This window comes from Phormidium tenue FACHB-1050 (assembly GCF_014696925.1).
Classification (GTDB): domain Bacteria; phylum Cyanobacteriota; class Cyanobacteriia; order Pseudanabaenales; family Pseudanabaenaceae; genus Pseudanabaena.
This window is the reverse complement of record NZ_JACJQY010000014.1, coordinates 57,672-107,102: the sequence shown is the minus strand read 5'-3', so window position 1 is coordinate 107,102 and position 49,431 is coordinate 57,672. Positions and strand designations below refer to the sequence as shown.

General features: G+C 43.8%; 41 protein-coding genes and 1 tRNA gene (1 of these 42 cut by a window edge). 14 read left to right on the top strand and 28 right to left on the bottom strand.

Annotation, left to right across the window (positions count from 1 at the left end; genetic code table 11):
- Positions 1–207 (bottom strand): IS1 family transposase (locus tag H6G05_RS11045; RefSeq protein WP_190578217.1); only part of this gene is annotated, 207 nt, incomplete at its 3' end.
- Between the two features lie 106 nt (positions 208–313).
- Here H6G05_RS11045 and H6G05_RS26010 point away from each other — a divergent pair.
- Positions 314–583, top strand: a complete 270-nt coding sequence (locus H6G05_RS26010; protein WP_190578229.1) for a type II toxin-antitoxin system PemK/MazF family toxin — start codon at positions 314–316, stop codon at positions 581–583.
- Between the two features lie 26 nt (positions 584–609).
- Here the strand turns inward: H6G05_RS26010 and H6G05_RS11035 are convergent, their stop codons facing one another.
- From H6G05_RS11035 to H6G05_RS10980, 12 genes are all read right to left on the bottom strand, one after another.
- Positions 610–948, bottom strand: a complete 339-nt coding sequence (locus tag H6G05_RS11035; RefSeq protein WP_190578216.1) for a type II toxin-antitoxin system PemK/MazF family toxin — start codon at positions 946–948, stop codon at positions 610–612.
- Complete coding sequence (locus H6G05_RS11030; protein WP_190578215.1) at positions 945–1,199, bottom strand: AbrB/MazE/SpoVT family DNA-binding domain-containing protein; 255 nt, start codon at positions 1,197–1,199, stop codon at positions 945–947. The genes H6G05_RS11035 and H6G05_RS11030 overlap by 4 nt, the downstream gene beginning before the upstream one ends.
- Before the next feature lie 74 nt (positions 1,200–1,273).
- Positions 1,274–5,275, bottom strand: a complete 4,002-nt coding sequence (cobN, locus tag H6G05_RS11025) for a cobaltochelatase subunit CobN (protein WP_190578214.1) — start codon at positions 5,273–5,275, stop codon at positions 1,274–1,276.
- A gap of 26 nt (positions 5,276–5,301) precedes the next feature.
- Complete coding sequence (locus tag H6G05_RS11020) at positions 5,302–6,903, bottom strand: NAD(P)/FAD-dependent oxidoreductase (RefSeq protein ID WP_190578213.1); 1,602 nt, start codon at positions 6,901–6,903, stop codon at positions 5,302–5,304.
- 147 nt (positions 6,904–7,050) lie between these two features.
- Positions 7,051–7,980 carry a hypothetical protein gene (locus tag H6G05_RS11015; protein WP_190578212.1) on the bottom strand — a complete coding sequence of 310 codons (930 nt, stop codon included), beginning with the start codon at positions 7,978–7,980 and terminating at the stop codon, positions 7,051–7,053.
- Positions 7,981–8,012: 32 nt separating this feature from the next.
- On the bottom strand, positions 8,013–8,579 hold the full coding sequence (locus tag H6G05_RS11010) for a hypothetical protein (protein WP_190578211.1): 567 nt from the start codon (positions 8,577–8,579) through the stop codon (positions 8,013–8,015).
- A gap of 6 nt (positions 8,580–8,585) precedes the next feature.
- Complete coding sequence (locus tag H6G05_RS11005) at positions 8,586–9,233, bottom strand: hypothetical protein (RefSeq protein WP_190578210.1); 648 nt, start codon at positions 9,231–9,233, stop codon at positions 8,586–8,588.
- Positions 9,218–9,688, bottom strand: a complete 471-nt coding sequence (locus H6G05_RS11000) for a DUF6636 domain-containing protein (RefSeq protein WP_190578209.1) — start codon at positions 9,686–9,688, stop codon at positions 9,218–9,220. The genes H6G05_RS11005 and H6G05_RS11000 overlap by 16 nt, the downstream gene beginning before the upstream one ends.
- A 96-nt stretch (positions 9,689–9,784) precedes the next feature.
- Positions 9,785–10,126: a hypothetical protein gene (locus H6G05_RS10995; protein ID WP_126388097.1), complete on the bottom strand. Its 342-nt coding sequence runs from the start codon at positions 10,124–10,126 to the stop codon at positions 9,785–9,787.
- A gap of 385 nt (positions 10,127–10,511) precedes the next feature.
- Complete coding sequence (locus H6G05_RS10990) at positions 10,512–10,847, bottom strand: nucleotidyltransferase domain-containing protein (RefSeq protein ID WP_190578208.1); 336 nt, start codon at positions 10,845–10,847, stop codon at positions 10,512–10,514.
- 26 nt (positions 10,848–10,873) lie between these two features.
- Positions 10,874–11,998 (bottom strand): THUMP domain-containing class I SAM-dependent RNA methyltransferase, encoded by a 1,125-nt coding sequence (locus H6G05_RS10985; protein WP_190578207.1) that lies wholly within the window; start codon positions 11,996–11,998, stop codon positions 10,874–10,876.
- 160 nt (positions 11,999–12,158) lie between these two features.
- Positions 12,159–12,232 (bottom strand) — tRNA-Arg (locus tag H6G05_RS10980).
- 189 nt (positions 12,233–12,421) lie between these two features.
- Here H6G05_RS10980 and H6G05_RS10975 point away from each other — a divergent pair.
- Positions 12,422–12,940 (top strand): tetratricopeptide repeat protein, encoded by a 519-nt coding sequence (locus H6G05_RS10975; RefSeq protein ID WP_190578206.1) that lies wholly within the window; start codon positions 12,422–12,424, stop codon positions 12,938–12,940.
- A gap of 37 nt (positions 12,941–12,977) precedes the next feature.
- Here the strand turns inward: H6G05_RS10975 and mnmA are convergent, their stop codons facing one another.
- From mnmA to H6G05_RS10945, 6 genes are all read right to left on the bottom strand, one after another.
- The gene (gene mnmA, locus H6G05_RS10970; RefSeq protein ID WP_190578205.1) at positions 12,978–14,063 is read right to left on the bottom strand and encodes a tRNA 2-thiouridine(34) synthase MnmA; all 1,086 of its coding nucleotides are present in this window, start codon (positions 14,061–14,063) and stop codon (positions 12,978–12,980) included.
- Between the two features lie 103 nt (positions 14,064–14,166).
- On the bottom strand, positions 14,167–15,576 hold the full coding sequence (locus H6G05_RS10965; protein ID WP_190578204.1) for a cobyrinate a,c-diamide synthase: 1,410 nt from the start codon (positions 15,574–15,576) through the stop codon (positions 14,167–14,169).
- Positions 15,577–15,649: 73 nt separating this feature from the next.
- Entirely contained in the window at positions 15,650–16,051 is a 402-nt protein-coding gene (locus tag H6G05_RS10960; protein ID WP_242025421.1) for a hypothetical protein, read from the bottom strand.
- Positions 16,026–17,126: a pentapeptide repeat-containing protein gene (locus H6G05_RS10955; protein WP_242025418.1), complete on the bottom strand. Its 1,101-nt coding sequence runs from the start codon at positions 17,124–17,126 to the stop codon at positions 16,026–16,028. The genes H6G05_RS10960 and H6G05_RS10955 overlap by 26 nt, the downstream gene beginning before the upstream one ends.
- A 96-nt stretch (positions 17,127–17,222) precedes the next feature.
- Positions 17,223–18,299: a hypothetical protein gene (locus tag H6G05_RS10950; protein WP_190578203.1), complete on the bottom strand. Its 1,077-nt coding sequence runs from the start codon at positions 18,297–18,299 to the stop codon at positions 17,223–17,225.
- Between the two features lie 150 nt (positions 18,300–18,449).
- Positions 18,450–20,150 carry an adenylate/guanylate cyclase domain-containing protein gene (locus H6G05_RS10945; RefSeq protein ID WP_190578202.1) on the bottom strand — a complete coding sequence of 567 codons (1,701 nt, stop codon included), beginning with the start codon at positions 20,148–20,150 and terminating at the stop codon, positions 18,450–18,452.
- A 199-nt stretch (positions 20,151–20,349) separates the two neighbouring features.
- Here H6G05_RS10945 and H6G05_RS10940 point away from each other — a divergent pair, with 199 nt between their 5' ends.
- Entirely contained in the window at positions 20,350–21,609 is a 1,260-nt protein-coding gene (locus H6G05_RS10940) for an aspartate aminotransferase family protein (RefSeq protein ID WP_190578201.1), read from the top strand.
- 220 nt (positions 21,610–21,829) lie between these two features.
- Here H6G05_RS10940 and H6G05_RS10935 read toward each other — a convergent pair whose 3' ends face one another.
- The gene (locus H6G05_RS10935; protein WP_190578200.1) at positions 21,830–22,723 is read right to left on the bottom strand and encodes a tetratricopeptide repeat protein; all 894 of its coding nucleotides are present in this window, start codon (positions 22,721–22,723) and stop codon (positions 21,830–21,832) included.
- Positions 22,724–22,946: 223 nt separating this feature from the next.
- Between H6G05_RS10935 and psb30 the strand changes: the two genes are divergently transcribed.
- Entirely contained in the window at positions 22,947–23,087 is a 141-nt protein-coding gene (gene psb30 / locus H6G05_RS10930; RefSeq protein WP_094530094.1) for a photosystem II reaction center protein Ycf12/Psb30, read from the top strand.
- Positions 23,088–23,138: 51 nt separating this feature from the next.
- Here psb30 and H6G05_RS10925 read toward each other — a convergent pair whose 3' ends face one another.
- A complete protein-coding gene (locus H6G05_RS10925) occupies positions 23,139–24,716 on the bottom strand; it encodes a YcjF family protein (protein WP_190578199.1) in 1,578 nt (525 codons plus the stop codon).
- 198 nt (positions 24,717–24,914) lie between these two features.
- Between H6G05_RS10925 and H6G05_RS10920 the strand changes: the two genes are divergently transcribed.
- The 4 genes from H6G05_RS10920 (at position 24,915) to H6G05_RS10905 (ending at position 31,770) form a co-directional block, all read left to right on the top strand.
- On the top strand, positions 24,915–25,454 hold the full coding sequence (locus H6G05_RS10920; RefSeq protein WP_190578198.1) for a shikimate kinase: 540 nt from the start codon (positions 24,915–24,917) through the stop codon (positions 25,452–25,454).
- A gap of 245 nt (positions 25,455–25,699) precedes the next feature.
- Positions 25,700–28,372, top strand: a complete 2,673-nt coding sequence (locus H6G05_RS10915) for an adenylate/guanylate cyclase domain-containing protein (protein WP_190578197.1) — start codon at positions 25,700–25,702, stop codon at positions 28,370–28,372.
- A 52-nt stretch (positions 28,373–28,424) separates the two neighbouring features.
- Entirely contained in the window at positions 28,425–28,889 is a 465-nt protein-coding gene (locus H6G05_RS10910; RefSeq protein WP_190578196.1) for a DUF29 domain-containing protein, read from the top strand.
- Positions 28,890–29,004: 115 nt separating this feature from the next.
- Positions 29,005–31,770, top strand: coding sequence for a DNA gyrase/topoisomerase IV subunit A (locus H6G05_RS10905; protein ID WP_190578195.1), 2,766 nt, complete (start codon positions 29,005–29,007; stop codon positions 31,768–31,770).
- 79 nt (positions 31,771–31,849) lie between these two features.
- Here H6G05_RS10905 and grxC read toward each other — a convergent pair whose 3' ends face one another.
- The 3 genes from grxC to murD all read right to left on the bottom strand — a co-directional run bounded on the left by grxC (position 31,850) and on the right by murD (position 35,569).
- Positions 31,850–32,107 carry a glutaredoxin 3 gene (grxC, locus tag H6G05_RS10900; protein ID WP_190578194.1) on the bottom strand — a complete coding sequence of 86 codons (258 nt, stop codon included), beginning with the start codon at positions 32,105–32,107 and terminating at the stop codon, positions 31,850–31,852.
- A gap of 122 nt (positions 32,108–32,229) precedes the next feature.
- A complete protein-coding gene (locus H6G05_RS10895; RefSeq protein WP_190578193.1) occupies positions 32,230–34,083 on the bottom strand; it encodes a peptidoglycan D,D-transpeptidase FtsI family protein in 1,854 nt (617 codons plus the stop codon).
- A gap of 85 nt (positions 34,084–34,168) precedes the next feature.
- A complete protein-coding gene (murD, locus tag H6G05_RS10890) occupies positions 34,169–35,569 on the bottom strand; it encodes a UDP-N-acetylmuramoyl-L-alanine--D-glutamate ligase (RefSeq protein ID WP_190578192.1) in 1,401 nt (466 codons plus the stop codon).
- Between the two features lie 411 nt (positions 35,570–35,980).
- On the opposite strand from murD, the gene H6G05_RS10885 reads away from it, so the two are divergent.
- Positions 35,981–37,591, top strand: coding sequence for a methyl-accepting chemotaxis protein (locus tag H6G05_RS10885; protein WP_190578191.1), 1,611 nt, complete (start codon positions 35,981–35,983; stop codon positions 37,589–37,591).
- A gap of 81 nt (positions 37,592–37,672) precedes the next feature.
- On the top strand, positions 37,673–40,330 hold the full coding sequence (locus H6G05_RS10880; protein WP_190578190.1) for an ATP-binding response regulator: 2,658 nt from the start codon (positions 37,673–37,675) through the stop codon (positions 40,328–40,330).
- A gap of 273 nt (positions 40,331–40,603) precedes the next feature.
- On the opposite strand, the gene H6G05_RS10875 is transcribed toward H6G05_RS10880, so the two are convergent.
- Positions 40,604–42,514, bottom strand: a complete 1,911-nt coding sequence (locus H6G05_RS10875; RefSeq protein WP_190578189.1) for a WD40 repeat domain-containing protein — start codon at positions 42,512–42,514, stop codon at positions 40,604–40,606.
- A gap of 43 nt (positions 42,515–42,557) precedes the next feature.
- Positions 42,558–44,132, bottom strand: coding sequence for a protein kinase domain-containing protein (locus H6G05_RS10870; protein WP_190578188.1), 1,575 nt, complete (start codon positions 44,130–44,132; stop codon positions 42,558–42,560).
- 371 nt (positions 44,133–44,503) lie between these two features.
- Here H6G05_RS10870 and H6G05_RS10865 point away from each other — a divergent pair, with 371 nt between their 5' ends.
- The 3 genes from H6G05_RS10865 to H6G05_RS10855 all read left to right on the top strand — a co-directional run bounded on the left by H6G05_RS10865 (position 44,504) and on the right by H6G05_RS10855 (position 47,323).
- Entirely contained in the window at positions 44,504–45,163 is a 660-nt protein-coding gene (locus H6G05_RS10865; RefSeq protein WP_190578187.1) for a flavin prenyltransferase UbiX, read from the top strand.
- Positions 45,160–45,702, top strand: a complete 543-nt coding sequence (locus H6G05_RS10860) for a LapA family protein (RefSeq protein ID WP_190578186.1) — start codon at positions 45,160–45,162, stop codon at positions 45,700–45,702. The genes H6G05_RS10865 and H6G05_RS10860 overlap by 4 nt, the downstream gene beginning before the upstream one ends.
- Before the next feature lie 139 nt (positions 45,703–45,841).
- Complete coding sequence (locus tag H6G05_RS10855; protein ID WP_190578185.1) at positions 45,842–47,323, top strand: ArnT family glycosyltransferase; 1,482 nt, start codon at positions 45,842–45,844, stop codon at positions 47,321–47,323.
- A gap of 33 nt (positions 47,324–47,356) precedes the next feature.
- On the opposite strand, the gene H6G05_RS10850 is transcribed toward H6G05_RS10855, so the two are convergent.
- Both H6G05_RS10850 and dapF read right to left on the bottom strand, forming a co-directional pair.
- Complete coding sequence (locus H6G05_RS10850) at positions 47,357–47,695, bottom strand: histidine triad nucleotide-binding protein (protein ID WP_190578184.1); 339 nt, start codon at positions 47,693–47,695, stop codon at positions 47,357–47,359.
- A gap of 130 nt (positions 47,696–47,825) precedes the next feature.
- Positions 47,826–48,671, bottom strand: a complete 846-nt coding sequence (gene dapF, locus H6G05_RS10845) for a diaminopimelate epimerase (RefSeq protein ID WP_190578183.1) — start codon at positions 48,669–48,671, stop codon at positions 47,826–47,828.
- A 292-nt stretch (positions 48,672–48,963) separates the two neighbouring features.
- Between dapF and H6G05_RS10840 the strand changes: the two genes are divergently transcribed.
- Positions 48,964–49,431, top strand: partial view of an OsmC family protein gene (locus H6G05_RS10840; RefSeq protein ID WP_094535158.1) — the 5' portion only. The gene runs 72 nt beyond the window's last position; 468 of the gene's 540 nt are visible here — the first part of the coding sequence; it begins with the start codon at positions 48,964–48,966; its stop codon lies off the right edge, out of view.

Here is a 49,431-nt window from a genome sequence, read left to right as displayed (position 1 = left end):
GTCTGTCCCTGTAAAAATATGGAACACTTTCCCACATTCCCGACACTTGTATTTGACGATTGGTGTACGTTGGCGATCGTGTGGCGCTTGTCCCACTGGTATTGCGTGTCCATTGGGACAATACAATCCTTTCGGATGTAGAATTTCTAATAACCATTCATAGCAGGCTTGCTCATCTAACAATTCCGTCAGGGGAAATTTGATCATGGCATCTCTATCGATTCATGAAAATGACTCCCTCCTATTTTGCCATTTCACCTGCTTCCCCATATGAGCGTCTCCTTTTCATTCTCTTGGATTTGCTCAGTTATCCATTCTCTGGGTTACTTTTTCCTGCTCTTTTTTTGATTTTTTTAATCAACTTAGTCTAGACTCCAGTAATTTACGCCGTGCAGCTTTACCAAGCTGTTTACTGATTTCTAACGGTCAAGGCGGATTAAATCAAGACTCAGTTGCACTATGTCATCAACTCCGAGTACTTGACAAAACTCGCTTGATTAAAAGATTAGGACAGCTAGACATAAACGTAATTGCCGAGTTAGAAAGAACTGTCCTATTTACCCTTGGATATCAAACGCCATAATATTCCAATAATCAGCGATCGCAAAATTATTGAGGGCTAAATAGAGCAACAATTCTAGCCAATACATCATCAATAATCGCATCTGGCACACTCTCTAACTTTCGCGCTTTACGAGCAGACAAGTCAATAGGACGGGGTTGATCGCAACGAACTACACCTTTAGTGATGGTTCCAGCAGAATCTAGAGAAACAGCAAAACCTGCGGTTCTCGCAAAATTTCCACCTGATGTAATTGGAACAACGATAGGGACTTTAGTTAAGGCGTTGAATTTATCAGGAGAGACAATCAAAACTGGTCTAGTTCCCTGTTGCTCATGTCCTTCCGTGGGATCAAGCGAAACAAGATAAATATCACCACGTTTCACAGTTCATTCCCCACAGGTTTGACATCTAGCCAAACGCGATCGTCTTCCGTTATCGGAGCATTAGGATTGCATTGCGCCAAAAGCTCATCTAGTGAATATATTGGTTTTGGTTGAGGTTCAATAATCAGTCTGCCATTGTCAACAGCAACCCCCACAGTTGTACCTGATTGTAGGTTTAAAATTTCGAGGACGGCGGGGGGAATCGCCAACATGATCGAGCCACCGACCTTACGAAGATTTGTGGTGTGCATAATTTTTCTTGTAGTTATACTTAAATATAACATTAGCAGAAACCCTATCTCTCATTGAGTCTCAGAAATGTCTTTTAACTTGTCTGAGATTCGATCGCTCCTTCGGCTTCATTAGCGATCGCCTTTAAACGATCCAACATATCCGCAGTCACATCTTGCCACATCCCACGCTGATTCGCTTCTAGTAAGCGCTCCGACATATCTCGCAACGCCCAAGGATTGCTAGACTTAATAAAATTCTGGACTTCAGGATTAAAGATATAAGCCTCCGCAACTCCCTCATACATGAAGTCCGAAACGCAGTTAGTCGTAGCATCATAGGCAAACAGATAATCAAGGGTTGCCGACATCTCGAAAGCCCCTTTGTAACCGTGACGCATTGCGCCTGATATCCATTTGGGATTAACAACACGCGATCGATAAACCCGCGCAATCTCTTCACTCAATTTGCGAACCTTTGGCTGAGCCATCCGTGAATTATCGCCAAAGTAGACATCTGGAGCATTGCCAGATATAGATTTGACAGCCGTTGTCATTCCACCTTGAAACTGATAATAATCATCGGAATCGAGAATGTCATGCTCGCGATTATCCTGATTTTGCAGTACGATTTGCATATTGCCGAGGCGTTGATTGAAGGCTTCGGGAGCCGATTTACCCTCAGACTTGCTAGTGTAGGCGTAGGCACTCCAATTGATATAAGCACGGGCTAAATCCTGCTCACTCTCCCAATTTTGCGACTCGATTAAGCCCTGCAAACCCGCACCATAGGCGCTTGGCTTCGAGCCAAATACCCGATAACGCGATCGCTCTTCCGCTTGTTCTAAAGTCAAGCCTTCCTTTTGCCATTGTGCAGATTCTGCTTGGACTTTTGCCGCTAAGGGATTTTGATCAGCAAGTTCATCAAGATTCGCAACCGCGTTCACCGCACTATCAAATAGATCGATCAGATTTGGGAACGCATCTCGAAAGAATCCCGAAATTCGCAATGTGACATCCACACGGGGACGACCAAGAATTGATAAAGGCAAAATCTCAAAATCCACGACGCGACGCGATACGCCATCCCAAACAGGTTGCACACCAAGCAGAGCCAGAGCTTCCGCAAGATCATCGCCTCCCGTTCGCATGGTGGAAGTTCCCCAAATTGATAGCCCCAAGGTTTGCGGATATTCACCATGCTCTTGAGTGTAAGTTTCGATCAACACATCCGCAGCTTTGCGCCCAATATCCCAAGCCGTTTCCGTCGGCACAGCCCTAATATCAACCGAATAGAAATTCCGTCCTGTGGGTAATACTTCAGGTCTACCCCTTGTCGGCGCACCTGATGCACCACTAGGCACATATTCACCATTGAGTCCGCGCAAAAGATTTGTAATTTCTTGCTTGGTTTTGTAGAGAGAGGGGAGCAGGCGATCGCGAATCCACGTTAGTTCCGCCACAATCTCGCCCCCCTTTGCAAGGAGGGTAGGGGGGATCTCTTCTATTTTTAAATCTCCAAAAGATCCCCCTAAATCCCCCTTATAAAGGGGGACTTCAGACTTTTTGCTATTAGCACAAATCTCTTTGATTGGAATCTCGCCCCCCTTTGCAAGGGGGGTAGAGGGGATCTCTTCTATTTTTAAATCTCTAAAAGATCCCCCTAAATCCCCCTTATAAAGGGGGACTTCAGGTTTTTTGCTACTAGCATAAATCTCTTTGATTGGAATCTCGCCCCCCTTTGCAAGGGGGGTAGGGGGGATCTCTTCAAGAATCTCTGCTACCAACTCCGCCGCATATTCCTCTATAACTTCCACCGCATCACCAATAATCCGACAATTAGCTAAACGTGGATGCGAATTTGCTGCAAGTAATTCCCCTAAATCTGCAGTCAGGGGATCAAAATCTAATTGCCACTCTTGCGCGATCGCCCTAGTCAACCCCATCCGATTAGCCGTAGGATTTCGGGCGATCGCTACAACCAAATCCCTTAACTGCTGACCTTCTGGGCATTGCCCGAAAATATGTAACCCATCACGAATTTGCGCCTCCTTAATCTCGCAAAGATAACCATCGGCTGTCGTGAGAATTGTATTTAAAGAATCCTCTAAACGGTCTAGGGAAATTCCTAGATCATGATAGAGATTTTCCTGTTTGATGGTTTCGATGAGGCGATCGCGAATCATACCCAAACGTGAAGGATCAAGAGTTTCCGCCTCGTAATATTCATCGATTAAGCCTTCTAATTGCTGCAAGCCGCCATACAACTCAGCGCGAGTCATCGGCGGAGTGAGATGGTCAAGAATAACGGCTTGCGATCGCCTTTTTGCTTGAGAACCTTCCCCAGGGTCATTGACGATAAAGGGATAGAAATGAGGCATCGCACCAAAAGCGGCTTCAGGATAGCAATTTTCCGATAGAGCCACACTCTTGCCGGGAAGCCATTCGAGATTGCCATGTTTGCCGATATGGGCGATCGCATGGGCGTTAAACTTGTCGCGCACCCAATGATAGAAAGCCATATAATCATGGGTCGGCTCTAAATCGGGCGCATGGTAATTGAGAGTAGGATCAAGGTCATAACCGCGTGATGGCTGAATACCGACAAAAATATTGCCAAATTGCATACCCGCGATCGCAAATTCTTGTTCTTGCTTTGGCTGATTCCATCGGTTACTAATTCCATTTTGCACAGGTTCGGGCAAATTCTGGAAATAGTTTTGATAATCTGCTAATGCTAAAGATTGATAGACCTGTCGCTCTCCAAAGGATTCGCGATCGTTGGTTACGCCTGTCGTTAACAACTTCATCAATTCGTCGCTAGTTTCAGGGATTTCGCCAACGCTATAGCCTGAACTTCGCAGAGACTTGAGAATCTCTAAACAACTGGCTGGGGTATCTAAACCAACTCCATTGGCTAATCTGCCATCACGATTAGGATAATTGGCAAGGATTAAAGCTATTTTGCGATCGCTTACATCCGTGTGCTTTAGCTGTATCCATTTCACCGCCAGATCAGTGACAAAATTAATCCGCGATCGTACAGGTTCATAGGTCAATACTTCCGTTTGCAAAGCCAGATTTTGTCCCTGCATCGCTTTAAAGGAAACTGCCCTTGTGATAATTCTGCCATCAACTTCAGGTAAGACCACATTCATCGCCATATCGCGAGGATTTAGTCCTTGTGTACCATTTGCCCAAGTTTTCTTAAGTCCACCACTAAAAATCACCTGAAACACAGGCACATTCAAAGCTTCCCAAAGATCGACTTGCGGTGTATCGGTTTTTAAACTTGCTAAAGAGAAGCTAGTCGTATTCAAAATCACATCTACTTTTTGACCAGATTCAGGCAAGCAATAGCGAATTAATTCCGCTTGCACATCGGGTTCCTTTAAGGATGAAACATAGATTGGTAAAGGTTTAACCTTACGCTTAGCTAAAGCCTTACACAAAGACGCGATCGCTGCCGTATTACCTGATAAGTAATGGGCGCGATAAAAAATAATTGCGACTAATCCGTTACTACTTTTTTCTTCGGCAGGAAGAGAAACTTCATAAATCCCGATGCGTGGCACTGGTTGAGGAAGTTGATATTCCATCGCATCATCCAGAAATTCCGTTGCAATAAATTTGAGTAAATTATGATAGTTCGTAATTCCTGCTTCAATAAAATATTGCCAAGCCTGATTTACCAAAGTTAGTGTCGTCGTAGAATGACTAGTTAAATTTGGATCAGGGCGCTCATCCCCTGGTAAAACAATTAAAACTGCACCCGTATTCTCTACTACCTCCTTAACGACTTCTAATCCATAACTCCAATAGGATTGCCCACCAATTAACCGTAAGATAATGACCTTTGCGTAAGCTAACACCTCTTCGGCATAGGTATCGATCGCTATTTGTTGCTGTAATTGCAAGACATTCACCACTCGAATTTGTGGAAAATCTTCGGGCAAACGGGCTGTAGCCGCTGCAAGGGTTTGGATATCCGTATCCGCAGCAGTAATGATCACAATCGGTGCAGGTTGCTGATCAACAAAAATAACGCTGTCGGTGGACTGGTTCCAGCCCCCTGAAATAGTGGCAATACGATGCATTAGTAATCCAAATAGCTTATGGGCGGCTACGTCATTATACTCAACGCTACAGCCTCAGCGACTTTAATCCCATCAATCCCCGCCGAGAGAATCCCGCCTGCATAGCCTGCACCCTCTCCCGCAGGAAAAAGCCCTTCCACATTGAGGCTCTGATATTTCTCATTACGTTTAATCCGAATCGGTGAAGAAGTGCGCGTTTCCACACCCGTGAGCATCGCATCATCCATCGCAAAACCTTTGATTTGTTTGTTAAATGCAGGTAGAGCTTCACGAATTGCAGCGATCGCATAGTCAGGCAAACTCTCACTCAAATCACATAAATTCACATTAGGTGCATAGGAAGGATGAACTTTACCTAGATCTTGAGAAGGACGGTTAGCAAGAAAATCCCCTACAAGTTGGGCTGGTGCGGCATAGGTTCCACCACCAAGCTCAAAGGCGCGAGATTCGAGGCGACGCTGAAAATCAATACCTGCGAGAGGATGCTCTGGATAATCATCGGGCGTAATCCCCACCACGATGCCACTGTTCGCATTCCGCTCATTCCGCGAATATTGACTCATGCCATTGGTAACTACGCGCCCAATCTCGGAAGTTGCCGCCACAACTAGTCCCCCAGGACACATACAGAAGCTATAAACAGAACGTCCATTCTGGCAATGGTGAACTAACTTATAGTCAGCAGCACCTAAAACCTTATGTCCTGCATAATCGCCGAATCTCGCTTGATCAATAAGGGTTTGTGGATGTTCAATCCGAAAACCTATTGAGAAAGGTTTGGCTTCGATATATACGCCGCGATCATAGAGCATTTGGAAGGTATCACGGGCGCTATGACCAACAGCAAGAACGATATGATTACTAGCAATATATTCACCATTAGCAAGGGTTACACCTCTCGCTTTACCATCTTGAATGTCAATATCTTCTACTCGACTTTGAAAGCGAATTTCACCGCCGAGAGCTTGGATTTGAGCGCGAAAACTTTGAACGATGCCGACTAGTTTGAGTGTACCAATATGGGGCTTATTGATGTAGAGAATTTCAGGAGATGCACCTGCATTCACAAATTCAGTGAGAACTTTGCGCCCATAGTGTTGTGGATCTTTGACTTGGCTGTAGAGTTTCCCATCGGAGAAAGTCCCAGCACCGCCTTCTCCAAATTGAGCATTAGATTCAGGATTAAATTCGGTTCTTCCCTTCCAAAAGTTAAACGTATCCGCAGTGCGATCGCGTACTGCTTTACCCCGTTCTAAAATAATGGGTCGAAATCCCATTTGCGCCAACATTAGCCCAGCAAACATCCCTGCTGGCCCCATCCCAATCACGATTGGACGAGTTTTGAAATTGCTGGGAGCCTTGGCGACATATTGATAGCTCATGTCTGGCGTGGGCTTAACATGGGGATCTGCTTGTAATTTTGCTAGTAATTGTTTTTCTAAAGGTGTCTCAACATCAACGATGTAAACCAAGTAAATATCTGTTTTCTTTCGTGCATCATAGCTACGCTTAAAAATAGAATAATTAGTTAACTCTTCGGGTTTAATTTGCAGCTTTTTGAGAATTGCTAATTTCAGTGCATCTTCAGGATGATCGAGTGGAAGTTTAATTTCGGTAATTCGTAACATGGACAATAAAATTTGTAAGCTTTATAACTATACTAAGTCACAAAGAAAAAGCCACGCTGTGCATGGCTTTTTCTTTGTAGCTCAACTAAAATTTAGAGAAAAGTTATACCAAATGAAGAAATGGCTACGCCATTTCTTCATTTGGTATTAGTCACAAGCCTGTTGTCCCCAAGACATAGGAGTTCTGGTGCGAGTACGATCATCAAAGTCTACACCGCAAGTAAATCGTTTGATCTCGCCATTTGGAAATAGTCCTACGGTTGCTGAGTCAGCAGTGCGATCGCGCCCAAATGTAACCGCAGCCGTACCAACGCAAGCATTAGTTATTTCTTGAGTAATCTCGGTCATTAGATCAACAGATTTCCACACAGTCTCAACCCCACGCCCTTCCATTGCAAATACATAGCGGCGATCAAGGTTAGCTGAGCGATCAGGATAGGGAGTGATTAGTTTAGAGAATCTGCTGCTAGTCGTGACTTTCACATTAGGAATAGCTTCTAAACGCACAACATTTTCATCGATCATCCTTTTGCAATGACTCCACAGAGATGGAGTCTCATTTGTGCTTGACTGCGGTTGCTTTTTAAATTTAGAGAGAATATCTTTACCGCCATCTTGGGCGAGTTTTTCAAGGCGATCGCGTTCTGATTTTGTAAAATTAGCCCTTATCGAGCGTTCTTGAAATTGCTCCTGTCCATTGACCATCACTTTTTGCGCGCGAATTAATTCGGCTTGCAACTTGCCGCCACCATCAAACATGAATAGCTCATCGGTGTGAAAAAAGCGAATTGCCGCTACCTTGCCATTTGGGTAATACCAATAACCAATACCATCACCATAATTGACAATGGTTGACGACGCAGAGATCAATCGATACTGTCCCTTGTCGCCTGCACTGGCAGTACAAACACTGTAATTAATACCTGCCTGTAAGATGCTGCGATCATCACAGGTTTGTTGGCTAATCTCTGCAAAAGCTCGATGTAAGGCTTCGGCTTGAGTAGGTTTAGCCTGTAGCGCTAGGGGAGAACCTAAAACGAGAAGTGCTGAGATTAGAGGTATAGAAATAAATTTCATGTTCTTGTTTTTTAGGTTGGGTTTTAAGTTGACTAGGGACAGCCTGATTCAAGTCTAGGATTTTCAGCGATCGCCCGATCCCATGATGATTTGCGCTCTCGTTGGTAGATTTTTAGCGCTTCGTCAATAGCCGACATTTTGCGATTATTCTTTTTGTAGTAATCACGAGCGGCGATCGCGCCTACCAAACTAGCTTCAGATCCAGCGATCGCGCATTGTCTTACCAGCAGATTCTGCTCTACCGTAAATCTTGGTTTGCGCCAAACTTTTGAAGCGGCGAGGGCTTTTTGGAACTGCTCGATCGCTTCGTTAAACTGCCCCATTTTGAGCGATTTGTCTCCTTCAATCCAGTAGGTCATGATTGCATATCCGTAGGGACTCGCCTCAAGCATTTTGCGTACCTGTTCTGGAGATAGACCTGAACCTGATTGCTGTTTAGTTTTTTCTGAGGTTATTAGCTCTGCTTTTGGCTCAATCACTGCTTGAGCGATCACCGCAGAAAATTGTTTAGGCAGAGTTGAGGCTTGCGCTTGTCCACAGGCTGCTATTGAGCAGCTAAGGGCAAGAAAACCAAAGAGTTTGATTTTTGAGAATGTCATATTGATTTAGCGCAACCAGTCTAGAGATTGGACAATTTTGATAAACTCGTTGGGAGTCATGTAGGCTGTGTCACTACAAATAATCGCCGCATTGATCCGATTGGCAGCATCGCTATCAATAGTTCTCAAAGAGTAGAATGGGGATTTACCTGCGGGAAAAGACCATAAATTATTTTGTGGAGTCTTGGCGATCGCTTCCGTTATCGGTTCGCTCATACCAGTATCAATATTGACATCCACCTTGCCCAAAAGTTTGGTATTGACAGTACGAGAATAGCGTCCAGTCGGTCCCCCAATACCACCGCCAGTTGCCTCAACCGCAAAGCACTGATCTTGAGCATTGCGATATAGCACTGTATAGTCAGGACCAAAGCGACAAACTCCATTAGCATCGATCCTGTCTCCCCGACGACAGGGTTCAGTTTCGACCGCCGCTATCCAAAATCCCTGAGGGACATATTTGGGAAGCGCAATTTTGATGCTAAGGGACTTCAGTTCTGTTCTAAAAGAGCCGACCAAACTATGACCACTATTACTTTGAGCATGGACTGGAGCCGCAACAGCAGCAGTTAGGGACAACAGGGAAAATAGAGATAGGCAGGTAGTATATTTCATGGATGGTTTGGTAATTGTGTTTATTAAAATGTCTTCCATTCTTCACGATTGAGAAAGAAGCCGTTGCCTTTGGGGTTGGTGCAGGTCAGCCCATCGGTGCGCGACTTGCAGACAAATCCGCCTCTGTTCCAAGTTTTGCCATATGCCAAGGTTTTGTAGTTTGGCGAATAAGCGCTATCCCCTGCACAAATTACCGAGGGCTTACCAAATTTGGGCAAGGATAAGCCACCGCCCCAATCCAAATTGCAGGACTCTGGTTGTGGTGGCATAGGCTTTAATCGGCTGACAATCTCACAACGCAAGTGATCGCCGTAGATCACACAGTAAATATTTTTGCTAGGCATGATGAAGCCGTTTCTACTGAAATCATCCTCCGATGATTGCGCGATCGCAGGTGTATTTTGTGGTAAAGCTTCGACTTTTAAATTGGTGAAGGAAAGTAGGGAAGTGGCGATCGCTAAAACTGACAAACAGGAAATGCGAATTCTTTGCATTGTGTTGAAATTTAATTAGATAAAAAAATCACCCAGAGGTTTTTGGGTTAAGGAGCTTAGCGATGTCGATTGACGCTTGGTTCTGCTAGAAAGTTGCTAACTTCCCCAAATATGGATTGAGCCATTCTCCATCTTAAAAATTCTGACACTTTCACCATTCGCATCTTCGCTCCTTTGCTGATAGACAAGACCACCGCGCTCATCGGTGTAGGTCATGGGGCGATCGCGACTAAGCAAAAAATAGTCAGATACTCCGTCTTCCCAACGAATGCCAACATTGCCTTGATTCATTGAAAATACGCAGGGCATGGATATGGTTGCTCGACTAGCACCATTAGGGAAATATCGACAATATGCTTTTCTACTATCTGCTTGGGCTGAGAATGGAATAGATAATGCGGCGATCGCCGAAATGACAGCTACTGAAATAAATTTCACAATTTTTGAGCTTTATTAACTTTTTATCCTCATCATTGTATCTAAGACAAACAAACCTGATAGGTGATCAATGTCACTAGCAATCAAAGGTAATTATCTATAGGTCTCATCAGATTTGATATAGCAATGCAAGATATAGCTAGGACAAATCAAAATCCAAAAGATGAGTGGCGGCGCTTTGCGCCGCCACTCATCTTTTGGGTTTTATGTCCTAAGCAAAACTTACATTCCTATAGTTCTATCTGACAACATCCACTTCTCCAATATCTTTATCTAGCAAAAATTTTCTAATCTTAGCAATAAAGGTTTTTGCATCGGTGATCGCTCTATTTGCAACTATTTCATCAGCCACAAAATCCTTACTATAGTCACCAACTTAGAGATTTTATAGCTCAATCCCCTCACGCTTGACCACTCGGATTAAAGAAATAGCTGCATCTAAAAAAGCTGACTTCGCAGTGGGAATAATCGATACTAATTCGCCATATTCATTCAGGAAATGGTAGCGAATGTCAGATGTTCGATATATTTCCTCAGCTACATTTACAGGATCATCAAGGACGGTCATCACGTCAATATCTGAGTCAGGAGTTGCTTCTCCCCTTGCTTGCGAGCCAAATAGAATCAATGAAAATAAGCGATCGCCATATAGCTCTACTAAACTAGCTTTTAACTCGATTAGTAAATTTGATAATTGCTTATTTGCAATAGCCTTAGTCATCTCGCCTATGATTTTTGATGCTAATTCTAATATAACTCGTACTTCATTAACTGGCAGGGCAAAGATCCATTGAGTACGGCTGTTCTCTCTGCACATTTCAATCCAATTGTTTGTGATAGCTGCTTATTGCCACTCAAGACAAAAGCTGTCCATCCCTTAAAGCGTTGTTTGAGAACATTCCCTAACTGTTTATAAAAAGCACCCAAATCACTATCACGTCCTAATCTCTCACCATAGGGAGGATTACAGAACAGAACGCCACTGTCAGCAGGAGCAACTACTTCCGCAAGGTCTAGAGCCGAGAAATAGACATGATTGGATAAGCCGCAGTTTTTGGCATTGATAATTGCTTGATCTACCACTTCAGGATTGCGATCGCTACCCCAGATTGGTGCAGGTAATGTATCCAAACGACTATCATCTGCTTCTTGAATTAGTTTTGCCAAAAGTTCCTGATCAAAATCTAGCCAAGTCTCAAAGCCAAAATGATCGCGAAACATTCCAGGGGCAATATTCAGGGCTTTTAAACTTGCTTCCAAGGGCAGAGTTCCCGAACCGCAGAGAGGATCGTAAAACATCTGATCTGGTTGCCAGCCTGACATCTGGATTATCGCCGCAGCAAGAGATTCTTTGAGCGGCGCGGCTCCCACGGCGGGACGATAACCGCGACGGTGCAAGCTATTGCCAGAGCTATCAAGACTGACCGTGCAACCATTGTCATCAATATGCACGCCGATTCGGACATCGGCTTCCTGTACATCCACATCCGATCGCTCGCCAAATTTCTCCTTCTGCTGATCAACGATCGCATTTTTTACCTGTAAAGCTGTGAAATGCGTATGATTGAGATGATCATTTTTGCCAGTAGCATTCACCGCTAAAGTCATTTCAGGGGTGAGAAATTCTGACCAGTCGATCGCTTTAATTCCTTGATAAAGATCATCAGCATCAAGGCAATCAAATTGATCGAGATGCATCAAGATCCGAAATGGTAGCCGCGCCCAGAGATTGACCCGATAAAGCAAAGTGCGATCGCCTTCAAAGCTAACACCGCAAAATCCTGCCTCAACCGAATGAGCGCCGAGTTGTTCTAGTTCCTGTGCTGCGAGTGCTTCTAAACCCCTCGCCACAGTTGCAAAGTATTGATTCATTTTTAAAATCCAGATTAGATATGCGTTGCAAAGCGCCGCATATCTACATATTTAATAGCAATTAACAAAAGTGTTGTCACACTTTTGTTAATTAAAGACTTAACCCAGTAAGGGTTTTCAACACACAAAACGACTTAGCCGTTTTGTGTGTTGGTATAAACAGGCTAGGATGGACTCTAACCATCGACCGATCGCTTAGAAGGCGATTGCTCTATACAACTGAGCTACTAGCCCAAACAATTTCACGGTTTATTATACTACAACAAAAGTTGTGATTTTGGCAATTTGTTGTAAACCACAAAAAGAGAGTCTCTCTTTTTGTGGTTTTGTTAAAAATTACTTTTTAAACCACCTAAACAAATTGCTAGAGTGCAATGATAGAAAAACTGTATTAATAAAATTGATTGAAATTAGTAAATATTTATGGATAGTACATTAGCGATCGCATACCTTGGGGCCTTAGTTGTGCTGCTAGCTGGGGTTAGCTGGTTAGTTATCCGCCAGATTTTGAAAGCCCGTAGTTTAGAAAATGTAATTTCTGACCTTCAACCCAAGCTGCAAAAGGAAAAAGGTACACCCGAAGACTATTACCAACTTGGTAGTGTTTATTTGCGAAAAAAACTCTATGCTCAAGCCATTGTCCTATTTAATAAGGCACTGAAAGAAGGAGGGGATAACGTTCCCGAAGTTTACAATGCACTGGGATTTTCCTATTTCTCGCAGGAACAGTACGATCTAGCGATCAAAAATTACAAAGAGGCGATCGCTTTACAAGATGGCTATGTAACTGCCATCAATAATCTTGGTCATGCCTATGAGAAGAAAAAGCTGCTACCTCAAGCGATCGAGATGTATGAACAAGTCGTAAAACTAGATGAAAAGAATGAAACTGCAAAGCGCCGCTTAAATTCTTTACGTAAACAAGTAGTACCAACTGCCTAAAAAAAGGACAAAAAAAGGGACGCAAAGCGTCCCTTTTTTATTGCTTGGCTTCGATTAGTCCACCACCGAGCAGCAAGTCACCACAATAGAAGACTGCTGCTTGACCTGGAGTAATACTAAATTGTGGCTCGTCAAAGACAATCCTAGCCCGATTGCCTTCGAGGGGAATTACCGTTGCATTTGCAGGCTCAGTGCGATAGCGTACTTGTACTTCGGCAGTAAATGGAACATCTGTAGGGGCAAGTGATACCCAGTTAACTTGATTGATCGTGCATTCTTTTTCATGGGCTTCTGTGCGATCGCCAACGATAACTTCATTTTTGATAGGGTCAAGGGCAATCACATATAAAGGATGCGCCGCCGCTACGCCCAAACCTTTGCGTTGACCGATGGTGTAGTGATAAGTACCATCATGCTCACCCAAAATATTTCCTTGCGTATCAACAATCTTGCCTTGAACAGGTGTGAGATATTTATCCAGAAATGCTTTCATGGAGCCATTAGCTTCAACTAAGCATAAGTCCATACTTTCAGGCTTTTCGGCAGTAGCTAAGCCAAACTCTGCTGCAATTTTGCGGGTTTCGACTTTGGTGGTGTTGCCCAAGGGAAAAACACAGCAGCTTAGTTCTTCTTGACCAACTTCGTAGAGAAAATAGGACTGATCTTTATTTTGATCAACGGCACGGCGCAATTCGTAGCGTCCCGATTCAGGATTAAAGTTTAGCTTGGCATAATGCCCAGTCGCAATTTTATTGATGCCCAACTTTTCGCGAGCATAGGTCATCATTGGCGTGAACTTCACGGCTTTATTACAGCGTGAACAGGGCAAAGGCGTTGCCCCTGCGGCATAGCCAGTGACTAGATAGTTAATAATATTTTGTTCAAAGACATCACGACTATCCACAATTTCATGATGAATGCCTAATTCCTCACATAGTCGCGCAGCATCAACCATACCTTCTGAGCAGCATTGTCCTTTGCCACGCATTAACCACAGCGTCAAACCTGTGACATCGTATCCCGCACGATGCAATAGGGCCGCAGCCACGGAACTATCAACTCCGCCCGACAAACCGACTACGACCTTTTCTGTCTTTTTTTCTGAGATTTCTGCGTTTGACATTTGCTGCGATCGAACCATTCAGCCTAAATTGTATCCTAAAACCCCAAAGATGAAAGGCGGTGCTTCGCATCGCCTTTCGTCTTTGGGGTTTTAGGATGTTTTGCTATAGTCGAGAGACTTGATTGCAATTAGTGAGAAACCTTTCTAATAAATGTGTTTGTGCGCCGAAATGGAGATGGGTATAGGCAGCATGAACTTGATATTTTTGCCATCCTTCAGATGGATACTGTAAATGCGAGTCATAGCCTTGCAGAGAATACAAGGGACGATCGCTTAATTCAGTTAAAGATGAACGATGAAACTCATGCCCCCAAACTTGATCGCCTTTATTCACTAATGGGCTATCTTGCAAGGCGATCGCCTGACGATATCCCAAAGTTAGCCGCTTACCCATTTTTGCTGCCGTCGGGAAAATATTCACCATTGGGAATGACTGTTCCTGAAAATCAACAATGCGATCGCACAGATACATTAACCCTCCACATTCGGCATAGGTTGGTATGCCTGATGTGATCGCATTGTAAACAGACTCTCTAGCAGTCTTATTTTCGGCTAATTCGCTGGCAAACACTTCAGGAAAGCCGCCACCAAAGTATAAACCTTGGATATTTTCTGGCAAGGTGTGATCGCTAATAGGACTCCAAGGAATTAGCTCCGCACCCATTTCTCTAAACAAATCGAGATTATCAGCATAGTAAAAACTGAAAGCGCGATCTTGTGCGATCGCAATGCGGATACCCTCACCCCCAGCCCCTCTCCCATGGGGAGAGGGGAGTAATATTTCTTGCTCCTGCTCTCCCATAGGAGATGGGGATGGGGAGTGAGGGCTTGCCATCAATGGCAATAATTTCTCCCAATCAAAGCAAGTCTCACCTAGATGGGCTAATCGCTCAATAATTCCATCGAGATTAGACATTTCCGCAGTGGGAATTAGTCCCAAATGGCGATCGGGAATAGAGATATCATCTTGGCGACGGAGAACACCTAGGATTGGTAAATTTAATGGTTCTAAGGCTTGGGTTAATAACTCTAAATGGCGATCGCTACCAACGCGATTAAGCACAACACCAGCAATGTGAATGCGTGGATCAAAGGTGCGATATCCATGCGCGATCGCTGCAATTGAACGCGAAGTACTAGCACAGTTAAGAATGATTACTACTGGCGCATTTAGCAGCCTTGCAACGTGAGCAGTACTAGCAGTATCATCTTTCCCCGTTGCGCCATCGAATAGCCCCATCACTCCTTCGATAATTGCATACTCAGCTTTCTGACGATATTTCGCAAAACAGTCCTTTACATAGGATTCAGAAGTGAGGACGGGATCGAGATTGCGACAGGGTAGCCCCGTGATGTAAGAATGGAACATGGGATCGATGTAATCGGGTCCCACTTTAAAAGATTGCACGGGAGATTTAGCAGATTGCGATCGCGCTTTCATTGCTGCTAGTAGTGCCAAAGTTACGGTGGTCTTGCCTACACCACTACGCTCACCTGCGATAATTATTGCCATTTTTGATAGATCATGTTTTTGGTAGTGAAGGCGATGATGGGCGTTTCTTCGTGCCATCCATCGTCGCCTCTAGTTATGGGATAAATGGAATAAACTGTTTTAGGAATTTCCGAAGCTTTAATAGACCGATGACTTCGCGCACCTTGGGTGAGACGAAATCTTCAGGTGGTATACCATCTAGCGATCGCAGTTTTTCCATGAGTTCAGTATATTCGGCGGCTGAGAGTTGTTTGCCATCGATCGGCGATCGCGCATCGGTATAGATTTCGGCACGTAAAACTTCTTCGGGTGTATCTTCCTGCACAGATAGTTTTGACTGAGTTTCGGCGAGACTAAGCATCGGCATCATGGCAATTGCAGAGATCTGGAAACTGAAGAAAGTGGCGATCGCTAATCTGTGATTTCTGCTTTGTGGTGATAAATTTTGGCGTTGCGAAGCTTGGCAACTTTTAGCGCCCCAATCTATTTGGTACATCTTCACAGCCTCCTGGGATAGTTTTACGAGATTTTTTGCCACACCATGCACAGAGATATTGGCGTGTTTCTTCGGATAAATCGATCGCCTTGCTAAAGTCTGCATCTTCCACCACTGCGCCTGTATATTCTCCTGTCTCGAAATTAGGGAGATGTTGGCGATCGCGGGGAGAAGCCGTTTCTAGGTTGCCATAAAATAGCCTCACTCGACTAAGATCTGTACCGCGCAAGTTTGCCTTAGCTAAGATCGCCCCCACGAGGTTTGAACCCGTAAGATCGCAATTCACAAAATTTGTCTTAATCAAATTCGCACCGCTTAAATCCGCATTTCGCAAATCCGTATTGCAAACATCACGACCAGCTAGCATCATTCCCAAATTAACTACCCTTACTCCATTAGCCAAATCTACTACATAGCCGCCAGTTCCATCCAGAATTGGACGACCAAGCAAGCCATCGCGTTTGAGTGGAGTTAAAAGATTGGCACTGGACAAGAAGCGAATAATTTTCGCACGTCCATCAGCATCACATCCCCCCAGCAATGCTGCGGTTCTGGCTTGAGCGATCGCTCTTTCTAGGGGCCAGTCTTCCAATTGTCCTTGTGGATCGAGAACGAGATCAGAAATCCCTTGGAAATAGGAGTCAATGGTTTGCTGTTGGGTAATGACATTTTGCTGACCTGTCAAACTTTCCGAAATTTCATTTTGTCGCCAAGCCACCCACACCGCCAAAATCGCGATTAAAATCTGTCCTACGGCTCCTAATGCTTCCCATTTCAGACTGTCAAACCATCTTGCAAATGCAATATCAAACTCGGTGACATGGGTTGCCATTAATATGGCGACTCCAGCGAGAATGATCGATAGGGTAATATCCCAGCGTTTTCCCAGTGGCGACGAGGCGATCGCTGTTATGAACGGCGGTAAGAGAATTGGAAAGATAATCGTCGAGATGATGGCAAGTCCGATATAAACCAGTTCATCGCGGTCTAGATACATGGCGATGAGGGACATCATCGATGTGATCGTGGCGATGACTAAGAAAAATACTTTGATTCGAGAGTTTGGTGGAGCCAATCTAGTTAATTCTGTCTAATCTTGCTAATCTTACAATAAAGAACCAAATTTTTTGTGGCGCGGCTTCGCCGCACCACAAAAAAAATATTGTGTGTTCTAGAGCGACTGAAAATTAGCAGAATCTGCTAAGAAACTACGCAAGCGCCGCGAAATTAGTTCTCGGCTTCCCATTCTCCGCCCAAGCTCTTTTTCTAAGGCTCCCACAGGCGTGAGGTTTTGCGGCGCACGGGGATCGCGGGTGGGATGTGAGGCATATTGAGGAATTAAGTAGGTACTTTGATCAGCGATCTCCTTAGCCCTTTCAAGAGGGATTGCGCCATCAAGATCAATCCGAATAATTCCATGCAGATCGTGATAGCCCAGCTTTTTAAAGTTCAAATCTTTACTGCCCGATCGCAAGTACCAACTAAGATTGGAATCATTGGCTTTAGAAATCCGAAAAATCGGTGTGCGCTCTCCTACCTTTAGCGATCGCATGACTTGGGCATTGTCTCCTTTAAGATAAGCTTTACCCATCGTTTTTACGTAGCCCATCGTATCATAGGGAGTCTGATAAACCCGATAGAGCAAAGGACCATCACGGACGATTAGCGTATTCTCTTTGATTAGTTCTTTGTTTAACGAGAGTGCATTGGCAATCCGTAGTTCTTCATCGAGCATTTCGCTTTGTACTAGTTGAGAAGGTGTATCTGGTTGATTGTTACTACTAGTCAAACAGCGATCGTACTTCAAATCACCTCGACCACTGACAGGACATGGGATTGACGTGACGGGTGGAGTCAAATTTCCGCCTAGAGCAATAATTCTGGTTACTTCTGTTGCTACACATTTAGCTCTACTGATCGTGCGATCAACTAACACTGCACCCACTGAAATCGTCGCAAAAGCTCCATACAAAATCTCATCATCACGCCTTCCCAGAAAGCTCGCATCAAGGCGCAATCGACCATCAATAAACAAAATTTGATTAGGCAGTTCAGGGGCGATCGCTGCCCTAATTGGTTGCCATTCACCATTGCTAAATTCAACTTCAGTATTTACCTTGTCACTAGCGGGAATTTCTTCAGGATTGATGCTGACAGGCGCATCGTAGCCCATACTCCAAGGCTCTAGACGAATGTTATATTCGCTCCAAAAGTTGTCCGCTAGTGGTTTGACAAGGTTGGTAACCATATGGAAAATAAGCTCTGTAAATTTGGAATGAATTATACAGGAGCAAGCTATTAATGCAACATCCAGCGCTTAGCACTCAAACCCAAAACAAAATTTTTTGAAAGTGTTGCGAAGCAACACTTTCAAAAAATTTTGTTTTGGGTCGTGTGTTTACTGAGAGACTCCAGCCGAAAAACTTGTTTTGATATTGCTGATCATTTCCTTGACATCAACATTTTCCCAAAGAACTCGATATAACTGCAATGGCTCTTCTTTACCCTTTACTTTAATCAAATCCAGCTTTTCTAACGGTAGATTTAAGCTAGAAATCTTGGCTTTTGTACTTTCAGAAATAAATACTTCTCCCGCTTTGGCGGCTGTGCAAATGCGACTAGCCACATTCATCGTATCGCCAATATTCGTGTACTGAATCAGGTTCTCAGAGCCAATATTACCAGCGGCGACCATGCCTGTATTGAGTCCAATGTGAATCTGAATTTGGAGATCTCGTCCTTGTTCTGTCCAATCTTCATTTAATTGTTTCATCGCCCATTGCATGGCGATCGCTGCATTCACAGCCATCACTGCGTCATCCTCTTTTTGATAGGGTGAACCCCAGACTGCTAAAAGGGCATCCGCAATATATTTTTCCAATGTGCCACCAAAGGGGAAGACAATATCTTCGACCATCACCTTGAAATATTCATTCAAGAATTCGAGAACCTTGCGCGGCTGCATTTGAGCAGTCATTTCGGTGAAACCGCTAATATCAGAAAACAAAGCGGTGACTTCTGTTTCAACAATCCGATTTAAGTCCCAACCTTCTTCAATTTTTTTGCTAACGGCGGCAGGAAAAAATCGCTCTAACTTGGTGCGACGAATCACTTCTGATTGCATATTGCGATAAAGATGGGCATTTTCGATCGCGATCGCCGCCTGATTTGCCAAACTACTCAAAAATTCTAGATCTTCTTTATGGTATGCATGACCACGCGATAGATTATCCACATACAATACACCGATCGCTTGATCTCTTGGCTTTAAGGGCGCACACATCGCCGCTTGGATCGATTGTTGAATAATTGACTGTGAACTATCAAAACGGCGATCGAGCGAAGCATCATCACTAATGATCGCATCACCTTGTTTCAAGACAAAATTAGTGATTTTGCGACTATAAAAATCAAGGTCAGCCGTTGTATTGGGGTTACTAAATTTGTAGGCTTTTGGTTCTAACTGCCCAGTTTTCTCATCGATCAGTAATAATACGGCGCGATCGACTGACATGATTTTTAGTAATAATTCTAAAATCTTTTCAGGTAAAGCCGAATAGGCTTCTGGAGAGGCTAATTCTTGGCTAACCTCCAACAAAACTCGTAACTTTGCCGATGTCCTTTGCACCTCATCAGTACCTTGAATCATCAGCACTGAGCCTGAGGTTGCGAGCTTCTGCTGTTGGAGTAAATCTTGCATATTCACACGAGATTTCTCTGGAGAAACTCGCATTAAAATCGACAATCCTGAATTGGGAATTGTATTTTGATTAGTGGGGTTAGCCCCAGAAGTTGTGCCAGATTGAGATTCATCAACTAATCGAAATACAACACTACCAAACTGCACCAAATCCCCATGATTTAGTTTTTGTTGGATAATCTTGACCTGATTAACAAAAGTGCCATTACTACTATTTAAATCGGTAACATATAGTCCTTTATCTGTTACCTGAATTTCCGCATGATGACGTGACAAACTTCGAGCATCATCCTCTACGACAATACTATTATCTAGTCCTCTCCCGATCGTATTTACACCATGTTTTAGATCGCAGACGCGCTCATGGGGAGTACCTTGATTTTGAATAATGTATGGCATATTTTTATTTGCTGCGACTACTGGAATATCATTACAGCGCAAAGCACTGAAGTAAAACCCAAATTTTTTATTGAAAGTTTTGCAAAGCAAAACTTTCAATAAAAAATTTGGGTTTATTCGCTAATTCCACTACAGAAGTTCCCGTGAAAACTCTCATATCATTCATAATGAAATTAACAGCATTATCACATTTTTATCCATGTCGCCAACTACGCTAGAAGTACAATCTCAAGTTCAGGCTGATCCGCAAGTCGCAACTGATGCGATCGCTGAGTTTAATCAATATGTGATGAGTACCTATGCTCGCTTTCCGATCGCCCTAGAGCGCGGCGAGGGCTGCCGAGTATGGGACAGCACAGGCAAAGAATATTTAGATTTTGTGGCTGGCATAGCTACTTGTACGTTGGGACACGCACATCCTGCAATGGTCAAAGCGGTAACTGAGCAAATCCAAACTTTGCACCATGCCTCTAATTTGTTTTATTTTGCACCCCAAGGTCAATTGGCTAAATGGCTGGTACAAAACTCCTGTGCTGACAAAGCATTTTTCTGTAACTCTGGTGCTGAAGCCAATGAAGGGGCGATTAAATTAGCGCGTAAATATGCCCATACCAAGCTTGGTATCGAAGATCCTTTGATTTTGACAGCAAATGCTAGTTTTCATGGACGCACCCTTGCCACCGTTACCGCCACAGGGCAGCCCAAATATCACAAGAATTTTGCGCCCCTCGTCCAAGGTTTTGACTATATTCCTTACAACGATATCGCCGCTCTCGAAGATGCTGTCAAAAAATATGAAGGCAGACTCTGCGCGATCATGCTCGAACCATTGCAAGGTGAAGGCGGTGTTAACCCTGGCGATCGCGCTTATTTCTCGCGTATTCGCGAAATTTGTGACGAGAAGAAAATCCTGTTGATTATTGATGAAGTCCAAGTGGGAATGGGACGCAGTGGAATGCTCTGGGGTTATGAAAATCTGGGCATTCAGCCCGATATCTTCACTTCGGCAAAGGGCTTAGGTGGCGGTATTCCCATCGGTGCGATGATGTGCAAGGCAAGTTGTGATGTCTTTGAAGCGGGCGATCATGCTAGTACCTTCGGCGGTAATCCCTTTGCCTGTGCCGTGGCTCTGTCGGTTTGCAACACGATGGTCAAGGATAATCTGATCGCCAATGCCAGAGAACGTGGTCAACAACTGCGGACTGGGTTGCAAGCTATTTGCGATCGCTTTCCCCAACATATTGCTTCAGTCCGTGGCTGGGGCTTGATCGATGGTTTGGTATTGCAAGAGTCTAGCCAAATCCAAGCTCGTGATGTAGTTGCCGCAGGAATTGAGCATGGTTTGTTGTTAGTGCCTGCGGGTGTGAAGGTGGTGCGCTTTGTACCTCCGTTGATTGTTTCGGCTGAGGAGATTGATCAAGCACTAGCCATTGTTGAACAGGCGATCGCAAGTTTCTAATTGGTTTTTATAGCTATAGACACCTGTATCAGGACAAATAAAAACCCAAATAATGTGAGGCGGCGCGAAGCGCCGCCTCACATTATTTGTCTAACAAGAATGGCGACAGATATAATTCACGAAAGTGTGACCACTCTTTCGTGAATCGGTATTAGTGGACATTTCAAGTAATTTAAAACCTAAAAAGGAGCCTTTAAAGGCTCCTTTTTAGGTTTTATGATTAATTACGGCGAATCTTGGGAACTTGGCGAGTAGAAAGATCGCTCTCAGCTAAAATTTGCTTAACTTGCGGTTGCGCCAAGACGATTTGCACATCAGCAATAAGCCGATCGCCCCAGAGATTTTCAACTAGATAGGGAATTTTGCCATAGCGTGGATCGATTTTCATCGCTTCTACCGCTAGCTCAACGGCTTTAGTGCGATCGCCTTTACGATAAAAAGCCGTGGCAAGGGCAAGGGTTGGCTCGGCGGCAAGAAACTCAACTTTTTCGGCTTGCTTGAGTGAGTTTTGCCATTTAGCGATCGCCTGATCGACATTGCCACGCTCATACTCAACTAGACCGATGTTATTAGTTGCTGCCCAAAACTTGTTATCGATTACGAGGACATCATTGTAGATAGTCACTGCTTCGTCATAACGCTTGGTCAAAAAGTAAGCATTGCCGAGGTCAAACATTGCTGTTGCCGCCTTTGGCTCAAGGGCTAGTCCTTGTTTGAGGTGACTAATTGCTTCGGGATAATTTTTATTGCGGAGATAGGCAGCCCCCAAACTGAATAAAATCGTCGGCTCATCTTTTTTGAGATTAAGAGCCAATTTCAAAGCCGTAATGGCTTCAGCATATTGCTCTTTACGGAGATAGATACTGCCGAGAATACCTTGAGTTTGAAATGCTTTGGGCGCTAGTTGTGCGGCTAGGCGAGCGCGAGGTAATGCCAAATCGTACTGCTCAAATTGAGCAAGTTGAGCGGCTTCCCTTGCCAAGTTGAGCGCTTGCTCTTCTAAGTTGCCAAAATTAATCCTTGTTGTGTGAGGCAGAAGAGCTTGAGCGCGTAGTGGAGAGGCTCCAACGCTAACTGAAGCAAGTATTGCCAACAACCAAATTCGATGACGCACAGGTATAACTCTTACCAATTCTGAATGTTTTGAATATATTTCAAATGATAGCGCTTCTTTATCAAAACCGATTTTAGGTTTTCACAAAACCCAGAAAATTAAAGAGGGGCGCAAAGCGCCCCTCTTTAATTTTCTGGGTTTTAAAGATTTTTTGAGTAGCGATGCTTGCTAGAATATCTCTAGAATTTTGTTTGATTTATTAATCATATTTAAGAAAACCGCTATGGACTTCCTAAACCCTGTATTTTCCGCATTTTCCAGTATTAATTTTCAGCTAATTTTCCAATTGACTTGTTTAGCGCTGATTGTCGTTTCTGGCCCCGTCATCATCTTTTTGTTATCTGCTAACAGTGGCGACTTGTAATTAAACAAATAATTAAACAAAAAAAGGAGGGTGCTTTGCACCCTCCTTTTTTTATGAGCGCAAAGCGCTGTAGTTGCTAGCGACACGACTGGAAATACTGGTTACAAAGTCAATAAAGAAGCGATCGCCTTGTAACGCATTAAAGGTTTTTTGACATATTTTTTGCAATGCATTGGTTATCGCAGGAGCAGATTGTGTTTCAGGTTGCTGCTCTAGATATTCCACAAAACTCGTACCGCCAATGTGAGTTAAGTAGGCGGCGGTAACGGCTTGCATGGAGCCACCGATCGCATAGGTGAGCGCATTTACCTTAAAGCAAGAGGCGATCGCTGAGCTGGCGATTTCGATGCAGCCAAGTTGTAATAATTGCTGGGCAATGATCATCGCAAATTGCTGAGCTTGTTTGATATTGAGTGGACGATCATAAATTTTGCCGAGATCCATCAACATTTGGGTATTGATCGCCGCTCCAGCCAACAAATCGATCGCAGGGATGGGATTCGCAAAAACTGTCGTAGCGGCGATTAATTGATAACGATTAATGATTATGGCGGCATCTTGGCGACGTTGATGATTGATTGTGCCATTGATTTCCTGTAGCAAATTTTTGATTTGCAGATGGGTGTTGTGAATTAGCAAGTCTTCCCACTCATTAGAAAGAATTGTCTCAATGCGTTCTTTTAAAGCTTTCACATCGGGCGGTAGATCTTCCCACCATTCTTGGATTGCCTCACTATGAACTGAATCTTCAGCATTGGCATATTGACGCACTTTAATGGGACTAGGCTGAGCGGCGATCGCCACAATATCGGTGGGAGCTAAGAAATGATGCGTGCGTTCTTTGAGCTTAGCTAATACATTTTCGCGATCGCTTGGCAAATACAAATCCGTCTTATTAAAAACGAGAATTACACGCTTACCTAGACCAGCAAGGCGTTCAAGTTCGCCATATTCGCTATTGGTTAAATCTCCTGCCGTTACAAAAATCATCAGATCGGCATTTTGGACAACTTGCAGAGATTCGATTTCCCGCTGCTGCCCCATCGCTCCCATTTCTTGCGTCCCTGATGTGTCAAGCAAAGAAATCTGGCGCTTAACTTTGTTTTCACTTTGAATTGGCGTTATGCCAACGGGTGAAAAGTCGATCCCTTGATAAGTGTATTCTTGACGAGCGATCGTTGTGCCAATTGCTGCCCCCGTCTTACCTGCCTTGCGCCCCAACAAAGCATTAATCACCGAAGTTTTGCCTGCGGAGCCTGTACCAAAAACGACGATCTGAAAATGATTTTTTTGGAGATTGCTAGTAATTTGTTGTGCTTGCTGGTCTAAAGTTGTGCGTTTACTAAGATCGGCAATTTTAGCGATCGCCTTTTGCGCTTTCTGTAATTCTTTAAATAGATAACTGCGATCGATTACGTTTGGCTGCTCTAGCCCCGCAGCAAAGCTCTTTCGCACATTCACAAACAAAAGTGTGCCGCCAATCATCAGTGTACTTATGCTCAGTAAATGCCAGTCATGCTCAATGGAAAATAAGGTATTGGCGATCGCGGCAACACTGATAATCCCCAAACCTAATATCCATTTTTTTGGCAAACTTTTATGAGACAAGACTGTGCGATAGTTCAGCATTCACAACATACTCTTAAAAATTTAATCTTAAATATCTTTGACTTACGGTTTTACCATTAAGTATCAAGATAGCAATAAAAATTTTATAGCAATCTCCGACCGAAAAATTAGAAGCGCTAATTAGAAGTCCTGTTGCTGTGGGAACATTAGTTTAGGAAATTTCCTTGACTACCCATCATAAATTTTAAATACAGGCAAATGCTCAACGGAACGAATATATTTTTGATTGGGATGATGGGTGCAGGTAAAAGCACCGTCGGCAAGCTTTTAGCACAAAAATTAGGTTACAACTTTTTAGATACCGACCCACTTATTGAGAAATGTGCAGGAAAATCAATTCCTGAAATTTTTGCCAAGGATGGCGAGGAGAAATTTCGCGATCTCGAACAACAAGTACTTTCACAAGTCTCGGCTTATACCCGTCTAGTCGTGGCTACAGGCGGTGGAATCGTCATGCGATCGCTCAATTGGTCACATTTACACGATGGCATCGTCATTTGGATTGATGTCCCAGTTGATACTTTATACCATCGCCTCAAAACAGCATCGGAGCAACGCCCTCTTTTGCAAACTGCTGATCCATTGCAAACCCTCAATGATATCTATAGCCAACGTCGCGATCGCTATGCTCAAGCCGATATTTCGATTATGGTCACGAAGGATGAAACTACCGAAGCCGTCAGCGATCGCCTATGTGAGATGATCCAAGCTCGGATTACCCCTGATCGTCTTAAGTAAATCCACAAGACTGCGCCCCTGCGGGGCGCAGTCTTGTGGATTTGGGTCGGTGGGCGGTGATTCGCGCCGCCTATAGTTTCTAGGTTTGCGATCTCAATCTGAGGGGTGCTAAGATAATTTTTTCAATTTGACGAAATTGGCTTTGCATAAACTCAAAAGCAACAGTGCAAGTGGAACAAGAGTGTTGCGATAAGCATCACCACTCTTAAAAAAGTTGGGACTAAACCGAAAATCTTAGTGCTGATATGACACCATCATCCCCTTCTCGCATACCATCCATAGATACCCACGCTACGATTGAGGCAACGATCGATGTGATTGCAGAGAGCGAATCTTCAAGCGAATCTCCATCTGTCAAGCCCAACCCTCCCGCCCCAGCTTTAACTAATTTTCAAGATAGTTCTGATCGCCAATCCAGCAGTGCCTTAGCGGTAACCGCAGCAGGTAACTTTGCCTCTGTGCTTGCACCACTTACCCCCGAAAAGTTTAGCCAAGTCGTTAATGACGTTGAGCAGCGATTAAGGATCGTCAATCAAACCCTCGGAATGCTCAACACCGACTTTGATGTCATCCTTGATGAGATGCTCCAAGCAATTCGCGGCAAAATTGGTGAATTGTTATCAGCCGATCGCACCACAATTTTTTTATTAGATGCCGATAAAAATCAACTATGGACAAATGTACCTAGTGAAGATGGCAAAAATATTGAAATTCGGATTTCCACCGAGCCAACTAGCATCGCTGGTGAAGTCGCTACCTATGGTCGCATCGTCAATATTCCCTTTGACTTTTTCGATGATCCGCGATCGGCGCAAGCTAAAAAACAATTTGAGCGGACTGGTTATCGCACCTACTCCATGCTTGCCATGCCCCTGTTGAACGATAACGATCAACTGGTTGCGGTGGTGCAGTTAATTAACAAATTACGAATTATCGATCCTTCTGTCCCTCTTGAAGAGAGTGTTGATCGAGTTGGCTTTACGGAAGAAGATCAAGCTCTATTTGCTCAGTTTGCGCCATCAATGCGCCTAATTTTAGAAAGCTCGCAGGCTTTTTATTCGGCTGCTCAGAAGCAACGCGCTGCCGATGCCCTGATGAAAGCTGCCATGTCCCTTGGTCAGAGTTTAGACCTAGAGACTACCCTTAAAAAGGTAATGGACGAAGCCAAGTTATTGATGAATGCCGATCGCAGTACATTGTGGTTAATCGATCGCGATCGCAATGATCTCTGGACACAAATAGTTGACCACTACGGCTTAACCAAAGAATTGCGCGTACCGATGGGCGTAGGTTATGCAGGGCGTGTAGCAACCACAGGCGAAGTCTTAAATATTCCCTTTGATCTTTACGAGCATCCTGATGCTGGCAATTCTAAAAAATTCGATCAAGCTAATGGCTATCGCACCTGTAGCCTGCTTTGTATGCCAATTTTCAACTCTAACAAAGAGTTAATTGGTGTTACTCAATTAGTTAACAAGATTCAGCGTGGCGATTTTCCTGAATATGACCCCAACACATGGCCAGCTTCCCCTGAAAGATTCAAGGCAAGTTTTAACAGTAATGATGAAGAATTCATGAAAGTCTTCAATGTTCAAGCTGGCGTGGCGCTAGAAAATGCCAAGTTATTTGCTAAGGTCAAGCAAGAACAGCAAATGCAAAAAGACATTTTGCGAAGCCTTTCCGATGGTGTAATTTCCACCGATAAACATGGCAAAATCATCGCTGCTAATGAACGAGCCTATGACTTACTTGGAGTTGGAAATGCCTTGTTAGAAGGCCGATCTGTGTATGAACTGATCAATATTGAAAAGGCGAACTTCACTAGATGGTTTGAAACTAGTTTGGAGGGCGGTGACGAAAAAAGTCGCAAGCAATATTATCCCGATCAAACTCTGCGCTCTACCGATGGCGAACAGCACAGCATTAATATTTCCATCAACACTATGTCTGAAGGAGACGAAGGTGAAGGCGTGCGTGGCGCTCTAGTCGTGATGGAAGACATCAGCCAAGAGAAACGCCTCAAGAGTACGATGTATCGCTACATGACCCAAGAGCTAGCCGAGCAGCTTCTCGCTGGTGGTGATGCCAAGATGGGCGGCGATCGCAAAGAAGTTTCCGTATTATTCTCAGATATTCGCAGCTACACGACGATTACCGAATCTCTCACTGCTGAAGATGTGGTAATGATGCTGAACGAATATTTTGAAACGATGGTGGAGGCGGTCTTTAACTACAAAGGCACGCTGGATAAATACATCGGTGATGCGATTATGGCGGTGTTTGGTTCGCCCTTACCAATTCCCGATCATGCGTGGATGGCTGTGCAGACAGCGATCGATATGCGCCATCGTTTAAAAGAATTTAATATCAAGCGGCTCGAAAAACTGAAGCCACAAAACCAAAAAGAAATCGATATGGCGACGATCAAAATTGGCATCGGTATTAATTCTGATACGGTGATCAGTGGCAATATTGGCTCCACTAGACGCATGGAATTTACGGCGATCGGTGATGGGGTGAACCTTGGCTCACGGCTAGAGGGCGCAAGTAAACAATATGGTACAGATGCCATCATTAGTGAAACTACCTACAATCTCTGTAGCGATCGCCTCTGGGTCCGCGAACTAGATCGCATTCAAGTCAAGGGCAAAAATCAACCTGTGAGTGTGTATGAATTAGTCGGCTTAAAATCCGATCCACTGACCGAGATCCAAACTCGGATTATTGAGCATTACCATACAGCCCGTGAGCATTACCTGACGCGGAAGTTCAGTAAAGCTGTTGCTGAGTTTGCTGAGGTACTAGAACTCGATAAAAACAACAAGGCGGCGAATATCCATATCACTCGTTGTCAGCATTTTTTACTCAATGCACCCGAAGATGACTGGGATGGCGTATGGAGAATGACAGAAAAATAAAAAAGCATTGCAAGGAGCCATTTTTTTATGATGTTTTTTACTCTTTAACCCTATGACTATCACCACCCATAAAACAAACTCCCATACTCAACTCTACGAACAAGACTTTTCGCTTTGGTTAGAACAATCCGTAAAATTATTGCGAGAAGGAAACTTAGATGCCCTCGATATCGAGAACTTGATCGAAGAAATTGAATGTATGGGAAGAAGTGAAAAACAAGCAGTAAAAAGTAATTTAGAAATTATTTTGATGCACTTGTTGAAATATAAATACCAACCCGAAAAACGCTCAAACAGTTGGCGCTATACCTTGCTAGAACATCGTCGTCGCTTGGCTCAAGCATTCAAAGCTAGCCCAAGCTTGAAAAGATATTTCTTACAAGAATTTGAAGATTGCTATCAAGGAGCTAGAAAACTCGCTAGTGTAGAAACAGGAATAGAGATCGCCACGTTTCCTCTAGAGACTCCCTTTGCGATTGCCAAAGTCCTAGATGAAGACTACTTGCCTGAAAATTAGCTAAATACGATCAAAAAATCACTTCTTGTCAGACGTAAATTCACTATACGACTTGGTTTTGCTGTTACATTGTTTTCAAGTATCGTGATTATCTTGTACAGCGTTCGTAGATTTTATGGCAAAGCAAGGGCAACAACAGCTAGATTTCGGGTTGGAGTCTAACGGGGGAAATATCATACCGACCTCATTGCATACAGAAATGCAGCGATCGTACCTAGAGTATGCGATGAGCGTCATTGTCGGACGTGCCTTGCCCGATGCCCGTGACGGTCTCAAACCCGTGCATCGTAGGATTATCTACGCTATGCATGAGCTTGGGCTTGTGCCAGAGCGCCCCTTTCGCAAATGCGCCCGCGTCGTTGGCGACGTATTGGGCAAATATCATCCCCACGGCGATCAATCGGTTTATGATGCCCTCGTGCGCTTGGTGCAAGACTTTTCCAGCCGCTACCCATTATTAGCGGGGCATGGCAACTTTGGCTCCGTAGATAATGACCCTGCGGCGGCGATGCGTTATACCGAATGTCGCTTAGCGGCGATCGGTAATGAGGCTTTGCTCAGCGAAATCGAAGAAGATGTTGTTGATTTTGTCGATAACTTTGATGGCTCAGAGCAAGAGCCAGCCGTGCTGCCTGCCCAATTGCCAATGCTATTACTCAATGGCTCCACGGGGATCGCCGTGGGGATGGCGACCAATATTCCGCCGCACAACTTGAGTGAAGTTGTTGATGGCGCGATCGCCTTAATTGATAATCCTAATTTGCCTGACGAGCAGTTATTGAGCTTAATCCCTGCTCCCGACTTTCCTACGGGCGGGATCATCATGAATGAGGATGGTGTGCGCGAGGCATACCTAACTGGAAGGGGTAGCGTTACGATTCGTGGTGTGGCTGCGGTTGAGCAGTTTGGGGGTAAAGGCACAGGCAAGCGTCAGAAACAAGCAATTATTGTGACGGAGTTGCCCTATCAGGTAAACAAATCGGCATGGATCGAGAAAATTGCTGAATTAGTAAACAATGGCAAAATTGAGGGCATTTCCGATATTCGCGATGAAAGCGATCGCGCAGGGATGCGAGTTGTTATCGAATTAAAGAAAGACATTGCCCCTGAAGTAATCATCGATCAGCTATATCGCCAAACGGCTTTGCAGTCAAATTTTGGGGTGATCCTGCTAGCGCTCAAAGGTTCGCAACCAAAGCAAATGAGTCTGCGCGAACTATTGCAAGAATTCCTCTCTTTTCGAGAAGAGACTCTTGCGAAGCGCTTCCGTTATGAACTAAAAAAAGCCCAAGAAAAATCGCATCTATTGGAAGGACTGGTGCTAGTTCTTCAAGATATTGATCGCCTGATCAGGATTCTCCGATTTGCGAATAATAGCGCTCTAGCTAAGACTGACCTGCAAACAGAATTTGCATTGTCAGAAACCCAAGCGGAAGCAATTCTCTCCATGCCTTTACGTCGGATTACGGCAATTGAGCAACAGAAAATCCGTGAAGAACTAGAAACCTTACAACAACAGGTTTCTAGATTAGAGAGGTTATTGGGCGATCGCCGTGAGTTAATGAAATTCTTAAAAAAAGAATTGCGCGATCATAAAAAACGTCATAGCGACCAAAGACGTACCCATCTTGCTTGGCTGTTACAGGGCAATCAACAAAGGAGTGAAGTTCCCGACATTGATGAACTAGAGCCGCCCAGAGCCACCTCGAAAAGTTCTAAATCTAAAAACGCCGATAAAAATACTGAAAGCGATCGCCAGATTCAGCAAACCCTTGATACTGGTAATGTCACTGAGAACGTTACTGAGAAGACTACTGAGAAGACTACTGAGAAAGTAAGCGATCGCAAATCTACTAAATCGACAACTAATAAACAACCCAAACCAGTAGAAGTCCCCTTAATTTCTCTAACAACGGAGCTAAATATTCCCATTGCCGAGCCGCAAGATATTACCGTCCAACTCACTCACAAAGGCTATATCAAAAGCCTAGAGCCTAATTCTAGAGCGTCGCAGTCTGCGGATTTAGGAGATGATGTGACGATCGCTTCCTATGACACCCGTAGCGATCGCGAAATGGTGGTTATGACTAGTTCAGGTAGAGCATTTCCCCTTGCACTCGCCAATGTACCAATCGTCAAAGGAAAAGGACGGGCTACGCCTTTAATTACACTATTGCCAGATAGCACTGATAGCATCGTGTCGCAGTTTGTCTGGGAAAAGAATCCTAAATCAACGGAAGGTTTAGTCCTGCTTTCGAGTCAAGGCAAAATCAAGCGATCGCCCCTTGCCGAATTTGCCGATATGACCGCACGCGGACTGATTGCAGCAAAATTCAAAGAAGATGATGCTCTATTCTGGGCTGATATTGTCGGCTTAGAACAAGAACTAGCGATCGCCACCTCTGCTGGTAGAATCTTGCGCCTCAAAGCCGATGAAACCCAAATTCCCACCGTTGGACGTACCGCCGCTGGAAATATTGCTCTGCGTCTAGGCAGTTCAGAAACTCAAATTGGTGTATCAGTTCTTGATTTACAAAATAACCCCAATTCTGAACTGATTTTAATTACGGCTGAAGGTTTTGCCAAACGCATAGCAGCGTCGAATATTCGCTCTGCGGTGCGAGGTGCGATCGGTTCGCAATGCTTCAAGTTCCAATCGCGAGCTGATCGATTAGTTAGCATGACTGCGATCGCTAAGCCGCGTCTTGATTTACCTGTAACTTTCTTGATAGGTCAAGACAATGATATTGGATTAAGAACTGTGCAAATGCCTTTGGGTGCGATTCCTCTAGAGTTACCCAATAGTCAAGGACGCTCGATTTTTGCAGGTGAGAGTGACTTGGTGCGATCGGAAAAAGTAATTCGTGTTGTCGCCAAATAAGAGTAAAAGCCTCGCAAAGCGAGGCTTTTACTCTTATTACAAAGAGAGTTCGCAAAGCGAACTCTCTTTGTAAATTTGGTTATGCTAGCAAAGCATCAAGTTTGCCTTTAGCGTCTAGCGCGTGAATAGCATCACAACCACCAATATGCTGATCGTTGATAAAAATTTGGGGAACAGAGCGTTTGCCGTCAGATCCCCTAGCTGCCATTGCCGATCGCGCTGCTTCGTCCCCATCGATGACATATTCCTCGTATTCTACGCCTTTCTTATCGAGTAAATGTTTTGCTCTAATACAGAAAGGACACATCCGCCATGTATAAATCTCAACTTTTGCCATCACTATTTCCTAGACTTGTTTAACCTATGTCATTTTAACAAATCTTAACTACCGATATATCAATTCACAAATTACTAAGAGAGTGCGCCCCGACGGGACGCACTCTCTTAGTAATTTTAGTGTTAAGTGCGATCACGAGGTGGTTTAGGCTCAGGATTAGGGGAATTATTGGGAGCAGGTTTTAAGTCTGGAGGTGGTGTTGGATCAGCCAGAATGGGGATTTTGGAGATTACTTCTTCAGGATGACTAGGTGGAATCCCCTCACTGACAATGATATCTTCGATTACTGTCTTGACAATTGGAGCCGCCACGGTGGAACCAAACGCATCATCACCAACAGGCTCATCAATTACTGCCATCACCACATAGCGAGGTTCTTTGGCGGGGAAAATACCGACAAAACTAGTGATCTTGGCATTGGAATAACCACCACCCGTAGTCAAGGCTTTCTGTGCAGTGCCAGTCTTTCCAGCAATCCGATAGCCTGGAATACGTGCAGGTAAACCTGTTCCTTTTTCTACAACATTAGTCATCATTTCTACAACCCTTTGAGCCGTAGCTGGCGAAATTACCTGTCGAGGCGTGGCTAATTTGGGCTGATAATACTCCTCTCCTTCTTCATTAATTAAACCTTTGACCACATGGGGCGTGAGCAATTTACCACCACTGGCGAGGATACCTTGCAATTGCACCATCTGAACTGGTGTGAGTGAGAACCCTTGACCAAAAGAAGTTGTTGCTGGTTCGATCACATATTCAAGGAACTGCTCTTGGGGCTTTAGGGTACTAGGTGTTTCCGATGGCAAATCAATACCAGAGATATCTCCTAGCCCAATTCGCTCTAGCCAACCGTAATAAACTGAAGGCTTCATGCGTTGGACAATATGCACCATACCCACATTGCTCGATCGCTCTAGGATTTGGCTAATACTGAGAGGACCAACTGCACCGACTTGATCGTAGTCAAAGTTAGCGACTGGCCAGCCGCCAATAGTTAAAGCACCTTCGTCGTTAAATACGGTATCAGGCTGAATTGCTCCTGCTTCGAGGGCGATCGCCACATTGAGAGGTTTAAAGGTAGATCCAGGTTCATATAAGTCCGAAACAGCCCAATTTTTGAAGAGTTTGACATCGGACTCATAGTAGCGATTGGGATCGTAGGTTGGCTCAGTTACGAGGGTGAGTAGCCCACCATCTCTGGCATCCATGACAATTACTGAGCCACGCTTAGCGTTAAACTTAACCATCTGCTGCTTGAGTATTTGTCTAGCAGTCCGTTGAATACGCGAATCAATCGTCATTTGCAAGCTAGTGCGATCGCTTTGCAGCATTCCCGCAGGAATACGGTTAGGAATTAACTTGCCATTACCATCTTGAGTAACCGATGGTGCTTGATCGGTGCGTTCTAATAGTTTTTCTTGACTAAGTTCAATCCCTGCTTGACCTCGATGATCGACATTCACATAGCCTAGTATCTCAGCGGCTAGATCCTGCTGTGGATAGAGTCGATGACGTTGTTGGACAAGATCTAAACCATCGAGACGCAGGTTAAAAATGCGATCGGCATTTTCCTCCGATAGCCAATATTCGACTTGAGTTGAAGTCGTATCACGAGAGAGAATACTGAGAAGTTTATCGGCTGGTCTCTTGAGAATCGGCGCAAGCTTTTCAGCGATCACCTCTGGTTTTTCTTTGTAAAGCTTGGGATGGGCAAATAATGTGTAGACAGGGCGATCTAGAGCTAAAACTGCACCTTTGCGATCGGTAATCGTGCGGCGGGGAATAAATGGTCGCAAGGTAAACATTTGCTGTCTTCTCGCCTTTTCGAGTAATTCAGATGATGTCACCACTTGTAAAAAAACTAAGCGTACAATCAACCCAATCATCGACAGAGCCAAAATCATCCAGATCAGCACAGTGCGACGTTTAAAAAGATTAATAGTGGCAAGATCTCTAGGCGGAATCGATGGGTTCATGACTATATCTTGGCGAAATTCTGTCTACAAGAATCGATAGTTGGGAGAGCGGCGAAGCCATGTTACCAACTATCGATTCTTTATTTTACGGCGCAGCCCTAAGCTCTTGGCAAAGTTGGCGGAAGCGATCGCCACGTTGCTCGAAATTAGCAAACTGGTCAAAGCTAGCACATGCGGGTGAGAATAGCACAGTTGGCAAAGGCTGACTAGGGTGATTATGAGCGCGACTATGGGCAATATGAGCTGCTTGTTTGACTGCGTTCTCAAGAGTGTCTACTATTTCATAATTTTTAAACCCTACGTCTTTGAGCATTTCCGCAAACAATGACGCAGCTTCACCTATTAATAATACTCTGATCGCTCTTTGGCGAATTTGCTCTAGCCATGCACTCGCATCACCTTGCTTTGGTTGACCACCCGCAATCAAAACTACAGGGGGCTTTACTGCTCTTAAACCTACTTCAGCAGCATCATAATTTGTGGCTTTGCTGTCATTAATAAAGGCAATTCCTTCATAAAAGCACACATGCTCAAGGCGATGGGGAACACCTTGAAAATTAGAAATGGCAAAATCAATATGTTCTGCCTCAATCCCTGCCAGCTTGGCGGCGGCTACCGACATCAATAAATTTTGACGATTATGGCTTCCCAAAAGCGTCCAGTGTGAGATCGGGAAAACTGGCTCACCCCGAAACTTGACCCAGCCCTTTTCAATACAAGCACCATCGGCGATCGCTTCTACCACCTGATCGTCAATCCCTGTCCAGATCGCTTTTGGCCACATGGCTGCCCCAAAATTCTCTAAGTACGGATCATTGCCGTTGAGGACAATATGAGCGGATTGATCGATCAAGCTTGCCTTAATATCTCGATATGCCTCAAGGGTGTAGTGACGATTAAGATGATCGGGGGTAAAGGTTGTCCAGATGCCAATTTGAGGTTTGACTGTCTGGATGGACTCAATCTGATAACTGCTTAACTCTGCAATAATCCAATCAGGCTGAAGTTGTTTCTGCAAGACTTGTAAAGCAATTTCGCAAGCGGGAAAGCCAATATTGCCACAGGCGATCGCCTTTAGCCCTGCCGCCTGAAAAATTGCTGCCGTCAAAGATGTCACGGTCGTCTTGCCGTTAGTCCCTGTGATACCCACCCAAGGAATATGCTTGAGGTAGCGCCAAGCTAGTTCGATCTCCCCGATCGTATCAATACCAAGCGATCGCGCTTGTTCCACCGCAGGGCAATCCCAAGGAACCCCAGGACTAACAGTGACAAGATCCACGCTTTGTCCCGACTCAACTATTTTGACAAAGTCAGGAAATCCTCCAAGCTCAACTGCAATTCCTGCTGACTCTAAGGCTTGCTTACGTTGCTCTAGGCTAGCACTTGCTTGACTATCACTAACTGTCACTTGCCAGCCATCAGCTTTGAGGAGTTTTGCCGCAGAAATTCCAGACTGTCCCAGTCCCAGTACATACGCTTGATGCATGGCGATCGCTTGATTTATAAATTTATTAAATTAAAAAGTTACAGCGCTTTTCGATCAAAAACAATCCAAGAAAATTTTTGAAAGGGTTGCTTTGCAACCCTTTCAAAAATTTTCTTGTGGTTCGTTTGAGCAGTAATTGCTGTAATAGTCAAGAATACAGGAACTTGCTGACATTTGCTTTATAGCTGCTAAGAGAGCAACAAAACCAATTTTAGAGTTTTCAACGCCGTAGGCGTTGAAAACTCTAAAATTGGTTTTGACATTGTTGCCAAGCACACTCAAGAGTTTCAACACAAAGCTGTATGTTGTTAACATCCAACCTAAAAGACAAGATAATTGACGGTTTACTAATCAGCAAACTTCAAATTATTCTGATCTTTGACATTGCTAAACTGTTGAATATGTTGATATATGGCAAATAAACCTCCCTTTTCAAGCAAAAAAGCGAATGCAAAAAGAAAGAGGAAGGCTGCTGTTGCTGCTGCTGCCCCGATATCTAGACAAGCTTCCAATAAGAGCAGTTGGTTAAATAATTTACCGATTAGCGCCAAAATCCTCTTTGCGATCGGTTCAACTAGCTTTTTATCCTTAATTGGCTTTGCGATCGCCGCTTTGTATCTAAATAACAGTCTCGCGCCGATTGTCAACCAAGAGGCTCAAAGGAAACTATCCGATGCCACCTTATTTGTGTTTGGTTTAGGGGTGATTTTGATTGTGATTAGTGCGATATTTGGTTTATTTATCGGTAGTACCCTTAGCAAGAGGATTCGGGGGCTAGAAGCGATCGCTAGGCAATATGCCACAGGGGACTTTGGCGCAAATGTAGAGCTTGGGGCAAAGGATGAAATTGGCAAGTTAGCTGATATTTTTAACCAGATGACTTTTAACCTTGCCCAAAATAAGCAAGAGCAGTCTTCGGCTCAAGTCGAGGCTGAAGTCCAAAATAATATTTTTCAAGATGAAATTTCGCACTTGTTGGATGTAGTTTCAGAACTGGAGATGGGAGATTTGACGGCTAAGGCTGAGGTCAGTCCCCACGCAACTGGTTTAATTGCGGATACGCTCAATCGTCTATCAGAGCAGTTGGCTGAGGTACTTGCCGCAGTGTTGCAGACTGCTCAACAGGTAACGCTCCGCACCGATCGCCTTGAGCAGTTAGCGATCGCGGTATCCCAAAATGCTGAGCAACAGGAAGCACTGGTGGTGCAAGCCCGTTTAGGAATTGAGGATGTAAACCAGTTGGCTCAAGATGCAGCCCAACAAGCGATCGCTGCCAACAAAGCTGTGCAGAGGGTGCGATCAGCCGTGCGACAAGGGGAGGAACAAATTATTTACTTGACAGCTTCGATTGAGTCTCTGCAAGCAGCAACGGTGCAGATGGTGCAAAGAATTAAAAATCTAGGGGAATTCGTGGCGCTTGCGAAACAATTTGTGTTGGATCAAAAACGCCTTGCCTCCTTAACTCAGGTTTTGGCGACCAATGCCTCCATGGTGGCAGCAAGGGCGCTAGAACAGCGCGATCCTGAACAATTTGTCTCCGTCGCAAGGGAATTTGAAGCGATCGCCTCACAGGTAAATAACTTGGCAACTCAAACCAATCAGGGGCTAGTAGTACTGCAACAAAGGACGGGATTTGTGGATGTGGTTGTGTCGGGGATTGATCAAGACGTGCGCGATGTAAATAGTCTTGTGTCGGACTTCACTAATAGTGTGAATAGTTCGGAGCAGTCATTTACTAACATTGCCACTGTAACTGAAGAGTTAGCCGAAATTGGCGTTGCCGTAACTGATTCATCACGCTCAATTGCGGAAGCCGTCAAATTTAGCTTAGCCTCGATCCAAGATATTGAAGCGATCGCAGAACGCTCTGCTTCTCAAGCCCAATTTACCCGCGATCAATCGGGCAAAATGGGAATGTTGGCAAGGCAACTACTAGAAAGGGTGCAGTTTTTCCGTTTACCACCAATGCTAGAAATGCAGATTTCGGAAATGGACGAGATGGAATCGATTACTGACAGATAGATTTTTTATGGCTCAGCGAAGCCGAGCCACAAAAAATCTATCGCAGACCTTAATCACAAATTGATAGCGAATAGCGAAATAATGCCAAATTCTGAATTTGATGATTTACAACTGCAAGAAGAACTGCGTACCCTATTTGAATTAGATACCCAGAAATATTTGCAACTCTATGTGCAGACTGTGCATCAGTTAAGCATAGCCTGTTGGCGTGAAGATATTCAGCAGTTATATCGCTGTGTACACACGATTAAAGGTGGTTCTGTTACTGTAGGTTTTCAAGCGGTACTTCAAGTTTCCACAATACTAGAGGATGTTCTTTCCGATCTGCGTTATCTAGATGTTGCACCACCTTTGGCTGATGGCGAATTAGCTAAGTCTTTGATCGAAGCTGGTGAGTTACTGATCGGTGCAGTTCAGATGGGGGAACTCAGCGACCCCGAAGCAGCAGTTAACTATATTCAAACTCTACGCGATCGCATTCAATCTAAATATTTACCTGAATGGAACGAAATGCGTCAAGTTCAGCAAGAATTTGCTGATCAAGGTTTTGATTTGGTGACGCTTGAGCTAGAAATGGCGATCGAAGACTTGCCTCTGACAGGCGAGGTTCCGACCGAAGCTTGTGAGATCGCTAAGCAAACTATAGCCCAGTTACAAGAAATTGGTACAGAAATAAGCTTGGCAGCAACTTGGCATGAGTTTTTACAAAAAGGGAGTGAGCTATGCGATCGCCTAGATTGTGAGCAATGGCACGCAGAATGGATGCCCTTTCTGAAAAAAGTCAAAGAAAGCGCACGTCAAGGTGGGATTTTTGAAGCTGAACAAGAAGCAACAGCGCCCTCTCTTCTAAGCATAGAATCAACTTCAATCGCTGTGAATGAAGTTCCTGCATTTACTTATGCACCAGTTTCACCAACGGCGGACATTCAAATTCCTGTGCCACTCGATCGCCTAGAGCGATCGTCCCAGTATCTAGTGGAAACCTTAATGGCAACCCGTGCCACACAAGGTTTTTATCAATCGGTTTACTCGAATCTATTGCCGTTAGTCTCACTCGCGCAAAACAGTGTTCAATACATTACCCAATTACGCGAAGTTCAAGATGATTATGCATTACTAGATTCATCAGGGGAGCAGGATGGATTAAAAATTGAGCGCTATCGTCAAGGATATACCGCCATTAACCGCTTACTAGAAATTAGTCTGCGCTTAATTGAACTAGGCTCAGAAACAGGTGAATCGGCAAGGCGAACTGCCGACAGTATTCAAAACCTTGACCGCAGCTTACGCAATCTCCAACAAACCATCGAAGAAAGTCGCCTTGTTCCCTTCTCAACTCTTGCTTTTAGATCGAGAGGGATTTTACGCGATTTAATGACTCGTGTTGGTAAAGTCGTACAGTTTACGATTATTGGTGAGCAATTGGAACTTGATGCAGGCACACTTCGCAGCTTAGAACCTGTGCTACTCCATTTATTGCGTAATTCCTACGATCATGGCATCGAAGATGCGCCCGAACGGGAGAAATTAGGCAAATCGCTACAGGGCAAAATCGAAATGTCTCTGAAACGGAGAGGCAGTATGTTTGACCTTAGCATTCGCGATGATGGAAGGGGCATTGATCCCGTTCGCATTAGTCAAATTGCCCAATCCAAAGGATTGCCACTGACGGATACTAGCACTTCTGAACGTCTATTGAGCGTACTCTGTCAGTCAGGCTTTACTTCCACTACCGTCGTTAGTGATATTTCTGGTCGGGGTGTGGGTATGGATGTGGTGGCAAGCCAAGTCGCACTGATGAATGGCAAACTTAGCCTTATCTCTCAACTTGGCAAAGGTACAGCTTTTACGATTCAGATTCCCGTACCGCATTTGTTTGTACGCTGTATGCTCTTGCAAGCAGGCGATCGCACTTTTGCAGTTCCCACTTCCGAAATTTACACAACTACCCTCGTTGAGAGTCTACTCTGGCAAAAGACCGATCGCTCAGATTACACCATTGAAGTACAAGAGGAGAAAGGAAAAATACCCGCGATCGATCTCTATCAATATTGGCAAGGACAAACTGAAACCCGCACACTTCTGCCATCGGCGATCGCTGTGCGAACAAAGCAATCAGATAGCGATCGTGGCGTTTGGTTAATTGCCGATACCCTAGCTGGACAGAGTGATCTATTGGTAAATCCAATTCCTGCGCCTCTGGTTGCTCCAATTGGTTTAATCGGGATGAGCTTGATGCCTGACGGGAAGCTGATTCCTGTCATTGATGCACTTTCCTTTGTGGAAGCCTTCTTCTCATCAGGTATTGAACACCTCACGATTTCTAGTTCTCAGTCAACAGCTTCTTTCCTTGATCTATCCAGCGATCGACAAATTTTAGTCGTAGATGATGCCGCTCTAATGCGTCGCCGTATTGAAAGTGGCTTGTCGCCACAAGGATACGAAATTACAACTTGCGATGATGGTATGGATGCTTGGCAATGGCTACAACGCCACAGTCAACCTGCTTTGCTAATTACGGATATTGAGATGCCGCGTATGGATGGATTCACGCTGATTGATCGCTGTCGTCAAGCAGGATTAGATATGCCGATTCTGGTGATTTCATCCCGTCTTGCGGAAGAATGGTCACGCGAGACAAGTCGTCTTGGTGCAACTGATTATCTTACTAAAGGCTTCTCAACCTTAGAACTAGTCACTAAAGTTAGTGCGCTAATCGAACTAAAAAGTCTTGTCTAAATCAACCCTAAATAAAGGCGTTCATATACTTGACGCACCCCTCATCCCCCAACCCCTTCTCCCGCGGGAGAAGGGGAGAAATATTAGATTTCTTGTTCCCCTCTCCTGCGGGAGAGGGGCTAGGGGTGAGGGCTTAGAGCTTTAGTGTGTCAGGTATATTAACGCCTAAATAAAGGTAGGCGGCGCAAAGCGCTGCCTACCTTTTGAGATAAGAACCAAATTTAGTAAGGGTTTTCAACACATAAAATGGCTGCGCCATTTTGTGTGTTGAGATTAGCTACAGTTCCAAATCTTAATGTTATCAGTCCAACTACTGCCCATTGCTAACTGTTTGCCGTCTTTAGAGAAATGTACGCAGAGAATTGGATGTGATCCTACCGTCAGAATCCCTATCTCTTCACCAATTTTCGTATTCCATAATCTAACTGAGCGATCGCTACTGCCACTAACGAGAATATCGCCATTAGGACTAAACGTCAGAGAGTTAACACCCGCAGTATGTCCTTTGAGAATGGCGATCGTAGTTCCAGTCTCTGGTCGCCATAGCCTGATCGTACCGTCACGACTACCACTAGCAAGCAAATCATTAAAAGGACTAAAGGCAATACAGTTGACATAATCTGTATGCCCTGTAAGTGTAAGTTTTGATTTTTTTTCTGAAGGGTTCCAGAGCCGAATTGAGCAATCATAGCTACCACTGGCTAAAAGATCACCTTTAGTATTAAAAGCGAGCGAAGTTACATAGGAAGAATGTCCAGTGAGAACTCGAAATGTTTTACTTGACCATAGATCCCAAATATGAATTGAGTTGTCATAGCTGCCACTTGCCAACAATCGATTGTCTGGACAAAAAACAAGAGAACTTACATATGCAGAGTGTTCATTAAAACAAATTGGTTCTTGCAGCTTACCTAAATTCCATACCAATACTTTGCAATCACTACCACTACTAGCAAAATATTTGTCATTACCGCTTACCGCTACAGCAAAAACATCGCCTATATGTCCTTTTAAACTTAAGCTTACCTTACCAGTACTAGGATGCCAGAGTCTGACTACACTATCACTACCTCCACTTAGTAAGATACTGCGATCGCTATTAAAAGCAAGGGAATGAACACATCCAGAATGGGTAGTAAGTACACTACTTAAAGACCATTCTTTAACTTTTTGGATAAGTTTTTTGCTAGTGCTTTTTTGTTGATTAGAGAATGTTTTTAATAGATTTTCATTTGTTAATTGTTGCTGACTCTGAATCTTCTTAAGAATATCAATATAGGGAGCAAGTAAATCTGTATCAAAATATTGAGTAGTTAATATATTATGAGGTTGTAATAATTTGGGTAAATAGTAGGGATTTAAGTGTAAATAGTACCAGTCAGAAATAAAAGATGCTAGAAATTCTTGGATTGAAATAATGATTTGACGGATAATTCTCAAGGCTATTTTCTCTTCTTTACCAGAAGCTTTTAAGATTTCACAGGCTTCTTCCCAAGCCCATACTGGCAAAGTATAAGAAACAATAAATTTACTATAGGGGAGCCAGAAATTTAGGTGAAAGTAAGCTTTATAGTCACTGATACTGCTATGTAAGATTAATGTAGGAATATTAGTTAATATTGTTTGTAGTTGATGGATATCGTCATTATTAATGGTGTTGTAAAAATGATCGCTGTAAAACTCAATTGGACATTCCTCGCTATCTAAAGGATAATTGTTACTTAAAAACATTCTTAAGTCTTCAGCTAGTTCAATCTCAAGATCTTCTCTGAGACTAGCTACACAGCTAGGGCTTATTTTAAAAGGTGCAGTCAAAACTATTAAGCGATGTTTCTTAGCATTATCGATGAGAATGCGATCCAGAATTTTACGACTAAAATTAGCTGATATCTGACTTGATTCCCAAGGGGATTTTAAATCATCAATTTGTTTGGAAATGCGGATAAATTGCCACTCACTTAATAGATCAAGAATAGTTTTACTGAATCCAGAACTTTTTCTATTTAGCTCTAATGACAAGTACCTTGGATCGGAAATGATTTCAGGAGGTACTAAAAACACTTCATGATCTAGAATCAGCGAATTCTGTGCAAGTATAAGTTCTTGCAGGTGTTTATCTAATATCTTTGCTGCGTTGTGTAATATCTTAGTCAGGATCTCTCTAAACTCAGTAGGAAGTGCCATAGTAATGGTGCATAGATGCTAGTTTTGTCGCCATTTTTTTAGTTTACTGTTGAAATGGTAGACAAATTGTGCGGGTAATTGCACAATCAACACCTTTGTATTGTTGGCAAACTTGTTTTGCGGTATTTTCCGCAGCAGTCATATCCGTTGACCAGCCTGAGCCTACTGAACCATTAGAACCTTCGGCTAGTGACATACAAGCATTCCGCGCCCAAACTAATATTTTGCAATCTCCTGAACTAGAATTATTTTCGCATTCGCTCAAGGCTCTTTCTTCAGCCGCTATTTGAGAAGTATAGTTCCAAGAATAACCTTTATCTTGGGTTGATGGGGAACGGGCGATCGCCCCAAAACTGATCATGGTCGGATTACTAGTTGGAACTACAGGTGTAGACTCTGGAGTCTCTGTCTCTAATGGCTCTGAAATGTCTGTACTTGGGGAAGTAGTTGGAGTAACTGATGGAGAACTTGTTGGTGTTTTTGTAGCTTCAATTTGAGTATTATTTCCAGTTTGATTAGTTAGTTTTGGTATGAGCATAACCGTAGCGATCGCTGCCGAAACTGAGATCACTCCAGTTAAAGCGAACCATAGAAAGGGTTGAAATTTTGAGAATGCTGGATTAGGTGTGGAGACTGTGACATGGGGCGTTGTGACAGGGTGTTGCGGTGTCGTTGGTGCAGATGCAGGTGCAGTTGCTCCATCTGTATTGGTAACTATAGTTGGTGACGAATCTGAGCTGAACAATGGATAAGCGATCGCTTCAGTTGGTGCAATATTATTAATATTAGTGGCTCCAAGAGATTGCATCGCATGTAAAGCATCGATCGCCGATTTATAACGCTGACTGAAATGAGAAAACACCATTTTTTGGAGTACTTCGGCAAAAGCATTACTGACCTGTGCGCGATCGCGCCACAAAATCTCGCCTGTATTAGCATCTTCTTGCAAACTATCAGGAGCAATTCCTGTAAGTGCTTGAATACCAATCATCCCGACAGCATAGACATCACTACTAAGTCGAGGTTTACCCCTTGCTTGCTCGCTAGGCATATATCCGGGGGAGCCAATGCTAACGGTAACATCGGTATGACCTTGGGAGTCAGTTTTTAAAGCACTGATGTCTTTAACTGCACCAAAGTCAATGAGAACGATTTTGCCATCTTGCCGACGGCGCATAATGTTGGTGAGTTTGATATCACGGTGGATAATATTATTTTGATGGACGAAGGCGAGAACTTCTAAAATCTCTATTAATAGAGCAGTCGTAGCACTCTCTGATAATCGCTGACCGATGGGAATCTCTTCAGCAAGGCTATGTCCTTCCACAAATTCTTGCACCAAAAAAAACTCATTGTTCTCTTCAAAATGGGCAAATAGTTTCGGAATTTGGGTATGAGCATTTCCCAATTTATATAGATATTCCGCTTCCCGATCAAATAAACCTTTGGCGATCGGCAAAACATTGGGATTCGTGTCTTTGGGCTTGAGTTGCTTAACTACACAGGTGGGATGACTTGGCAAATCTATATCTTGCGCTAAGTAGGTATCACCAAAACCTCCACTGCCAAGAACTGAGAGGATTTTGTATCGATTCTTTAAAGTTTTGCCCACTAACATAGTTATTTACCAAGTTACTGAAATTTGCCTCACCAATAATTTGCGTGATCGCGCCATGTTTTTTGTAAGACTAGTTGCTACAGCCGTCTGTATTAAACTTAAAGCAAGTTTGGCGCAAAGAGCCGCCCCTTTACTCTTTGATGACTGGCGACACAGCTGTTTTTATTATAAAAATCGGTTTTTTGAAAGCCCACCTTTGGTGGGCTTTCAAAAAACCAATTTTGGTGTTTCCAGCGCCGAAGGCGCTGGAAACACCAAAATTGGTTTCATAATCAGAATTGCTGCTGGCGATAGCTATATAACTTTAAGCTTAACAAACAGAGCTATGATTGAGCTAATGTGCTGAATTAAATGCTGAATTTAGATATTGAATGCAAAATAACAAAGAGATTAAAAAGGCGATTGTATTAGGGGTTTCTGGGGCATCTGGCATGATTTATGCCGTGCGATCGCTCAAATTTTTATTAAATAATCATTACAACGTCGATCTGGTGGCTTCTAAGGCGGCGATGATGGTGTGGCAATCGGAAAATAATGTTGCTATGCCGAGTAATCTGCGATCGCAAGAACAGTTTTGGCGCGATCGCAGTGAAACACATGATGGCAAACTAACTTGTCATCAATTTGCCGATGTGGGAGCGACGATCGCGAGTGGTTCATTTCGGACATTGGGAATGCTGGTAATTCCTTGCAGTATGGCAACGGTGGCGAAGATTGCTCACGGATTAAGTTCTGATTTGTTAGAGCGGGCTGCGGATGTCCATCTCAAAGAAGGGCGAAGATTGGTAATCGTACCGCGTGAAACCCCCTTAAGCTTGATCCATCTGCGAAATCTTACCGCTTTAGCGGAAGCTGGGGCGAGAATTGTCCCAGCGATTCCTGCTTGGTATCACAACCCTCAGTCGATCAATGATTTGGTAGATTTTGTGATTGCTAGAGCGCTCGATCAACTGGATATTGATGCAGATTTAATCCAGCGCTGGCAGGGTAGAATGCCTTCTAATATGGTCACAGGAGATGCTGAACTATGACGAGATCGCGTTTTTCTCAAACCGCAAATGCTGTTAACAAGAAATCTTCAGGTGCGATCACCATCACGCAACTTGTGATTTTAGGGATTGTGATCACCCTACTTGCAGCTATCTTTGTCCAAAATTTACAGCCTGCGGTACAGATTTTCTTTTTAGGTCAAAAGTCGATCGCCATTCCCCTGAGTGTTGCCATGTTAGCTGCATTTGTTGGTGGCGGTTTTCTAGCATTTGTGATTAATGCGATCGCTTCTTGGCGGCATAATCTTTTAATTCGTCGCGCTGTGATTGCCTCTGGCTCTGGTCAAGAGAAACAAGAACAGGTCAAAGCCACTCAATCCCAGTACAAAGAAGAATTTGTTGAGGATGAAGATGAATTTGACGAAGAGGAAGAGGAAGAAGAGTATGATGATGAAGAGGAAGAATATGAAGATGACGATCCTGATACCGTTCCCTATGGCGATCGCCCAAATATGAAATCTAAAAACTCGCGCCAAGTTAAACGCGATCGACCTCCCCTTGACGCAAAGTTTATCAAGTAAGTTGGTGAGTAAACAAGCGCAATTAGCAGGTAGCCAAGATCTCCGACTTTTTCTGTAAATGCACAAACTATCCTTGCTCGCACAAAAAAAGTCGGAGATCTAAACCTATCAGCTATCAAAGTAAAGCCGCTAAAGACTAATGAGCTTTTATCTACCAATATTTTTGCTGTTATTGATTGGATTGCGATGCATCTTTTGGCTATTTGCCCCACCCAATCCTGATGAAGCTTACTATTGGCTATGGGGGCAGCATTTAGACTTTTCCTATTACGATCATCCACCGTTGCAGGCATGGTTACAGGGATGGATAACTGCATGGTTCGGTAAATCTCTCCTAACATTGCGATCGCTAAATCTCTTTACTAGCAGCGTCTTCTTTTATACCTATTACTGCATTCTCCAATATCTTTATCAAGAAAGAGCCAGTCGTTATATTTGGTGGGTGATTCTCGCAGTCATGGCTTCACCGTTATATAACATGATGCTTTCCTTGGCATGGCATGACCATTTAGCGATCGCTCTTAGTCTTGTTGGTGCATATCTATGCATTCGCTTTCTCGATGAATATTTAATCAATGGCAAAGGATCAAGCTGGCGACTATATGGCAGTGCGATCGCCCTCTCTCTAGCCCATATCACTAAATACAATGCGCTGTTTATGACATTGGGTTTATTAGGAGCGATCGCTTCAGATCCACAATTAAGAAGATTATTTAAAGATATCCGCTTGTGGTTATGTGTTGGTATTAGTGCGATCGCTTTTTTACCCGTATTTTATTGGAACTACAGCAATAATTTTGTATCCTTCCGTTTCTATGCAAATCGCAGTGTGGACAGTGGCTCTATGATTATGCGATTGCTAGAGCCATTGGGCTTTATTGGGATTTCATTATTAATGCTTTCGCCATTTTTAGCATGGTTGTTGTGGCGAGGTTTTTGCAAGGCAAATGGGCTATATAAAAGAGTAGCATTTTGGACTTTTATCACTTCTACAGGTTTATTGATGGTAGTGTCGCTATTTTCTACAGCGCTCTATTATTGGAATATTCATGCTTATTTATTGCTATTTCCATTATTGCCATTAGCATATTTCCCTCACCCACCAGCCCCATCTCCCTTAGAGAGAAGGGGAGAAAATCTGCAAATTTTTTATGGAGCAGAAGTCTTTGGAATATTATTCGCAATTTTATTTGTGTGGAATTCCTGTATGTTCCCAGTGAGTGCCATATTTGGGAAGGATGGCGATCAGGATGGCAGGATGATTTATGGATGGCAGGAGGTGTCCGCCGAGGTACAAAAAATCAGCAATACTTTGCCAGAAAAGCCTTTGTTAATTACTTCTGATTATCGTTCGGCGGCAGCACTTGCCTATGAGATGGGACATCCTGATGTGACGGCTATATCTAAGCGGATTAGTCAATTTACAATTTGGAACCTTGAGAATGCAGCACAACAGAAGGGTAAAAATGCCATCTTGATTTCTGATCAATGGTATCCCCTTACCAATGAAGCGATCGCCCATTTTGATCTAGTTACTCCCATTAGTAATGTGGCGATTAATAGATTAGGATTGTATTTGAAAACCTACGAAATTGCGATCGGGCAAAATTACAAACCATAAAAAGAGACGGCGCTTTGCGCCGTCTCTTTTCTATTATCCAGGGGGCCAAGTAAAGGAGCGATCGCCTAATACATGAATATGTAAATGGAAAACGGTTTGCCCTGCCTCTTCACCATTATTGGTAACTAAACGAAAACCTGTTAAGCCTTCTTGAGCAGCGACTTTACTAGCTACAAGTAGTAAATGTCCTAGCAATGCTTGATCCTCAATTGTTGCTTCTGAAAGCTTGACAATGGGCTTTTTAGGAATGACCAGAAAATGTACTGGCGCTTGAGGATGGACATCACGGAACGCAAGGGCGAGATCATCTTCATAGAGAATGCTTGCAGGAATTTCCCGCTTAATAATTTTGCTAAATATGGTTTCGCTCATTTTAAAAACCTCTAGTTTTTTGTATTTACAGCACTGTGCGCTCAAACCCAAACCAAGAAATTTTTTGAAAGTGTTGCAAAGCAACACTTTCAAAATTGTGACGCAAAGCGTCGCAATAGCCGCAGCTAATTTACAATTCGTTCTTTGCTGAGCCTGTAAATACAAGAGTTGCGGGGCCAGTCATCAAAATGCGATCGCTTTCTTCTGACCACTGGATTTTGAGATCGCCTCCAGGGAGATTTACCGTACAGGTGCGATCGCAAAGATCATTTAAAACACCAGCTACAACTGTCGCACAAGCACCCGTCCCACAAGCCAGAGTTGCACCTGCTCCACGTTCCCATACACGCATTTTTACATAGCCGCGATTAACGACTTCCACAAATTCGGTATTTGTGCGTTTTGGGAAAACTGGATGATGTTCAAAGAGAACGCCAATTTCTGCTAGAGGAATCATATCAACATCATCAACAAAGGTCATACAGTGGGGATTACCCATACTCACCGTTGTCACATTCCAAGTCTTGCCACCAACTTCAAGTGGAACATTGATAACCTTGTGATCGCTGTCTCTTAAAGTCGTCGGAATCTCGGTTGCGGTCAAAAATGGCTTGCCCATGTCCACAGTTACCTGTCCATCCGCATCCATTTGTGGCACAATCAAACCTGCCCCAGTTTGAATCTGATACTTGCTGTCAGTAGTTGGAATATTCAAGTCCTGCATAAATATAGCTAAGCAACGAATTCCATTGCCGCACATTTCTGGCTCAGAACCATCGGAGTTAAAAATCCGCATCCGATGCTCTCCATTAGCTTCAGCTAACAGAAAAATGACTCCATCTGCACCTATACCAAAATTGCGATCGCACCATTTGACAGCCTGCTCAGAGGTGAGAATTGGTTCGGCACTGTGACGGTTATCGATCAGGATAAAATCGTTACCTAAGCCGTGATATTTACTAAATGCGATCGACATGGATTAATTCAATATATTTTTGAATATTATATCGATCTCCATCGACAAATCAAAAAAGGAGATGAGGTGCTTTGCACCTCATCTCCTTTTTTGATTTGGTACTATAAAGCAAATCAAAACCCAATAAGATAAGTGGCGGCGCTTTGCGCCGCCACTTATCTTATTGGGAAAAAAACTTTCTTTGCAAGATATGTAATATGTGATACGGAAATTGCGAGAGGTTGTATAGTATTTAATTGTATAGATCGTTCTATTTATTTAAGTAAGCAATAAACATCAAATATTTGAAACCATGACTACAACTGTGACTGCCTCCGTAACTACTCCCTTGCGTCCTGTTAGCAAAGATGGATTGGTAGCCTTGGCTGCGAAAGCACAAGCTAACCCCAATGTCATCGGCACATTGAAAGTAAAGACTGTCTGTGAAGGGCAATTTCGCAACCTAACCTATGTGCGTGATCTACCTGAGCATGTCATTGACGAACCACCAACCTTGCTTGGACAAGATACCGCTCCTAACCCATCCGAAGCTTTACTGGCTTGTCTAGGCTCTTGTCTGTCCGTGGGCATTCATGCTAACGCGATCATGCGTGGAATTACGCTTTCCAAATTAGAGTTATATCTCGAAGGCGACATTAACATCACTGGTGTTTGGGGTATTGGAGATCTCTCTAAGAAGCGTTTAGGTATTAGTGCTGTGCGTGTGAAAGTGGATATCGAGTCCGATGCGACGAAGGAAGAACTTGCTGAACTTCTAGAA

Coding starts and splice junctions, on each gene's coding strand:
- H6G05_RS11030 (WP_190578215.1), bottom strand. CDS start 1,199: ATGCACACCACAAATCTTCGTAAGGTCGGTGGCTCGATCATGTTGGCG.
- cobN (WP_190578214.1), bottom strand. CDS start 5,275: ATGCATCGTATTGCCACTATTTCAGGGGGCTGGAACCAGTCCACCGAC.
- H6G05_RS11020 (WP_190578213.1), bottom strand. CDS start 6,903: ATGTTACGAATTACCGAAATTAAACTTCCACTCGATCATCCTGAAGAT.
- H6G05_RS11015 (WP_190578212.1), bottom strand. CDS start 7,980: ATGAAATTTATTTCTATACCTCTAATCTCAGCACTTCTCGTTTTAGGT.
- H6G05_RS11010 (WP_190578211.1), bottom strand. CDS start 8,579: ATGACATTCTCAAAAATCAAACTCTTTGGTTTTCTTGCCCTTAGCTGC.
- H6G05_RS11005 (WP_190578210.1), bottom strand. CDS start 9,233: ATGGAAGACATTTTAATAAACACAATTACCAAACCATCCATGAAATAT.
- H6G05_RS11000 (WP_190578209.1), bottom strand. CDS start 9,688: ATGCAAAGAATTCGCATTTCCTGTTTGTCAGTTTTAGCGATCGCCACT.
- H6G05_RS10990 (WP_190578208.1), bottom strand. CDS start 10,847: ATGACTAAGGCTATTGCAAATAAGCAATTATCAAATTTACTAATCGAG.
- H6G05_RS10985 (WP_190578207.1), bottom strand. CDS start 11,998: ATGAATCAATACTTTGCAACTGTGGCGAGGGGTTTAGAAGCACTCGCA.
- H6G05_RS10975 (WP_190578206.1), top strand. CDS start 12,422: ATGGATAGTACATTAGCGATCGCATACCTTGGGGCCTTAGTTGTGCTG.
- mnmA (WP_190578205.1), bottom strand. CDS start 14,063: ATGTCAAACGCAGAAATCTCAGAAAAAAAGACAGAAAAGGTCGTAGTC.
- H6G05_RS10965 (WP_190578204.1), bottom strand. CDS start 15,576: ATGGCAATAATTATCGCAGGTGAGCGTAGTGGTGTAGGCAAGACCACC.
- H6G05_RS10960 (WP_242025421.1), bottom strand. CDS start 16,051: ATGTACCAAATAGATTGGGGCGCTAAAAGTTGCCAAGCTTCGCAACGC.
- H6G05_RS10950 (WP_190578203.1), bottom strand. CDS start 18,299: ATGGTTACCAACCTTGTCAAACCACTAGCGGACAACTTTTGGAGCGAA.
- H6G05_RS10945 (WP_190578202.1), bottom strand. CDS start 20,150: ATGCCATACATTATTCAAAATCAAGGTACTCCCCATGAGCGCGTCTGC.
- H6G05_RS10940 (WP_190578201.1), top strand. CDS start 20,350: ATGTCGCCAACTACGCTAGAAGTACAATCTCAAGTTCAGGCTGATCCG.
- psb30 (WP_094530094.1), top strand. CDS start 22,947: ATGGACTTCCTAAACCCTGTATTTTCCGCATTTTCCAGTATTAATTTT.
- H6G05_RS10925 (WP_190578199.1), bottom strand. CDS start 24,716: ATGCTGAACTATCGCACAGTCTTGTCTCATAAAAGTTTGCCAAAAAAA.
- H6G05_RS10920 (WP_190578198.1), top strand. CDS start 24,915: ATGCTCAACGGAACGAATATATTTTTGATTGGGATGATGGGTGCAGGT.
- H6G05_RS10915 (WP_190578197.1), top strand. CDS start 25,700: ATGACACCATCATCCCCTTCTCGCATACCATCCATAGATACCCACGCT.
- H6G05_RS10910 (WP_190578196.1), top strand. CDS start 28,425: ATGACTATCACCACCCATAAAACAAACTCCCATACTCAACTCTACGAA.
- H6G05_RS10905 (WP_190578195.1), top strand. CDS start 29,005: ATGGCAAAGCAAGGGCAACAACAGCTAGATTTCGGGTTGGAGTCTAAC.
- grxC (WP_190578194.1), bottom strand. CDS start 32,107: ATGGCAAAAGTTGAGATTTATACATGGCGGATGTGTCCTTTCTGTATT.
- H6G05_RS10895 (WP_190578193.1), bottom strand. CDS start 34,083: ATGAACCCATCGATTCCGCCTAGAGATCTTGCCACTATTAATCTTTTT.
- murD (WP_190578192.1), bottom strand. CDS start 35,569: ATGCATCAAGCGTATGTACTGGGACTGGGACAGTCTGGAATTTCTGCG.
- H6G05_RS10885 (WP_190578191.1), top strand. CDS start 35,981: ATGGCAAATAAACCTCCCTTTTCAAGCAAAAAAGCGAATGCAAAAAGA.
- H6G05_RS10880 (WP_190578190.1), top strand. CDS start 37,673: ATGCCAAATTCTGAATTTGATGATTTACAACTGCAAGAAGAACTGCGT.
- H6G05_RS10875 (WP_190578189.1), bottom strand. CDS start 42,514: ATGGCACTTCCTACTGAGTTTAGAGAGATCCTGACTAAGATATTACAC.
- H6G05_RS10870 (WP_190578188.1), bottom strand. CDS start 44,132: ATGTTAGTGGGCAAAACTTTAAAGAATCGATACAAAATCCTCTCAGTT.
- H6G05_RS10865 (WP_190578187.1), top strand. CDS start 44,504: ATGCAAAATAACAAAGAGATTAAAAAGGCGATTGTATTAGGGGTTTCT.
- H6G05_RS10860 (WP_190578186.1), top strand. CDS start 45,160: ATGACGAGATCGCGTTTTTCTCAAACCGCAAATGCTGTTAACAAGAAA.
- H6G05_RS10855 (WP_190578185.1), top strand. CDS start 45,842: ATGAGCTTTTATCTACCAATATTTTTGCTGTTATTGATTGGATTGCGA.
- H6G05_RS10850 (WP_190578184.1), bottom strand. CDS start 47,695: ATGAGCGAAACCATATTTAGCAAAATTATTAAGCGGGAAATTCCTGCA.
- dapF (WP_190578183.1), bottom strand. CDS start 48,671: ATGTCGATCGCATTTAGTAAATATCACGGCTTAGGTAACGATTTTATC.